General features: G+C 63.2%; 51 protein-coding genes, 1 tRNA gene and 1 pseudogene. 31 read left to right on the forward strand and 22 right to left on the reverse strand.

Annotated features, from left to right (window positions below; translation table 11 throughout):
- Positions 1-103: 103 nt before the first annotated feature.
- Both JQ600_RS28775 and JQ600_RS28780 read left to right on the forward strand, forming a co-directional pair.
- Positions 104-715 carry an NYN domain-containing protein gene (locus tag JQ600_RS28775; RefSeq protein WP_212266150.1) on the forward strand — a complete coding sequence of 204 codons (612 nt, stop codon included), beginning with the start codon at positions 104-106 and terminating at the stop codon, positions 713-715.
- A gap of 124 nt (positions 716-839) precedes the next feature.
- Positions 840-1094 carry a hypothetical protein gene (locus JQ600_RS28780; RefSeq protein WP_212266340.1) on the forward strand — a complete coding sequence of 85 codons (255 nt, stop codon included), beginning with the start codon at positions 840-842 and terminating at the stop codon, positions 1092-1094.
- Here the strand turns inward: JQ600_RS28780 and JQ600_RS28785 are convergent.
- Positions 1072-1929, reverse strand: a complete 858-nt coding sequence (locus JQ600_RS28785; RefSeq protein ID WP_212388027.1) for a LysR family transcriptional regulator — start codon at positions 1927-1929, stop codon at positions 1072-1074. The two genes, JQ600_RS28780 and JQ600_RS28785, sit on opposite strands and share 23 nt — an antisense overlap.
- 93 nt (positions 1930-2022) lie before the next feature.
- Here JQ600_RS28785 and JQ600_RS28790 point away from each other — a divergent pair, with 93 nt between their 5' ends.
- Positions 2023-2400: a tautomerase family protein gene (locus JQ600_RS28790; RefSeq protein ID WP_212388029.1), complete on the forward strand. Its 378-nt coding sequence runs from the start codon at positions 2023-2025 to the stop codon at positions 2398-2400.
- A gap of 26 nt (positions 2401-2426) precedes the next feature.
- Here JQ600_RS28790 and JQ600_RS28795 read toward each other — a convergent pair whose 3' ends face one another.
- Positions 2427-4265 (reverse strand): alkaline phosphatase family protein, encoded by a 1839-nt coding sequence (locus tag JQ600_RS28795; protein WP_212388031.1) that lies wholly within the window; start codon positions 4263-4265, stop codon positions 2427-2429.
- 190 nt (positions 4266-4455) lie between these two features.
- On the opposite strand from JQ600_RS28795, the gene JQ600_RS28800 reads away from it, so the two are divergent.
- From JQ600_RS28800 to JQ600_RS28820, 5 genes and pseudogenes are all read left to right on the forward strand, one after another.
- Entirely contained in the window at positions 4456-4731 is a 276-nt protein-coding gene (locus tag JQ600_RS28800; protein WP_212388034.1) for a hypothetical protein, read from the forward strand.
- Between the two features lie 56 nt (positions 4732-4787).
- On the forward strand, positions 4788-5228 hold the full coding sequence (locus JQ600_RS28805) for a PPC domain-containing DNA-binding protein (RefSeq protein ID WP_212388037.1): 441 nt from the start codon (positions 4788-4790) through the stop codon (positions 5226-5228).
- A 198-nt stretch (positions 5229-5426) separates the two neighbouring features.
- A pseudogene (locus tag JQ600_RS28810) lies at positions 5427-5676 on the forward strand (DUF2798 domain-containing protein).
- A gap of 122 nt (positions 5677-5798) precedes the next feature.
- Entirely contained in the window at positions 5799-6452 is a 654-nt protein-coding gene (locus tag JQ600_RS28815; protein WP_212388040.1) for a hypothetical protein, read from the forward strand.
- Positions 6453-6617: 165 nt separating this feature from the next.
- Positions 6618-9260: an EAL domain-containing protein gene (locus tag JQ600_RS28820; protein ID WP_409410679.1), complete on the forward strand. Its 2643-nt coding sequence runs from the start codon at positions 6618-6620 to the stop codon at positions 9258-9260.
- Positions 9261-9269: 9 nt separating this feature from the next.
- On the opposite strand, the gene JQ600_RS28825 is transcribed toward JQ600_RS28820, so the two are convergent.
- From JQ600_RS28825 to JQ600_RS28835, 3 genes are all read right to left on the reverse strand, one after another.
- Positions 9270-11723, reverse strand: a complete 2454-nt coding sequence (locus tag JQ600_RS28825) for a PAS domain-containing sensor histidine kinase (protein WP_249136139.1) — start codon at positions 11721-11723, stop codon at positions 9270-9272.
- A gap of 67 nt (positions 11724-11790) precedes the next feature.
- Positions 11791-12555 (reverse strand): thermonuclease family protein, encoded by a 765-nt coding sequence (locus JQ600_RS28830; protein WP_212388047.1) that lies wholly within the window; start codon positions 12553-12555, stop codon positions 11791-11793.
- An 80-nt stretch (positions 12556-12635) separates the two neighbouring features.
- Complete coding sequence (locus tag JQ600_RS28835; RefSeq protein ID WP_312010954.1) at positions 12636-13271, reverse strand: phosphohydrolase; 636 nt, start codon at positions 13269-13271, stop codon at positions 12636-12638.
- Between the two features lie 78 nt (positions 13272-13349).
- On the opposite strand from JQ600_RS28835, the gene JQ600_RS28840 reads away from it, so the two are divergent.
- The 5 genes from JQ600_RS28840 to JQ600_RS28860 all read left to right on the forward strand — a co-directional run bounded on the left by JQ600_RS28840 (position 13350) and on the right by JQ600_RS28860 (position 17245).
- Positions 13350-13559 carry a hypothetical protein gene (locus JQ600_RS28840; RefSeq protein ID WP_212266161.1) on the forward strand — a complete coding sequence of 70 codons (210 nt, stop codon included), beginning with the start codon at positions 13350-13352 and terminating at the stop codon, positions 13557-13559.
- A gap of 162 nt (positions 13560-13721) precedes the next feature.
- The gene (locus JQ600_RS28845; protein WP_212388048.1) at positions 13722-15737 is read left to right on the forward strand and encodes an acetyl/propionyl/methylcrotonyl-CoA carboxylase subunit alpha; all 2016 of its coding nucleotides are present in this window, start codon (positions 13722-13724) and stop codon (positions 15735-15737) included.
- A 123-nt stretch (positions 15738-15860) separates the two neighbouring features.
- Complete coding sequence (locus tag JQ600_RS28850) at positions 15861-16739, forward strand: oxaloacetate decarboxylase (protein WP_212388049.1); 879 nt, start codon at positions 15861-15863, stop codon at positions 16737-16739.
- Positions 16740-17039 (forward strand): acylphosphatase, encoded by a 300-nt coding sequence (locus JQ600_RS28855; protein WP_212388050.1) that lies wholly within the window; start codon positions 16740-16742, stop codon positions 17037-17039.
- Positions 17040-17104: 65 nt separating this feature from the next.
- On the forward strand, positions 17105-17245 hold the full coding sequence (locus JQ600_RS28860) for a hypothetical protein (RefSeq protein WP_212388051.1): 141 nt from the start codon (positions 17105-17107) through the stop codon (positions 17243-17245).
- Positions 17246-17272: 27 nt separating this feature from the next.
- Here JQ600_RS28860 and JQ600_RS28865 read toward each other — a convergent pair whose 3' ends face one another.
- The 4 genes from JQ600_RS28865 to JQ600_RS28880 all read right to left on the reverse strand — a co-directional run bounded on the left by JQ600_RS28865 (position 17273) and on the right by JQ600_RS28880 (position 22234).
- Positions 17273-18094, reverse strand: a complete 822-nt coding sequence (locus tag JQ600_RS28865; RefSeq protein WP_212388052.1) for an RMD1 family protein — start codon at positions 18092-18094, stop codon at positions 17273-17275.
- A 76-nt stretch (positions 18095-18170) separates the two neighbouring features.
- Positions 18171-18395: a zinc-ribbon domain-containing protein gene (locus JQ600_RS28870; protein WP_212388054.1), complete on the reverse strand. Its 225-nt coding sequence runs from the start codon at positions 18393-18395 to the stop codon at positions 18171-18173.
- A gap of 190 nt (positions 18396-18585) precedes the next feature.
- Positions 18586-20538, reverse strand: coding sequence for a diguanylate cyclase domain-containing protein (locus JQ600_RS28875; RefSeq protein WP_212388068.1), 1953 nt, complete (start codon positions 20536-20538; stop codon positions 18586-18588).
- Between the two features lie 172 nt (positions 20539-20710).
- Positions 20711-22234, reverse strand: a complete 1524-nt coding sequence (locus tag JQ600_RS28880) for a PAS domain-containing sensor histidine kinase (RefSeq protein ID WP_212388071.1) — start codon at positions 22232-22234, stop codon at positions 20711-20713.
- Between the two features lie 160 nt (positions 22235-22394).
- Between JQ600_RS28880 and JQ600_RS28885 the strand changes: the two genes are divergently transcribed.
- From JQ600_RS28885 to JQ600_RS28895, 3 genes are read left to right on the forward strand one after another with little or no spacing between them, the layout of a single operon-like run.
- On the forward strand, positions 22395-22952 hold the full coding sequence (locus tag JQ600_RS28885; RefSeq protein WP_212388073.1) for a GbsR/MarR family transcriptional regulator: 558 nt from the start codon (positions 22395-22397) through the stop codon (positions 22950-22952).
- Positions 22953-22986: 34 nt separating this feature from the next.
- On the forward strand, positions 22987-23667 hold the full coding sequence (locus JQ600_RS28890; protein ID WP_212388076.1) for a DUF4166 domain-containing protein: 681 nt from the start codon (positions 22987-22989) through the stop codon (positions 23665-23667).
- Positions 23664-25097, forward strand: a complete 1434-nt coding sequence (locus JQ600_RS28895) for a TIGR01777 family oxidoreductase (RefSeq protein WP_212388079.1) — start codon at positions 23664-23666, stop codon at positions 25095-25097. Before JQ600_RS28890 ends, JQ600_RS28895 begins: the two co-directional genes overlap by 4 nt.
- Positions 25098-25109: 12 nt before the next feature.
- Here the strand turns inward: JQ600_RS28895 and JQ600_RS28900 are convergent, their stop codons facing one another.
- Positions 25110-25976, reverse strand: a complete 867-nt coding sequence (locus tag JQ600_RS28900; protein WP_212388082.1) for a LysR family transcriptional regulator — start codon at positions 25974-25976, stop codon at positions 25110-25112.
- Positions 25977-26082: 106 nt separating this feature from the next.
- Between JQ600_RS28900 and JQ600_RS28905 the strand changes: the two genes are divergently transcribed.
- Positions 26083-26511, forward strand: a complete 429-nt coding sequence (locus tag JQ600_RS28905; RefSeq protein ID WP_212266172.1) for a 4-oxalocrotonate tautomerase family protein — start codon at positions 26083-26085, stop codon at positions 26509-26511.
- Between the two features lie 108 nt (positions 26512-26619).
- On the opposite strand, the gene lipB is transcribed toward JQ600_RS28905, so the two are convergent.
- Positions 26620-27348, reverse strand: coding sequence for a lipoyl(octanoyl) transferase LipB (gene lipB / locus JQ600_RS28910; protein WP_212266173.1), 729 nt, complete (start codon positions 27346-27348; stop codon positions 26620-26622).
- A gap of 74 nt (positions 27349-27422) precedes the next feature.
- On the opposite strand from lipB, the gene JQ600_RS28915 reads away from it, so the two are divergent.
- Together JQ600_RS28915 and JQ600_RS28920 are read left to right on the forward strand one after the other, a co-directional pair.
- Positions 27423-27665 (forward strand): FliM/FliN family flagellar motor switch protein, encoded by a 243-nt coding sequence (locus JQ600_RS28915; RefSeq protein ID WP_074276133.1) that lies wholly within the window; start codon positions 27423-27425, stop codon positions 27663-27665.
- Positions 27666-27763: 98 nt separating this feature from the next.
- Positions 27764-27848, forward strand: a tRNA-Leu gene (locus tag JQ600_RS28920).
- Positions 27849-28048: 200 nt separating this feature from the next.
- Here the strand turns inward: JQ600_RS28920 and JQ600_RS28925 are convergent.
- The 4 genes from JQ600_RS28925 to JQ600_RS28940 form a co-directional block, all read right to left on the reverse strand.
- Positions 28049-30175 carry a DNA/RNA non-specific endonuclease gene (locus JQ600_RS28925; RefSeq protein ID WP_212388085.1) on the reverse strand — a complete coding sequence of 709 codons (2127 nt, stop codon included), beginning with the start codon at positions 30173-30175 and terminating at the stop codon, positions 28049-28051.
- 417 nt (positions 30176-30592) lie between these two features.
- Positions 30593-32416, reverse strand: a complete 1824-nt coding sequence (locus JQ600_RS28930) for a reverse transcriptase family protein (RefSeq protein ID WP_212388088.1) — start codon at positions 32414-32416, stop codon at positions 30593-30595.
- A gap of 349 nt (positions 32417-32765) precedes the next feature.
- Positions 32766-34433, reverse strand: a complete 1668-nt coding sequence (locus tag JQ600_RS28935; protein WP_212490192.1) for an SWIM zinc finger family protein — start codon at positions 34431-34433, stop codon at positions 32766-32768.
- Entirely contained in the window at positions 34430-37372 is a 2943-nt protein-coding gene (locus JQ600_RS28940; RefSeq protein ID WP_312010956.1) for a hypothetical protein, read from the reverse strand. Before JQ600_RS28940 ends, JQ600_RS28935 begins: the two co-directional genes overlap by 4 nt.
- Positions 37373-38223: 851 nt before the next feature.
- Here JQ600_RS28940 and JQ600_RS28945 point away from each other — a divergent pair.
- The 3 genes from JQ600_RS28945 to JQ600_RS28955 all read left to right on the forward strand — a co-directional run bounded on the left by JQ600_RS28945 (position 38224) and on the right by JQ600_RS28955 (position 41151).
- Entirely contained in the window at positions 38224-38610 is a 387-nt protein-coding gene (locus tag JQ600_RS28945; RefSeq protein ID WP_212266175.1) for a hypothetical protein, read from the forward strand.
- Between the two features lie 167 nt (positions 38611-38777).
- Positions 38778-39812, forward strand: coding sequence for a histone deacetylase family protein (locus JQ600_RS28950; RefSeq protein ID WP_212388097.1), 1035 nt, complete (start codon positions 38778-38780; stop codon positions 39810-39812).
- Positions 39813-39966: 154 nt separating this feature from the next.
- Positions 39967-41151, forward strand: coding sequence for a hypothetical protein (locus JQ600_RS28955; RefSeq protein ID WP_212386374.1), 1185 nt, complete (start codon positions 39967-39969; stop codon positions 41149-41151).
- 152 nt (positions 41152-41303) lie between these two features.
- Here JQ600_RS28955 and JQ600_RS28960 read toward each other — a convergent pair whose 3' ends face one another.
- Complete coding sequence (locus tag JQ600_RS28960; RefSeq protein WP_212490193.1) at positions 41304-41609, reverse strand: hypothetical protein; 306 nt, start codon at positions 41607-41609, stop codon at positions 41304-41306.
- A gap of 201 nt (positions 41610-41810) precedes the next feature.
- On the opposite strand from JQ600_RS28960, the gene JQ600_RS28965 reads away from it, so the two are divergent.
- A complete protein-coding gene (locus tag JQ600_RS28965; RefSeq protein WP_212265207.1) occupies positions 41811-42290 on the forward strand; it encodes a hypothetical protein in 480 nt (159 codons plus the stop codon).
- 93 nt (positions 42291-42383) lie between these two features.
- A complete protein-coding gene (locus tag JQ600_RS28970) occupies positions 42384-42974 on the forward strand; it encodes a GNAT family N-acetyltransferase (RefSeq protein WP_212490194.1) in 591 nt (196 codons plus the stop codon).
- A 44-nt stretch (positions 42975-43018) separates the two neighbouring features.
- On the opposite strand, the gene JQ600_RS28975 is transcribed toward JQ600_RS28970, so the two are convergent.
- From JQ600_RS28975 to JQ600_RS28990, 4 genes are all read right to left on the reverse strand, one after another.
- Entirely contained in the window at positions 43019-44236 is a 1218-nt protein-coding gene (locus JQ600_RS28975) for an EAL domain-containing protein (RefSeq protein ID WP_212386376.1), read from the reverse strand.
- 358 nt (positions 44237-44594) lie between these two features.
- On the reverse strand, positions 44595-45602 hold the full coding sequence (locus JQ600_RS28980) for a tripartite tricarboxylate transporter substrate binding protein (RefSeq protein ID WP_212490195.1): 1008 nt from the start codon (positions 45600-45602) through the stop codon (positions 44595-44597).
- Positions 45603-45815: 213 nt separating this feature from the next.
- The gene (locus JQ600_RS28985; RefSeq protein WP_212265203.1) at positions 45816-46790 is read right to left on the reverse strand and encodes a TAXI family TRAP transporter solute-binding subunit; all 975 of its coding nucleotides are present in this window, start codon (positions 46788-46790) and stop codon (positions 45816-45818) included.
- A 31-nt stretch (positions 46791-46821) separates the two neighbouring features.
- Positions 46822-48861, reverse strand: coding sequence for a TRAP transporter fused permease subunit (locus tag JQ600_RS28990; RefSeq protein WP_212386377.1), 2040 nt, complete (start codon positions 48859-48861; stop codon positions 46822-46824).
- Between the two features lie 220 nt (positions 48862-49081).
- Between JQ600_RS28990 and JQ600_RS28995 the strand changes: the two genes are divergently transcribed.
- On the forward strand, positions 49082-49885 hold the full coding sequence (locus JQ600_RS28995) for an SDR family NAD(P)-dependent oxidoreductase (RefSeq protein WP_212265201.1): 804 nt from the start codon (positions 49082-49084) through the stop codon (positions 49883-49885).
- A gap of 24 nt (positions 49886-49909) precedes the next feature.
- Here JQ600_RS28995 and JQ600_RS29000 read toward each other — a convergent pair whose 3' ends face one another.
- Entirely contained in the window at positions 49910-50680 is a 771-nt protein-coding gene (locus JQ600_RS29000) for a hypothetical protein (RefSeq protein ID WP_212386378.1), read from the reverse strand.
- Between the two features lie 192 nt (positions 50681-50872).
- Between JQ600_RS29000 and JQ600_RS29005 the strand changes: the two genes are divergently transcribed.
- From JQ600_RS29005 to JQ600_RS29030, 6 genes are all read left to right on the forward strand, one after another.
- Positions 50873-51640 carry a hypothetical protein gene (locus JQ600_RS29005; RefSeq protein ID WP_212386379.1) on the forward strand — a complete coding sequence of 256 codons (768 nt, stop codon included), beginning with the start codon at positions 50873-50875 and terminating at the stop codon, positions 51638-51640.
- A 212-nt stretch (positions 51641-51852) separates the two neighbouring features.
- A complete protein-coding gene (locus JQ600_RS29010; RefSeq protein ID WP_212386380.1) occupies positions 51853-53763 on the forward strand; it encodes a propionyl-CoA synthetase in 1911 nt (636 codons plus the stop codon).
- Between the two features lie 199 nt (positions 53764-53962).
- Positions 53963-54232 (forward strand): hypothetical protein, encoded by a 270-nt coding sequence (locus JQ600_RS29015; protein ID WP_212265197.1) that lies wholly within the window; start codon positions 53963-53965, stop codon positions 54230-54232.
- A 13-nt stretch (positions 54233-54245) separates the two neighbouring features.
- Complete coding sequence (locus JQ600_RS29020; RefSeq protein ID WP_212265196.1) at positions 54246-54452, forward strand: DUF6494 family protein; 207 nt, start codon at positions 54246-54248, stop codon at positions 54450-54452.
- 185 nt (positions 54453-54637) lie between these two features.
- The gene (locus JQ600_RS29025; RefSeq protein WP_212386381.1) at positions 54638-54856 is read left to right on the forward strand and encodes an alkylphosphonate utilization protein; all 219 of its coding nucleotides are present in this window, start codon (positions 54638-54640) and stop codon (positions 54854-54856) included.
- 70 nt (positions 54857-54926) lie between these two features.
- On the forward strand, positions 54927-55187 hold the full coding sequence (locus tag JQ600_RS29030) for a SemiSWEET transporter (RefSeq protein ID WP_211994205.1): 261 nt from the start codon (positions 54927-54929) through the stop codon (positions 55185-55187).
- A gap of 94 nt (positions 55188-55281) precedes the next feature.
- Here JQ600_RS29030 and JQ600_RS29035 read toward each other — a convergent pair whose 3' ends face one another.
- On the reverse strand, positions 55282-55980 hold the full coding sequence (locus JQ600_RS29035; protein WP_212265193.1) for a DUF1013 domain-containing protein: 699 nt from the start codon (positions 55978-55980) through the stop codon (positions 55282-55284).
- Positions 55981-56141 lie beyond the last annotated feature (161 nt).

Consider the following 56141-nt stretch of genomic DNA (forward strand, 5'->3'; position numbering starts at 1 on the left):
CGCCACCCGCGTCGGCCAGCGACGGTGTCTTTCAACTTGTCCGCAGAGCCGAAGCTGGTCACTCTGCTGAGCTGCGCATCTCAAATTGGGGGGCTGGTGCCTGATGTTATCGTCCGACAGGATCGCGCTGTTTATCGATGGCGCCAATCTCTACTCGACCTGCAGAGCGCTTGGTTTCGACGTCGATTACAAGCGTCTGCTCAAGGAATTCCAGAGCCGCGGTACGCTGCTGCGGGCGTTCTATTTCACGACCATTATCGAGGATCAGGAATACACATCGGTCCGCCCCCTGATCGATTGGCTCGACTATAACGGCTACACCGTCGTCACCAAGCTCACCAAGGAGTTCATCGACCCCAGCGGCCGCCGCAAGGTGAAGGGCAGCATGAATATCGAGCTCGCCGTCCATGCGATGGAGCTTGCCGATCATGTCGACCGGATGTTTCTGTTCTCGGGAGACGGCGACTTCCGCTCGCTGCTGGAAGCGGTGCAGCGCCGCGGTGTCCACGTGACCGTCATCTCTACCATTGTCAGCCAGCCGCCGATGGTGGCGGACGACCTGCGGCGTCAGGCGGACGCCTTCATCGATCTTGCCGAATTGAAGCCAGTGCTCGGGCGTGATCCGTCGGAGCGGCCGGTGGCACGTGAGATACGCCAGCAATCGTCGCAATTCCCGTCGCACGCGACGATCAATGGAAATGACCTCAGGTCATGACGCCTTCGGGATGTCGTCCCGCTCATCCGTGCTGTGTTTGTTCCAACGACGAATCCCCGCGCGCAAAAGGGATTCGCGTACCGTCAAGAATTGACGCGATCGCGTCCCGATGCATCATTGTGCGATGTTCGGTTTCTTCAAAGGTTGCCGCCTGGCCCGCATGAGCAGCGGGCGCTTTTGCCTGGTACGGGATCTCGGCCTGGTCAAGGGCGGCAAGGGCATGCGGCACCATGAGGTGGTGATCGCCTTCAGCGCCCGCGAGCTGCTGAAGTGGCTGCGCCAGCCGTCGGCGAAGCGGCTTGAGCCGGACGCGAGTTCGCGAGCCAGCGTCTTGCCCCATGAACCAGAGGCGTTGGCTAACCTCGGACCACGCTCCTGAAGGCAGCCGAAAGCGCGGCAAGCGCATCGCGCGGCCGGCCGTCCTTGACCCTGGAATGCAGCAAGACCGGCAAGCGCGGCAGATCGGGAAGCCCGAGCCTGGGCCCGACCTCAACGGCGCCGAATGGCAGCATTCGCGGCGCCAATGCAGCAACGCCGAGCCCGGCCATGACGGCGGCTGCGACCGCCGCAACGCCGCCGCCGACGAAGATTTCCGTCCAGGGCACGTTCGCCGCATCGAGCAGCCGCCCGGCCATCGCACGCACGCCGCAGGGCTCGGCCATCGTGGCAAGCGGCAAGGGCTCGCCCGCGCGGTACTGCCAGCCAGGTGCTGCGAACCAGCCGAATTTCTCTTCGGTTATCACTTCCCCGTCGTCCCGCCCGGCCTCGAGGCGGACGATCACCGTGTCGAGTTCGCGCCGGTCGAAGCTTTGCAGCAGGTCGCCCGACGACCCGATCCGGATTTCGATCAACAGCTGCGGGTCTTGCGCGTTCATGCGTGCGATCAGCGCCGGGAGCTCCGGCCCCGCAACATGGTCGCTGATGCCGATGGTGAGGCGCTGCCGGGCACCGGCAAATACGGCGAGCGCGCGATCGTGCACCGCCAGCAGTTCGCGGGCGTGTTCGAGAAAGGCTGCGCCCTGCGCCGAAAGCTGCACGTAGCGGGGCGTCCGCTCGATGAGCCGGCAGCCGAACCTCTCTTCGAGCCGCTTCAGCTTCAGGCTGACCGCGGCCTGCGTCGTCCGCATGGCCTCAGCCGCGCGCGTGAAGCTGCCAAGTTCGGCGATGCGGACGAAAGCCTGGACGGCATCCAGGTCGAGGGGGCGTTCGGTCATTTCCAACGATTATAGCTGATATCAGTATCCATAGCATATCAAAATAGTCGGATGGCGTTTAGCTAGGTCAGGACAAAATGGAAAGGATCAGCTGTGCCGCTGCTTCACATCTCACTGCGCGCCGGAAAGCCGGCAGCCTACCGCCAGGCGATTCTCGACAGCCTTTATCGCGCGATGCGCGAAGCATTGAACGTGCCCGAAGACGACCAGTTCATGACCATCACGGAGCATGACGCAGCGAACTTCCGCTACGGCACCGCCTTTGGCATCGTCCGGAGTGACGATCTCGTGTTTATCCAGATCACCGTGTTCGACACCCGCACCGCGGAACAGAAGAAGGCGCTGTTCCGGCGGATCGCGGATTTGCTTGGCGAGCGCCCCGGCATACGGCCGGAGGACGTGTTCGTGAACGTGCTCGACGCCGCGAGGGAGAATTGGTCCGTCGGCCACGGGCTCGCGCAATTCGCGTGAGGCGCTGCGCGGCTTGGGAGGGCGGACTATCTCGCCGCCGTCTTCTGTTTGCCGCCGTCCACTTCCAGTCCCAGTGTGCGGCCGGGGAAGCCTGCGGCGTCAAAATAGCGCTGGGTGCCGACGCGCTGGAAGTTCAGCACGGTGCGCAAGCCATTCGCTGACGGCCTCGACGTCACGGTGCCGGTATAGGCCTGCGGCGTCGCGCCGTTGGGCATCGCTTCGGTCATGACGCGGCCGATCAGAGTGCCCTTGGGCTTTTGCGTTAGCCCCATGATCTTCGCCGCCGTGGCACCGACATCGGCGTTGCTGACGGGCAGGGCGTCGACATAGCCCGACTTGAAGTCCGGCCCGATCGCCGCTGTGAAGTTCAGGGTATCGCCGCGGGAAAAGCTGCCATGCATGCCCTGGCCCTGGCGCAGGATCGTGTCGGCAATCTGGACCGAGCAACTGGTCGGCTCGTCGCAGCCCGACGACCAGGAGCGGAAATTGACCACGATTTGGGGATGCGGCGTGACGGCCTTGCCCTTAAGGCCGAGCTGCGACATCGGCAACGTGCCCGGGAAGTTCCCGAGTTCGTCATCGACGAAGAGGCCGCTGACATAGTCTTGCTCCAGCAGCGCCTTGATTGTGCGGTCGGCGAGCTTGCGTTCCTTGCTGGGAATATAGATCAGGTCCGATCCACCGTTGGTGGCGATCACCAGATCGGGCTTGGTGGGGTCCTTGCCGAGCACGCCGTTGCCGGCCCTGGGGTGGGCGTTACCGGCCACCGGTGCATTCTTGTCGTTGGGGTCGAACAGCGGCAGGCTCAGCGCTTTCGCAAGGTCGATCGCAAGGAAGCCCATGGGGAGGAAGTCCTTGGGCGTGTCGTCATAGGAGATCTTCGCCGACGGGCTGGTCTTGCTCTCCTTGGAGATCGTCGAGAAACCGTGGTCGGAGGAGACGATGATGTTGGTCGAGGCGGTGAGGCCGAGTTCATCCAGCGCCTTGCGCAACTGCGCCAGATTGTTGTCGGCGTTCCTGATGCCGGCCATCGAGGTCGGGCCGTTGATCCCGGGCGTGATGGTGTTGAGGCTGTCGCCGGTATTGTGCTGGCTGCCATCGGGGTCGCGCGACCAGAACACCAGCACGAACGGTTTGTTGCGCGCCTTGAACATCGGCAGCACGACCTTGGCGGCGACGTCGGCCATGTAGGCCTGCTGCGCGACGTTGGCTGATGTGGTGCCCGGCGTCCTGGCGTCGCCGGCCTTGCTGTTGTCGCCGCGCGGCGTTGTCACCAGCGGAAGGTTGGCCTTGGTCAAGGCTTCCTTCATCTCGTCGGACAAGGGAACGCCGTTCTTGCCGCCGGTGGAATCGTCGATCACGATCGTGTTCTTGCCGCGGTCGGTGTGGTCGAACAGCAAGGTCGGGCCGAGCTTGCCGATCGCGGCGGTCGAGAAACCTTTCGCGCGCGCCAGCTTCAGGATGGTTTCCTCGTTGAGGTAGTCGCCGTGGAAATGATCGTCGATGTCGGCGAGCACGGCGTCGTTTTCGATGAAGGGGACGACGGTGTCGCCGGCCGGCACCGAGGAATAGCCGGTATAGATCGTGTTGCTGAAGGTGCCGGTGTCGCCGAGATAATGGCCGCTCGCCATGGCGGAGCTGTTCGCCATCGTGAAGGTCGGAAACAGCGAGTGTGAATTCCTGAAATTGACGCCCTTGTCGCGGATTTCGGCCATCGCGGGCGCGGTCTGCGGCGTCACGATGCGCCCGCGCAGGCCGTCCGGCACGAACAGGATCAAATTGCGCGGCGTGGCGTTTTGCGCCGACGCGGCACTTGCGGTCAGCGTGATCAGACTTGCGGACAGCAATACGAATGTACGGCGCATCAGTCTCTCCCCATCAGAAGCATTCCGGCGATAGCGGTCGCCTCCGTTTAGTTTTGGTCTGCGACAGCATTGTTACACCGGGGCGGAACCGACTCAGGTGGCGATGGAACCCGATTCAGAATGCCGATCTTTGATTGGCTCGGCCGGAAACATTACTGCTTTCAGCCGTTCTCCATGGAAGGAGATTGCCATGAGCACCTTCAAAGAGAAAGCAGAGGCGCAAACCGAGCAGGTGATTGGACAGATGCTCGGCGATGAGTTGCTGGTGAGAGAAGGCCAGTCGCGGTTGCGGGAAGCGGAGAGTGAGGCTGAACCCTCCGAGGATCGGGCCAAAGATCGAGACGAGGGTACGGATCAGGGCATCGTCCGTGACGAGCGCGGACAGGAGCAGCCAAAGGACAAGGCGCGTGCCCAGCAGGTGAGCCGCGTGGATAACGGCGGCGATCCGCCTGGCAAGAAGGCCTAGGCGCTCGCTCGCCGATGAGGGGCCATGCACCGCGCCCCGAAACGCAGGATATCGATATGAAAAACCAGCTTGTTTCCGACAATCCCGGTGGGCGGATCCACGTCGTCATTCTGGATTCCGGCGAAGAAGCGTTTGCGGCGCTGACGCGGTTTGCGAACCAAGCAAAGATGACGGCGGCGTCCGTCACGGCGATCGGCGCCTTCGAAAAGGCCGTCGTCGGCTGGTTCGATTTTGCAACGAAGACCTACAAGAAGATCGAGGTCAATGAACAATGCGAAGTCCTGAGCGCGCTCGGCGACGTCGCCGTCGGCGATGACGGCAAAGCCAGCCTTCACGTCCACATCGTGCTCGGACTGTCCGACGGATCGACGCGGGGCGGCCATTTGCTTGCCGGCACGGTGCGGCCGACACTCGAGGTGGTTCTGACCGAAGTCCCCGCCAGGTTGCGGCGGAAGAAGAGGGCGGATCTGGGGATCGCGCTGATCGATGCCGGCTGACGTTGCCTTTTGGAATAATTGTAAGCTCTAGTTCCCCGATTCTTCTTGTCGTGATGGCGCGGCTGAACTACCTGTCCAGCGCCGCTATCAAGCGCCGTAAGCGTCGCACGTGAGGCAACGCATCACCCGCCATTCGGGATAGATGCGCAGTGCCCTTTATCTCGTGATCGACTGACCAGATTTTCCAAAGAGAAGAGCATGTTTGCCATTCGAAAGTTGCCGGCGCGCTTTGCGCCGGTCGTGATGCCCTTGGTGTTGTCCGTCCTGATGACGTTTGTCGTGTCGATGATTTCGACATTGAGGAGCCTGGGTCCGACACCGGCCTTCCTCGCGACCTGGCCGGGTGCGTGGGCGATCCTGGCTGGTCGCGTTTCCGACCCTGCTAGCGGTATTGCCGCTGGTGCGGCGGATCGTGGCGCTGGTGGTTGTTGTGTCCCCACGCAGGTGATCTGAAGGATAGATGCGACGACAGCCGGACACGGCTGTCGTCGTTCCGGCCTTTCTCATTTCCGGCGTGGGCCGTCGGCTAGCTTGACGCGCGGAACACGTCGGCAGGGCGCTGCGGGTAGGGTGCATTCTCAGGTAGCAGAAATGCGAATCGTCACAAATATTTGCCGCCGGACCCAGGCCGTAAGCAAACGTTTAGCCGAGGCCTATAAAATACCGGTGATCACGTCCTATGTTAACCACCGGTTAATCATGCGCCTCCAGCCGATGAGCTCCGACAAGTCTTGGCGTTCGATCAAGGCGCAATGGAAGAAGGACGCTGAAAGCGTCGGCGAAGACTTTTCCACGTTTTCGAACGGAAGCTACGCGGCGTTCGACGCCCTGACCAAGGACGGCGACAACCCGACGCTGTATTGCCTTTCGGACGGGGAGAAGATTCACGCGGCCTGTCAGGTCAGCCGCCTGATGATGAGCAAATTCCCGACCCCGATCCTGCGCGCCCGCTTTGTCGTGGTCTCGCCGCTCTACGAACTCGGGGTCGCTACATCGGGCCAATACGCGCAGACCATGGTCGCCCTGTTCTCAGGGATCGTTTGGTTGTCGCGCGACACGCTGTCGGCGGGTCATGTCCGGTTCTTCCTCAAGAGCCCCGGCGATGCGCAGTTCTTCGCGGCGCTGCAGGTCGTGACAGAGCTTTCGCCATTCTCGGCATTCGCGATCGACGGGGCCTTGATCGAGTGCAGTTTGAAAGAGTTGGAAGTTCCGGAAATGGCCTGATCCGGGCGCACGCTTTAACCCCGCAATAACTGATTTTGCTAACGCCCTCTTGGGTTGTCTTCCCGTACAAAAGCGACCGTGGGGGCAGGCAAAATGCCGGGTAGTGCATCGGATAGCGTCATCGCGGGGAGCCTGCGGCGGTCGATCGCCGGCGTGCTGTGCCGGATGCGCCTGGGCGTGGTGCAGTGGCTCATTCTGTGCGCCGCGGCGATGGTGATCGCGATCATGCTCGGCACCGGATATTTCGCGCTGCAATTCCGCGAGCGGGCGCTGGAAGTTGCGGAGCGCGAACTCAACAACACCGCGCTGCTGCTGTCGCGTCATTTCGACCAGCAGCTCAGCGATCTCCAGCATGTGCACGACGACGTCCTCAACTATATCCGGGCAGATGGGGTCAACACACCAGACGAATTCGAAAGGAAAATGTCGACCTTGAGCGCGCATGAGATGGTGCGCGCAAGGCTTGCGGCGTTACCGCATGTCGGCGCCCTGAACCTGTTCAACGCCAAGGGCTGGCTGATCAACACTTCCCATATGTGGCCGGTGGGGGACGTGAACATTTCCGACCGGCGCTATTTCCAGGAATTCACGTCGGGAAAGCCGACGCTCGACGTGATCGTCGAACCGGTCGTCAGCAAGGTCACCAAAGTCTGGACCACGGTGTTCGCGCGCAAGATCGTCGGCCGCGATGGCGAGATCATCGGCTTTGCCAGCCGCGGCGTCGAGCCGTCGCATTTCGAGGATTTTGTCGCGTCGCTGGCGCTGGACAGCGATACCGCGATTTCGATGATTCACCGTGACGGCACCATCATCGCCCGCTATCCGAAAGACCCAAAGGTGCTCGGCGCGAACGTCGCCAAGTCGCCGTCGTTTCAGCGGGCGCTCGCGCTGAACGGCAACATCTCGGGACGCTTCACCAGCTCGTCGCAGAATGAGGACAAGGTCGGTGCGGTCCGCTCGCTGATGCATTTTCCGATCCTGATCGTTGCGACCACCAAGACCGAGACCGCGCTGGCCGACTGGCGGGCGCAGACCAAGCTGCAGCTGTGCGCGGCGGCGCTCGCGATCATCGTCGTTGTCGTCATGATCTTCCTGATCGTGCGCCAGTTGCGCAGCCAGCATGCGGCAGCCCAGTACAAGCTGTCGGAAAAGACCCAGCATCTGGACACCGCCATCAACAACATGACCCAGGGTCTGCTGTTGTTCGACGCTTCGGCCCGCCTCGTCGTCTGCAACCAGCAGTATATCGACATGTTCGGCATGTCGCCGGATGTCGCCAGGCCCGGTTGCCATCTTCGCGATCTGGTGCTGCATCGCCAGGAGCAGGGAAGCTTTGTCGGCGACGTCGATGCCTATTGCGCAAGATTTCTCAACCCCACGGACGACGGCGCTCGGATCACCGAGACGACGACGCCTGACGGACGCACGATCCAGCTGATCTACCAGCGCTCGCCCGATGGCGGCTGGGCGACCACGCTGGAAGACGTGACGGAGAGGCGGCGCGTCCAGGCGAAGATCCAGCATCTCGCCCATTACGACGCGCTGACCAATCTGCCGAACCGAACGCTGTTCCAGCGCCATGCCGAGGCGCTGCTCGGAGGATCCGAAGCCGCGCAATTCGCAATCCTCTACATCGATATCGACGAGTTCAAGCGCATCAACGATTCGCTCGGGCATCTGATCGGCGACGAATTCCTCAAGGGCGTCGCGGATCGCCTGCGCCAGTCGGTCGGGCCCGAAGACTTCATCGCCCGTCTCGGCGGCGATGAGTTCGCCGTCGTTCAGCGTAACGTCACGTGTGATAATGACGTCAGCATTCTGGTCGCGCGGATTTACGATCGGCTGCGCACGCCGTTCGATTGCAACGGCCATCGCCTCTCCAGCGACGCCAGCATCGGCGTCGCAGTCGCGCCGCGTCACGGCTCCGATCTGTTTGCGCTGCTGAAGAGCGCTGATCTGGCGATGTATGCGGCGAAGGCGGCGGGCCGCCGGACCTATCGCTTCTTCGAACCGACCATGGAAAAGCAGGCCAACCATCGCCGCGAGCTCGAGAGCGATATGCGCGCGGCGCTGGTCGATGGCGGATTCGAACTGCACTACCAGCCGCTGGTCGATTTGCGCAACGACGAGGTCAGGGGGTGCGAAGCGCTGCTGCGCTGGCGGCATCCGCTGCGCGGCATGGTTTCGCCCGCCGATTTCATTCCCGTGGCCGAGGAGACCGGCCTGATCGAGGAGATCGGACAGTGGGTGCTGCGGACCGCCTGCGCCGAAGCGACCACCTGGCCCGCGCATGTGCGCGTCGCCGTCAACGTCTCGCCGGTCCAGTTCCGCTCGCAGTCGCTGTCACTGAAGGTCGCCGCCGTACTCGCCGACACCGGGCTCGATCCGCGCCGGCTGGAGCTTGAGATCACCGAGGCGGTCTTGATCGCGGACGATGACGCCGCGCTTGTGGCGCTAAATCAATTGCGCGCGCTCGGGGTTCACATCGCGCTCGACGATTTCGGAACCGGCTATTCCTCGCTGCAATATCTGCAGCGCTTCCCGTTCGACAAGATCAAGATCGACCGCAGCTTCGTCAAGGAAGTCACCTGCAATTCGAGTTCGGCCTCCATCATCAAGGCGGTGGTGAGCATCGCGGCCGACCGCAACATGATCACGACGGCCGAAGGCGTCGAGACCTTGCAGCAGCGCGAAACCGTGCAGAATCTGGGCTGCACCCAGATGCAGGGATACCTGTTCAGCGCGGCGCGCCCGGCGCAGGAAATCCGCGCGCTGCTGGCCGCGTGCCCGGCCGCGGATGCGGCGTAACGACTGCCGCTACAGCCGCGCGTCTGAAATCGCCTTCCGCAGGATGCGCGACAGCGACTCGACCGAATAGGGTTTCTGGATCAGCTCGAAACCGCGATGGGCGTTTTCCGCCAGTACGTTGCTGTAACCGCTGGTCAGCACCACGGGCAGGCCCGGATAACGTTCGCGAATGACGCCGGCGAGCTCGACCCCGTTCATGCCGGGCATGATGACGTCGGAGAATACCAGATCGGCGGCAAACTCGTCCTCCGCCAGGATCGCCAGCGCGGTGTCGGCATTGTCGGCGCGGCGCACCATGTAGCCGAGGTCCTCCAACAGCTCGGTGGAAAACTGTCCGACATCGTCATTGTCCTCGACCACGAGAACGCGGTAGCCGCGTCCGCGCGGGCCGGGCTCCTGGCCTGCGGCCGCGGCTTCCGCCGCCTGCGTCGGCATCGCGGCCTGCGGCAGGTAGATGGTGAAGGTCGCGCCCTGTCCGGGCTCGCTGATAACAGCGATGTCGCCGCCGGATTGTTTGGCAAAGCCGAAGGCCTGGCTGAGGCCGAGCCCGGTTCCCTTGCCGACTTCCTTGGTGGTGAAGAACGGTTCGAAGATCGCCTCGATGTGCTCGGGGGTGATACCGAGGCCGGTGTCGGTCATGGCGATGGCGACGAAGTCGCCGCTGCGCGCGCTCTGGGCACGCAGGGCAGGGATGGAATGGGCCTTCCTGACGCTGATCGCGAGCCGGCCTTCGCCCTCCATGGCGTCGCGCGCGTTGACCGCAAGATTGATCAGCGCGGTCTCGAACTGCGCGATATCGGCAATCGCGAAGCAGTCGGGCGCGGAAATATCGACCTCGATCCTGATCCTTGGGCCGACTAGCGGACGAACCAGCTGGGCGACGGCTTCGACCTGGGCGCCGACATCGAACACCTGGGGCTTGAGCGGCTGCCGGCGGGCGAACGCCAGCAATTGCGCGGTCAGTTTCGAGGCGCGTTCCACGGTATCGGAAATCGCATCGATGTAACGCCGGCGCCGCTCATCCGGCAGGTCGCGGCGGCGCAGGAAATCGGTGGCCGAGCGGATGATGGTCAGGAGATTGTTGAAATCGTGCGCGACGCCGCCGGTCAATTGGCCGACCGCTTCCATTTTCTGCGACTGCCGCAGCGCTTCCTCGCCCTTGCGGCGCTCGGTGATATCGATGGCTTCGGGAACCGCACCGATGACCGCGCCGTGCTGGTCGCGCAAGGGACGCATCGCGAAGTCGAAATAGCGCTCGCCGACCGGCAGATGCAGCCGCATCTCGGTCTTCACCTCGTCGCCCCTCATGACCGCGACGAAGGCATTGCGGACGGCGTCGGGCATGCCCTCGGTGGCGCCAAACCACGGCGTTTCCCAGAACGGCTTGCCGATGACGTCGGCGGCGTCGGCGCGAATGCCGTCCAGCGCCGTCTTGTTGGCGTAGAGCACATCGCCATGTGGATTGAGCAGCGCCTGGTACTGATGGCTGGTCTCGAAAATCGCGCGCATCTGGGCTTCGTTGGATTCCAGTTGCGCCGTCCGCTCGGTAATCCGCAGTTCCAGGGTTTCGTTCAGCCTCCGCAGATCGCTTTCGGCCTGCTTGGCGGCGGTGATGTCGTGGGCGACGCCGATGAAGCCGATGTGGGTTCCGGTCGGGTCCCAGCGCGGCTGGGATTCCGACCTCAGCCAGCGCCATTCGCCGTCGGCGCGCTTGTAGCGGGCCTCCAGCACGAACGGCTTCAGTGAGGCCTCACCGGCGACCGATTCCTGCAGGATGCGCGGCAGATCGTCCGGATGCAGCACCTTGCGCCAGTCGAACCCGATCGCCTGTTCGAACGGCAACCCGAGGAAATCGACATAGGCCTGGTTGGCGAAAGAGCGCGTGCGGTCGAGCTTGGTGACCCAGATCGGGACGGGGGCGCTGTCGGCGATCAGGCGGAAGCGCTCCTCGCTTTCGCGCAGCGTTTCCTGGGCCAGCATTTGACCTGACACGTCGAGATCGGCGCCGACCAGGCGCAGCGCGCGACCGTCGCGGCCGCGCTCGATCTTGGCAACGACACGGATCCATCTGATGTCGCCGTCATTCGGCCGGATGATGCGGTATTCGGCCGAATAGTCCTGGCTCTCGCTCCGCAGCACGCCGAACAGATGTTTGATCGTCCGCTCGCGATCTTCGGGGTGGATGCGGCTGACCCAGTCCCCATAGGTCTCGTTGGCCGCCTCAGGCGGCAGCCCGTGAACGAGGAGGTATTCCGGAGAGCGGTGGTTCTTGACGCCGTCGCGAAAATCGATTTCGAGGCCGCCGACACCGGCTATTCGCTGGATCCGCGCCAGCTCCGCCTCGCGTTCCTGCAGCGCGCGATGAGCCCGGTCGCGCTCGCGCGCGATTTCTTCGAGATGTTGACGCAGCCTTTCCGCAGCGGCTGCTTCAGGAAGTGGGTTGGAATGATCAGGAGGAGTCATACGCGCCCGCAAACCTCTTGCGGCACTCTCACACAAGAGGCGCAAGGTTTGCCAGCACCATTTGCTTTCATTTGCTCTTGGCGGGGGGCCGGCAATTATAGGCTCTGCGGAACCCGCCGGCCTGGGCGTCCTCTTCGGAGCAAAACCAACGGTCCGGATTGGTCAGTCCCGGATAGCTGCGGCAGGCCTGCAGATGATAGATGCCGAGATTGCCGGTGACGCGGGCCCGGACCGCGAACTTGCCTTTGATGCTGCAGCCGGACGGCATCACGAAATCCTCGGGGAATAGGGCCTCGCGAATCTGGCGGTCGCGGTCGGCGCGGCATGCGGCGCCCAGCAGCGTGCCGTCCTTCTGGCCGCGGCGGAAATCTTGCGGCGCTGCGAAACAGCCTTTCCAAAGTCCCTGACGATCGTCCCTGGCGCGGGCCTCGTCGGTCTTGAAACGCCCGGTTGCGGAGGTGTCGATATTCAGGGCGAAGCCCTGGCGGACCAGCAACTGGCTGAGGCTGGTGGGGTCGCCCTCGATCTTGCACACGCCGAGGCGCCGCTTCTTGAAAGTGGGATCGACGCCGAGATCGTCGCAGCGGACCTGGCGGCCGCCGATCAGCTTGACCAGTTGATCGCGCGCCTCGATGCCGCAGGTCCAGCTGTCGGCGTGTTCGTCGATGCAGAGCTGATCGAACGCCGGGGCGTCGATCCCGTCGAGCCGGTAGGTAACGTTTCCCAGTTGAAGCGTGCCGCCATCCCTGACGGTCGCGGTGGCGGCCCAAGTTCGGGACGAAGAAAGTGAGACCAATAACAGCGCAACAATCAGTACAACCCGTGACCGCATGTGTCTCACTTCAATTCTCTTTCGTATCCGCGCGAACCTTCTAGCACATGCCGGCATCCCGGAACCAAGGGCTGTCAGCGTTACGAGGTGTCACCATCCTTCAACGAAGCGATTTCTCTCGCCATATTTGCGCGGGCGCGCTGGTCGTATCGCGTTGCAAAATCGGGGTAGGGGAAGATGACGGGCCTTGCCATGAAGCGCCGGAGGACGTCGGACCGCCCGGACCGGTAGGCGGCATCCGGGACATGGGCAAATTCCTTGCGGATCGACGAGGCATAGGCGTCGTACCGGTCTGGTTCAGCCCCCAATATGCTGAGGTCAATCGAAATCAGAATAGCGCCGAGGCGGTCGCCGGGCGTGACGTGGTGGGATTTTGTGAGGCGGATCAGCCGGCCGACTTGTTCTCGGATATCCGATGAGACGGCTTGCTCGGCAAGCAGGGCGCTCTGTTCTTCATTGTCCGATTTTGTGGGGTCGTAAACCGCGTCGTGCCACCAGATGGTCTGAACGAGCAGATCACGCTCGGCCGCGGAAAGATTATCGACGGACGACAATAGGTCGAGGCAATCCTCGATATGCGCCAGATTGTGATAGTGGCGGCCCGGAGCCGAATAGGCGGCGATCAATGCGTCGTTGGACATCCACAAGATGTAATGCAATGCGGATGCGGCGGAAATGGCCGAGGCCGTGCGGCTCCATCCACAGGCGAGGGGCATCGCGTTATTCGCCACGCATGTTCATTGACTTCACGAGAACAAAATAGGAACATAACGCTCCGCCGTGAGATCAGCTCCATGCCTTCTTCCTCCCAGCCAGCCACCGAACCGAATGACGAACTGGAAACGGCGGTGGATCAGGCCATTTCGGCCTGCGGCGGCGATATGCGCGCGACCATCCGTGCGCTGATCGTGGCCAACGAATATCTGGAGACCGAGGTCGGCGAACTGATGAAAGCGGTGTCGCACGCCTATACGCGCGGCCGGTTTCACAGCTATTCGGGCTGACTGGCTCCAGTGGACCGCGGCCTCAAGAAGCCGGCTTGAAACTGGACCGTTGCCTCGGTCGATTTTTGCTGTACGACGGGTTTGTTAGCCGCGTCCCCGCATGTCACATTGCGGGTGAGGATCCTGCCCCCAGCCTTAAAATAAAGCTCAAGCAAGAAGCACATGTTCAAACGAATTCTGATCGCAAATCGCGGCGAGATCGCCTGCCGGGTCATCAAGACTGCGCGGCGCATGGGGATCGAAACGGTAGCCGTGTATTCCGAGGCCGACCGTGATGCGGTCCATGTCGAAATGGCCGATGACGCGGTGCTGATCGGCCCGCCGGCCGCGTCCGAGAGTTACCTTGTGATCGAGAAGATCGTCGAGGCCTGCCGCAAGACCGGGGCGCAGGCCGTGCATCCCGGCTACGGCTTCCTGTCCGAGCGCGAATCCTTTCCGCGCGCGCTGGCCGAGGCGGGCGTCGTCTTCATCGGTCCGAACCCCGGCGCCATCGCCGCGATGGGCGACAAGATCGAATCCAAGAAGGCCGCCGCCAAGGCCAAGGTCTCGACGGTGCCGGGACATCTCGGCGTCATCGAGGACGAAAAGCATGCGGTGAAGATCGCCGACGAGATCGGCTATCCCGTGATGATCAAGGCGTCCGCCGGCGGTGGCGGCAAGGGCATGCGCATCGCGCATTCGAAATCCGAAGTCGCCGAAGGTTTCAATCTGGCCAAGGCCGAGGCCAAATCCTCGTTCGGCGATGACCGCGTCTTTATCGAGAAGTTCATCGTCGATCCCCGCCACATCGAAATCCAGGTGCTCGGCGACAAGCATGGCAACGTGATCTATCTCGGCGAGCGCGAATGTTCGATCCAGCGCCGCAACCAGAAGGTCATCGAGGAGGCGCCGTCGCCGCTGCTCGACGAGACCACCCGCCGCAAGATGGGCGAGCAGGCGGTCTCATTGGCCAAGGCCGTGAATTATGATTCCGCCGGCACGGTGGAGTTCGTCGCCGGCCAGGACAAGAGCTTCTACTTCCTGGAAATGAATACCCGCCTGCAGGTCGAGCACCCCGTCACCGAACTGATCACCGGCATCGATCTGGTCGAGCAGATGATCCGCTCCGCCGCCGGCGAAAAGCTTTCGATCGCGCAGAAAGATGTCACGCTGACCGGCTGGGCGGTGGAATCGCGCGTCTATGCCGAAGACCCGTTCCGCAATTTCCTGCCCTCGATCGGCCGGCTGGTGAAATACCGCCCGCCCGCGGAAGCGAGCCATGACGGGATCACGGTCCGCAACGACACCGGCGTGCAGGAGGGCGGCGAGATCTCGATCCATTACGATCCGATGATCGCCAAGCTGGTGACGCATGCGCCGTCGCGGGCGGCCGCGATCGAGGCGCAGTCGGCGGCGCTGGATTCGTTCTATATCGACGGCATCCGACACAACATTCCGTTCCTCTCCGCGCTGATGAGCCATCCGCGCTGGCGCGAGGGTAATTTGTCCACCGGCTTTATTGCCGAGGAGTTCCCGAAGGGTTTTGCGGCGCGGCCGCCCGAAGGCGAGATCGCGCGCCGGCTGGCGGCGGTCGGGGCTGCGATCGATCACGTGCTCGGCGAACGCAAGCGGCAGATCTCCGGCCAGTTGAACGGCCGGCTGGTGCAGCGCGAGCGCCGCCGCGCGGTGTGGCTCGATCGCGCGGAAATCGCGCTCGACGTTGCGCGCGAGGCCGACGGCATCGCGGTGCGCTTCATCGGCGCCGACGATCTGCCGGGCAATCCGCATCAACTGGTCTCGAACTGGGCGCCGGGCGTGCCGGTCTGGCAGGGCACCATCGACGGCCATTATGTGGCGATGCAGGTGCGCGCGATCCCGAACGGCATCCGCCTGGCGCATCAGGGCTTTGAAGTCCCGGTCAACGTCTTCACCGAGAGCGAAGCGGCGGCCGCCCGGCTGATGCCGGTGACGTCGGCGGCCGATACCGGCAAGAAGCTGCTGTGCCCGATGCCCGGTCTCGTGGTGTCGATCGCGGTTGCCGAAGGGCAGGAGGTCAAGGCCGGCGAAACGCTGGCCGTGGTCGAGGCGATGAAGATGCAGAACGTGCTGCGCGCCGAACGCGACGGCACCGTGAAGAAGATTCACGCCGCCGCCGGCGCCACGCTCGCGGTGGACGCGCTGATTTTGGAGTTTGCTTGAGCCGTCATTCCGGGATGGTCCGAAGGACCAGACCCGGAATCTCGAGATTCTCAGATGTGCAATTGCACATCCTAGTTCGATGCTGCGCATCGTCCCGGAATGACGGAAAGTAAGGAGCAGTCGATGGCTTTCCAACAACGCCGCGCCGCATTGCGCGCCATCCTCAACGGATCGACCTGCATCCGCCCGGGTTCGGTTTACGATCCGGTTTCCGTCCGCATCGCCGAAGACCTGGGCTTTGAACTTGGCATGTTCGGCGGCTCGGTGGCCTCGCTGGCGGTGCTCGGCGATCCCGACATCACGCTGATCACGCTCACCGAGCTCGCCGAGCAGATGCGCCGGATGTCGCGCGCCGCTGCGTTGCCGGTGCTGGTCGACGCCGACCATGGTTACGGCAACGCGCTCAATGTCCGGCGGACCGTGCAGGAACTGGAGACCGCGGGTGCTGCGGGCCTCACCATCGAGGACACGCTGCTGCCGCAGGCCTTCGGCGTCTCGGAGCCGCAACTGATCCCGCTCGAGGAGGGCGTCGGCAAGATGAAGGCGGCGCTGGACGGGCGCAGCGATCCCGCGCTGGTCATCATGGGCCGCACCGGAACGCGCGGCGGCGGCCCGTCTGCGGCGAGCTTCGAGGAATGCCTGGTCCGCGCCAAGGCCTACAACGCCACCGGCGTCGATGCGCTGTTCTTCACCGGGCTGACGACGCGCCGGGAAGTCGAGGCGATTGCAGCGGTGACGACGCTACCGATCGTGCTCGGCAACACCCAGGGCGAACTCGATGATCCGGCCTTTCTCAGTAGTCAGCGGGTGAAGATTGCGCTGCAGGGACACACGCCTTTCGCCGCCGCCACGCAGGCCGTCTACGAAACGCTGAAAGCACTGCGCGAGGGCACCTCGCCGAAGAACCTCAAAGGCCTCGCATCAACTGAGTTGACCGGCCGGGCCATGCGCGAAGCCGATGTGAAGGCGCGCAGCGCCGAATTTCTCGGGCTGAAGAAATAGATGAGCGGCGCGATCCGCCACGTCACCGTTCGGGGCCGGGTACAAGGCGTCGGCTACCGTGCCTGGGTCGCGGACGAGGCGATGACACGTGATGTCGAGGGCTGGGTACGCAATCGCAGGGACGGCAGCGTCGAGGCGCTGTTCGCAGGGCCTGCGGACGTCGTCGCCGACATGATCGCAGCGTGCCGGCGCGGGCCGTCGATGGCGCGGGTCGACGCGGTAAGGGAAGAGGACGCTCATCCCGACGCGCTGAAGCTGCTGCGGCCGGGGGAGCGGTTTTCGGTGTTGCCGACGATCTGACATTGGCGCGGATCAAGTTCGTTGCCATAGTCGCCACTGGCCGAAACCCGCCAACGAGGTGATCCATGAAGCCGCCAACAACTGAACGCGATTGCAGGCGTATCCATCATTCGCCGATGTTCTGGGTCGGCCTCGTGTTGTGCCTCGCCGCGATCGCGATCTATCTGTGGTCGGATGATCTGTCGTGGCGGCCGGGCCCGCGATAGCGAGGGGGAGTCCGGCCAAGCCCGGCTTCAGTGACCCTTGCCGGTGTAAAGTTGATACAGCGTGATGATGACTTCGAACGCAATCAGCCCGACGATGATGAGTTCGAGGCGCAGGGTTCGGCGCGTGTCGATGATATCGGCAAGGGTGTTGGCCGTCTCCGCGACCACAGCAAGCTTCCGGTTGAGGGCATCGAGGCGCTCCTTGAGCTCGTATTCGTCTTCAAGCCGGGCGTAAAGCCGCTCGAGGTCGGGACGATCCCACAGCGCATCCGGCTTTTCTGCGATCGCAACGCGGCCGGATACCCTGTGCTGGACCAGAAGGGCGCTTCCGATCAGCTGCATGACCCCTTTTCGATCACGGCGGGTTCGTCCGTGATCTGCCAGCTCCTTGGCAAACGGTTCGATGATCTCGAAGACCTTCGCCACTTCGCGTTCGTCGTGCGCCAGCACGACGCTCTTGGCCAGCACGTCGGCCACGACAAGAAGCCTTGCCGGCGACATGTCGCGCAACTGTATAGGGCCGCCGGACAGGACCTGATCCTCGGTCTCACCCTCACCGGCGAAGGCGAGAATGGCGGCTTCCTCTTCACGGCGCGCCAGTTTGCCGTCGATTCGGGGTTTCAGTGTTTCCAGGAAGCGGCTTTGTTCTTCCGACGCAAGGCCGATCAGCACCGCCACACCGTAGCGGAACAGAACCGCGACGCCGCTCGTGTCAACCCTGATCGCAAGCGGGATCGCCGAGAGCGCTTCCGTTTCGAAGCCGATCGTATTGATGCGGTCGCCAACATGCAGCGCGTGCGCCGTGACCCGCGTCCCGATTTCAGCGGAAATGAATTCGGGTTTGGTCATCTCGCCGTCTCCTCATGGCCGATGCTGGCCGGCGGAGATTACGCGCGTTCGATGACAGGCGCGATGCGATATCAGTCTATGCGGTCGCGCGAATCTGAGAGGGCGGCGCATCGATGTGCCGGTACTTGTGTTCCGACGACATCACCAGCCGATAGGCTCTCAGCTTGGGATCCTGCCACATATCGAGAAGCTGGCCGCAGGTCGCGCATTCAACCCGACCCGGCCGTCCAATCGGTAAACTTGATTCAGCGACCTCGTAAGCCGATGTGCAGGATGGGCAGGTGAAATCTGATATTTTCATTGGCGGAACCTATGGTGTTTCAGCAGAACGATTGTTCTGGATCAATGTGGCACCAGAAGGGTCCAGGCTGACGCGCGCCGCATATAATTTGTGCGCACGCGCTAAATCCGGTCGCTATGGCAGCGGGGCTGATATGCAGAACTAATATGTGGACGGTCTCGTCGAAGACCTTGATCCGCAATCACGCGCGTTAATGCGCCAGCTTCCGTTCGACGGGCGCCAGTTCCGGATCGTGCTGGATCGACCCGGCCTCGACATAGCGCAGGACCGGCGATGAATAGACGAAGCTGCGATTGCGGCCGAGCCGCTTGGCTTCATAAAGCGCGGCGTCGGCTTCTCCGACCAACGCTGCTTCACCAGGCGTCGCGCGTGTCCTGGTGGCAATGCCGGCGCTGATGGTGACGAAGCCACGGTTGGCGGCGGTGTTGGGAAGGCCGAGGGCGCGCACGGTCAGCCGGATCGATTCGGCGACCTTCAATGCATCGTCTTCGGAAATGTTCGGCAGCACGACGGCGAATTCCTCGCCGCCATAGCGCGCGGAGAGGCCCGATGTATTCGAGGTCGCATCGCCGATGGCCCGGGCGACGGCCTGCAGGCAGCGATCGCCGGCCTGGTGTCCGTAGGTGTCGTTGTAACCCTTGAAGTTGTCGATATCGAACAGCAGCACCGAGATCTCTTCGCAGGCTTCGTACTGACGCGCCAGAAAACCATCGAAGGTGCGGCGGTTGGTCAATCCGGTCAGACCGTCGGTGGCCGCGAGCTGGGTCAGGCGGCGGTTGAGCAGGTTCAGCTCATCCTCCATCCGCTTGCGTTCCGTGATATCGCGCAGCACGCCGACAAACTCGGCCTCGGCGGGATTGTCGCGTTCCGATGCCTGCTTGAAGTTGCTTTCGACCCACACGATCGATCCGTCGGCACGGTAGGTCCGGAACTCGGCTGTGCTGATGGCGCCCGACCCGTTCAGCCGCGCGCTCGCGGCCATCAGGCCTTGCTTATCCTCGGGGTGAACCATGTCGAAGCAGGATTTGCCGACGAGGTCCTGCGGGCGAACGCCCAGCATCTGTTCGACAGAGTGGGACACATAACGAAGCGTGCCGCGGCCATTGAGCAGGATAACGACGTCGGCGATATTGTCCGCGAGCAGGCGATAATGCGACTCGCTCTGCCGCAGCGCGCGTTCGGTTTTGATCCGAAAATTGAACTGCGCCGAAAGCAATGCCGCGAGCAGGACGATCATGCAGAGGAGGACCGTTGCCACCAGCGCGTCGGTGCGCAATGCCGTCGACCAGGCTGAGAGCAGCCAGTCCTCGGACATCGCCACCGTGATGATCAGCGGATATTGCGGCGTTCCCTCGTATCCGAAATATTTGACGACGCCATCGAACGGCGAGGTGATCTTGTAATACCCGACCGAGCTCAACTTGAGGTGTTTCGTAAACAAGTCCGTTTTGGAAAGGTCGGCACTCCTGTTCGAAAGCGGCCAGCGGGACAGGACGGCGCCGTCATTGCGCAGCAGGCTGATTCCGCCGTCGGGGCCGAGCTGGAATGCGCTGTAGAAGCCGCTGAAGTAATCGCTATCGATCGCGGCTGTCAGCACGCCGCCAAAGCTGCCGTCCTGCTTGGTGACACGCTTTGAGAGCAGGATGGTCGGTCGCCCGGTAAGGCGGGATTGAAACATTTCGCTGATACGAAGCGCCTTGCCGGCGGTGTCGCGATGGTAGGCGAAGTACGGCCGGTCGCCATTGTTGTAGCGCGGAGTCTCTGGCAGGGATGAGTAGCGCCAATTGCCGTTGGTATCGAGGACGCCGATTTCGCGTATTTGCGGCAGCGCGGCCACGGTGTCGGCCATGTATTTGTTGAACCGCTCCGGCAGGGGGCTTTGATACATGAGCAGGTCGACCATGCCACCCATCGCGATGTCGGCCGCCTGAATAGTGTGTGCGGCGTGTTCGGCGAGGGAATGGGCGAGGTTCTTGATGTCGGTGGAGCCGCGCGACAGCGCGGCCGACTTGGCCTCGAGCGCCTTCCAGACCACGACGCCCAGAATGCAGGCCGTCATGACCAGCGCAAAGAAGACCACGACCATCCCCGGGGTGATCCGCCGCAGGAGGCCGCTTTGGTTTGCGAGGTGTCGATCGGGCATCTTCCGCCTTGATGGGGGAGCGCCAAATCATTCTGATCGGCAAGCTGAATGCGTGGCCGGAATCTATCGGCCAATAGGTGGCGATGCGGTTAATGAATAGGTCAGGAGAACAACGGAGAAGCCGGCATTTCGGCCGGGATCCCGGTGGAACCCGGACGGCGCGTCCCGCCAGTCACCGCGGCAATTTTGCGATTGCCTGGCTCAACTGATGGATTTCGTAGGGCTTGCGGAGAATGGGAAAATCGCCGCGCACGTTCAAGGCGGCATCGCTATAGCCGGTCGCGAGCAGAATGGGCAGCTGGGGCCGCATCGCCTTGAGGCGGCGCGCCAGGCCGAGGCCGTCCATTTTGCCCGGCATCACGATGTCGGTGAATACGAGGTCGATCCCGTCGCGCTCGATCTCGCGCAGGGCGGCCTCGGCATTCTCTACCCTGCGGACGGTGTAGCCGAGTTGTTCGAGCAGGCTGGTGCTGACAGCGGCGACTTCCGGATTGTCGTCGACCAGCAGCACGGTGCCGCTTCCACTGGATTCGGCAACGCTGACATCGTCAACCGCCAGGCCGCCATGCTGTCGCGGCAGCAGGATCGTGATCTTGGTACCCTTGCCGAGTTCGCTGGCAACCCTGACCGTTCCGCCGGCCTGATGGACGAAACCGTGCACCTGCGAGAGACCCAATCCGGTGCCCTTGCCGATCGGTTTGGTCGTAAAAAAGGGATCGAATATCTTGCTCAGCACGTCAGGCGCGATGCCGGTGCCGGTATCCGTCACGGAGATGGCGACATAGTCGCCGCTATGGGCTTCCTCGCTCAGCCTGGTGTTATCGGCAGCAACCTTGATGATGCCTCCGTCGGACATGGCGTCGCGCGCGTTGATCACAAGATTGACCAGCGCGGTCTCGAGTTCGGCGATATCGACCATGACCGGCCAGACGCTGCGGTCGAGGTCGAATTGCAGTGTCACCGTGCCGCCGACGCCGGTGTGGAGAACATCGCGCACCGCCTTGATTCTTTCGGTGACATCGACCGTTTGCGGATTGACGCTTTGTCGCCTGGCGAATGTCAGCAGCTGGCTCGTCAGTGCGGCGCCGCGCTTTGTCGCCCCGTCGATAGCGGCTAGCGCGCGCTGCATCTTGGGATCGTCGGAGACTCCCTTCCGGAGCGTATGCAGGCTGCCGCTGACGATCATCAGGAGATTGTTGAAATCGTGCGCCACGCCGCCGGTCAGTTGGCCGAGCGCGTCCAGCTTCTGGGATTCCGCCAACTGCGCTTGCATCTGATCGAGCTTGAGCTGGGCCTCGCGGCGTTCGGAGATGTCGCGGGTAATCTTGGCAAAGCCGACCAGCCTGCCGTCCTCGTAGATCGGGTCGATGACAACGCTGGCCCAAAAGAAGGTGCCGTCCTTGCGGACGCGCCAGCCGTCCTCCTCATAGCGGCCGGTTTCGCGCGCGATGCGCAACGCGCGCGTCGGCTTGCCATTGGCGCGATCGGCATCGGTGTAAAAAGCGGAGAAGTGCCGGCCCAGGATTTCCTCGGGTGCATAACCCTTGATGCGTTGAGCGCCGATGTTCCAGCTGGTGACGATGCCGGTAGGGTCGAGCATGTACAGCGCGTAGTCGGCGACCCCCTCGACCAGAAGCCGGAAACTGCGTTCGCTTTCGAACAGATCCCGCTGCTGTCGTTGGTCTTTTTCAGGCATTTGAATCCCTAACCTAGTGGGCCGAAACGCGCGGGATGCCGGATGGTTCCGGCAATGGACAAGTTTTAGGCACATTTTAGCCGGGGCGCGATCGGGCAGGGCGCGGCTCGCTTTGGCGAAGGGGCTTGACGTCGATCCAGAAATGTCCGATGTTTCTGTAATGACAGAAATAACCGAAAAGAAGAAACTCCCGGCCGCCGTCGAGCGGTTCATCCTGCACTGGGGTGACATGGGGGACGAGTGGGGCGTCAACCGCTCGGTCAGCCAGATCCACGGCCTGCTGTACCTCGCCGAGGCGCCGATGACGGCCGAGGATATCGCCGAGACGCTCGGCATGGCCAGGTCCAACGTCTCCAACTCCATCAAGGAGCTGCTGTCCTGGAACCTGATCCGCCGGGTGCCGATCATGGGCGACCGCCGCGATCATTACGAGGCGGAGACCGATATCTGGGAAGTGGCGGCGCGGATCGCGTCCCGCCGCAAGGAGCGCGAGATCGACCCTGCGGTCGATGCGCTGCGCGCCTGCGTTTCCGATGCCGCCGATGATCCGACCATCAGCGCGGTCGCGAGCAAGCGGCTGAGGGAGATGCTGGAATTCACCGAGCTGGTCGACCGCTGGTACATGCAGATGCTGAAAGTGCCGCGGCCGAGATTGGTCGCCCTGATCAAGCTTGGCGAGAAGATCGTCAGCTTCCTGCCGATGGGAAAAACCAAATAGGCAGCGAGTGGCGGGAGAGTAGCAGGAGCGTTCGATGGCGTCAGCAATCAGGATCTCAAGACTTCCAGCGTCCCATCCGCATCACAAGCCTTCCAGCGACATTCTGCTCGACGATAACAGGTTCCATTCGCTGCTGTCCGATGCCGATTGGGGGCGATTGCCGCTGGCGATCTGGCGGCGCTTCTCCAAGCGCCACGTTGATGGTGCAACCGTCGTCTATGTCGGCGAGGTCGAGGAGGCCTATTTCAACAGGATTGGCTGGTGGCTCGCGCAGTTGGCGCGGCTGGTCGGCGGGCCGCTGCCGACCGGGGCCGAGACCGGCGTCCCGATGGTGGTGACGGTGACGGAGGACGCAGCGAGCGGCGGCCAGATCTGGACCCGCATCTGCGCCCGCTCACACGGATTTCCGCAAGTCATTCACTCCTCCAAACGCTTCGCCGGGCCGACCGGGCTCGAGGAATATGTCGGCCACGGCATCAGCATGGCGCTGCGGATCTTCGTCGAGCACGAAGCGCTGGTGTTTCGCAGTGTCGGTTACTCGTTCCATGTCGGGCCGCTGCGGCTGGCGTTGCCGGATTGGCTGACGCCGGGCGATCTCACCGTAACCCATTCCGATCTCGGCGGCGGCACGTTCCGCTTCACGCTCGATATCGTTCATCCGCGCTTTGGCAGGCTCATTCGTCAGTCCGCCGTGTTCCGGGAGGCCGCGTCATGACATCGTTGCTATGGACCCTGATCGCCATTCAGATCGTGATGGGCGTGTTCGACACGTTCTATCACCATGAGCTGACCGAGCGGCTGGCCTGGCGCCCGTCGCAGCGCTACGAGCTGCAGCTCCACGGCGTGCGCAACATGATGTACGCGTTCCTGTTCCTGGTGCTCGGCTGGCTGGAAGTGTACGGCATTTTCGCGATGGCCATCATCGCGGTGCTGGTTGCGGAAGTCGTCATCACGCTGCTGGATTTCGTCGAGGAGGACATGAGCCGGAAACTGCCGGCGAGCGAGCGCATCAACCACACGCTGCTGGCGATCAATTACGGCGCCATCCTGGTGTTGCTGCTGCCGGTCCTGATCGACTGGGCAATGCAGCCGACCGGGGTCAAATCGGCCTACACGGGATGGCTCAGCATGACAGCGGCGGCGGCTGCCGTCGGCGCGGCGTTGTGCGGATTGCGGGATTTTACCGCGGCCCGGCGTCTCGGGCGGATGACCAGCGCGCCTGCGGCTGGCCTCGTCGAGAAATTGCCTGATAGCCAGACCGTGCTCGTCACCGGCGCCACCGGCTTCATCGGCAGCCGCCTGGTTGCGAGCCTGACTGCGTCGGGCCATCAGGTGATTGCGCTGGTCCGTAACCCGGCGAAAGCGGAACTGCCGCCGCCGATCACCCTGATCACCAGCCTCGACCAGATTCCAGCGGATGCCAGAATCGACACCATCGTGAATCTCGCCGGAGAGCCGATCGGCAACGGGCTGTGGACGGAGACAAAGCGCCGCAAGATCCTCGAATCCCGGATTCAGATGACCGGCGATGTCGTTGATTTGATTGGCCGTCTCGAGCGCAAGCCAACGGTGCTGGTGTCCGGCTCCGCGATCGGCTGGTACGGGCTGTGGCAGGATCAGGTGCTGACCGAGTCCGCCAAATCCCACGCCTGCTTCAGCCACGAATTGTGCGACGCTTGGGAAAACGCGGCGCGCCCGGCGGCTGACTATGGTGTGCGGGTCGTCCACTTACGGATCGGCCTCGTGATCGGCACCGACGGCGGGTTCATCACGCGGATGCTGACGCCGTTCGAGTTCGGCCTCGGCGGGCCGCTCGGGTCAGGCAAGCAATGGATGTCCTGGATCGAGCGCGACGATCTCGTGCGCCTGATCGCCCATGTGATCGCCAGCCCCGGCATCTCAGGGCCGATCAACGCGACAGCGCCGATCCCGGTCACCAATCTGAAGTTCACCGAAGAACTCAGCCGGCGGCTGCATCGTCCGGCCGTGTTCCGGGTTCCGGATGCATTGCTGCGCCGGGTCGGCGGCGATTTTGCCAATGAGCTTCTGCTCGGAGGGCAGCGGGTGTTGCCCAACAAGGCGCTCAGCAACGGATTCAAGTTCCGCCACGAAACGCTGCGCAGCGCGTTCGAGGCGATCTTGTAAATGCGGGGATACTCAGGTGCTTGCGCGGGAAACCGTAACCACACTGCGAAACGTCGCCGCCAGCGTCCGCAGCGCGGTGAGTTTGACGGGATCACTGACCTTCGAGTGTAACATTACCTTTGACGTTCCAAGCCTTGGCAGCTTCTGCACCAAACCGATATCGACCAGCCCCGCCGGCGCGATTCTCCGGGCCAGCGGCGCGACCGCAAGCCCAGCCTGGGCCGCTGCGACCACCGCCGTGACGCCGCCTCCGACAAACGCCTCGATCCAGGGGATGCCGGCCTTGTCGAGCGCGCGGACGGCGATCGCGCGGACGCCGCAGGGTGGTGCCAGCGTCGCCAGCTGCAGGGCATCACCGCGCGGCCAGACGAAGCGGGGCGCCGCGAACCAGCCGAACTCGTCTTCGGTCAGTTGCTCACCGCCGCGGCGGCTGCCTTCCTGCCGCACCACCACGGCGTCGAGTTCGCCGGCATCGTAAGCATCGAGCATCGCCCGCGAAAAACCGATCGTCACCGCGAGCGACATCTGCGAGGACATCGCATGCAGCCGCTCCAGCAGCGGCACCAGTTCCGCACCGGCGGCGTGATCGCTGATGCCGAGCGACAATTGCTGCCGCGCCGGCTTTTCGCCCGACAGCGCGCGGTCATGCGCCTCCATCAGGACGCGGGCATGGTGCAGGAACGCCGTGCCATCGGCGGTGAGCGTCACCGCGCGCGGCGAGCGCTCGACCAGCCGCTTGCCGAGCACGCTTTCCAGCCGCTGCAGCTTCAGGCTGACCGCGGCCTGCGTGGTGCCGAGCGCCTCGGCGGCGCGGGTAAAACTCTGCAGCTCGGCGACCAGCAGGAAGGCCTGAACGGTGTCGATATCCAGCGTGCCCATGGCATCATCACTAATGGTTATCATTGTTATGAATAGAGATAAGATACCAAAATGATGCTGATAAGTCTAGGTATGGGGACGCAAACGCACACCAGGGAGAACCATCATGCCGCTCATCACCGTCACCTATTCGAGCTTCCGCAAGGCGCCTTCATTGAAGGCCGAAATCGCCACCGCCGTCAGTGATCTCACTGCGCGAATCCTGCGCAAGGATCCCAGGGTCACAGCGGTGATCGTCCGCGCGGTCGACGCCGCGGACTGGTTCGCCGGCGGAAAGTCGCTGGCCGAACAGAGCCTCGCCAGCTTCTGGCTCGACGTCCATGTCAGCGAGGGCACCAACACCAAGGACGAGAAGGCCGCCTATCTCGCCGCGGTGTTCCAGCGCATGGGCGAACTGCTCGGGCCGCTGCACCACGAGAGCTACGCGCATGTCGACGAGGTCAAGGGCGATGCTTACGGCTTTGGCGGGTTGACGCAGGAGCGGCGCTACATCGCCGGCAAGCTCGAGGTGCCGCCACAGCAGGAGGCGGCGTGAACCCATAGCGTTTTCGAGCGAAGTGGGTACCGGTTCGCATAGCAATCAAGTTTACGCAGATTGCGTAGACTTATCTGCGGTAGAAAACGCGTCAAAAATAAAACCGTCTTAGACAGTCGTTTCCGGCAGGCGGGCCTTGGTCGCGCCGAACACGTCCTCAAAGGCCTGCCGGAGCGCGACATCGACGTCTTCCATGGTCACGGGCAGTCCGAGATCGACCAGCGAGGTGACGCCGTATCTGGCATCGGCGACGCCGCAGGGGATGATCGCGGAAAAATGCGACAGCTCCGGCTCGACATTGATGGCGATGCCATGGAACGAGACCCAGCGCCGCAGCCGCACGCCGATCGCCGCGATCTTGTCCTCATGGCCGGGTCCCTTGTCCGGCCTGTTGACCCAGACCCCGACGCGGTCCTCTCGGCGTTCGCCGCGCACGTTGAAGGCGGCCAGCGTGCGGATGATCCATTCCTCCAGGCCGGCGACATAGGCCCGCACGTCCGGCCGCCGCCGCTTCAAATCGAGCATCACATAGGCCACCCGCTGGCCGGGGCCGTGATAGGTGAGCTGGCCGCCGCGCCCGGTCTCATACATTGGAAAGCGCGGGTCCAGGAGATCGCCGGCCTTGCCGCTGGTTCCGGACGTGTAGAGCGGCGGATGTTCCAACAGCCACACCAGCTCGGGCGCTTGCCCGGCCGCGATCGCGGCCGCCCGGGCTTCCATCTCGGCCACGGCGTCGGGGTAGGGCACCGCTTTGGCCGCAATCCGCCATTCGACATCGCTGCCATCAGGGGCTTGCGCGAAGGTCGTCAAATCAAGGCTTTGGCGGTCATTAACCATTGGCTAACCATAACGTGGTCAGGTGAAACCACCCAATTTAGTCCAAGATCTAGTCCAAGTTTGGCGGTTTCGTAGTGGCCACCCTCGATAAAGTCAGCGTCGATCTCATGGTGGTGCTCGGCACCACCACGATGCCCATCCACCAGGTGATGCGGCTTTCCCGCGGCGCCATCATCGAACTGGACGCCACCGAGGCGGACGAGGTCAAGATCCTCGCCAACAACCTTCCGGTGGCTTCCGGCGTGGTCCTGGTCGATCGCAACCGGATCGCGGTCGAAGTCAAGCAAATGCTGCCGAAATTACCGGGTGTTAGGTAGTTAATCGGTCGCAAAACCGCCTTGTCCCTCCATCTCTGATTTGTTACATCGGCGCCGTTGATCCGGCAGGCCTTAAATCCTTCCAGCCGGTATCCCAAGCGCTCGTGGCGGAATTGGTAGACGCGCTGCCTTGAGGTGGCAGTGAGTAAAATCGTGGGGGTTCGAGTCCCTCCGAGCGCACCACGCCCATGCCTAACTGATTAAAGTCAGGGCTTTTTTTCAAGATCCGAGTTCCCACCCGATACCTGACTCCTACATGCTCGCGGTAGTAAAGCGCCAACGTGGAATGGTGGTCCCGGCAGGAGAGGAGTGATTCGACCCAGTTCCTTGGTGCGCACCGGCGCCGCGCCGCATGGCGAAACGATTGGCGACAGCGCCCCCTGCTAGGGAAGGACGATCTGGTCGAAGTTTTCGATCGCGCCGCCGCCAGCGGATTCGAAGGCTTCATCGGTGCGCGTGGGCCGCCGTCTTGGCCTTCGCCCGGCGGGGCCAGCCAGCGGATCCGCGTTCGAAAGCGGACGTTCTTTGGCGCCGTTCGCGTCGGCAAAGAAGAACCGAAGGCCGGTCGCATCCTCGATTTCTGTAACGCGGCGCTGATAGGTCATGTAGGCGCCGAGCGGCAATTCCCGCACCGCCTCATCGAGGTCGGTGACGTCGATCAGATTTTCCTGCGACAGCAGATAAGCGGTGGCGAAAAGCTGGCCATCGGGAGCGATGCCTGCGGCAATTTTCCAGAATTCGAGCGGGATTCTGTGGCCGCGATATTTCGGATCGGAGTCCGAAAAGATCGGGCCGGTGAATACCTTAAGCGACAGATCATCGTCCGGATTCACATGTTCCAGAATGTAGTCTTCGAGGCCTGCCCACAGCCTTGAATCTTCTCCGATGTTCGTTGCCTTACCTTGGTTGAAGATGTCGCGCTGCGGCACGCAATTGGTGAACACGCAGGTGCCGTTGGCGGAGCGTACCGCTTCTTTCACCTTGTCGCCGTATTCCAAATCCTCGCGGCGGGTGAGGTGACCGCGATCCAGCTTGTTGCGGCGATAGTAGGTGTTGTCGATCTGGTGCTCGCGGTCGATCCTTGGATCGACCAGCCAATCGTCGGTACGTCCCGTGAGTTTGAAGCGGCCGGCTGCGGACAAGGTGGCCGCGGAGAAAAACGCAAGCCGGCGCTTCATGTTCATGACAACGCTAAAGTGCTCGTATTTGAGTTCGATCTGGGACTTGTTCTCCAGGAGCGGGGCGGCATTTCCAGCAATAGAACCGTCGAGCCTTGGCAGGAAAACCTTGAAGTTGCCCAGCTTGGGGTCGTAGCCCTTGAGGTGCTTTCCCGTGAATGTCCGGTCAGCCGGCGCGTCGATCACGTTGCCACGCTCGTCGCGCGTACCCTTTGGCTTGCTTGCTTCCGCGCCGAACGCTTCCACGCCGCTGCCGCCAAGCCGTACCTCGCCTGCATCGTTGATCTCAAGATGCACCGTAACGCTACGGCTCATGGCCGCCTCCTGTGGCTTGAGGTTGACGCCGCCGGCTGAGGGGGCTGGCCGAGGCGCGATGATGGGCTTGATGAGTTCGTGATGGGGCAGCGCATCGCGCAGGGTCTGCACAATACGGGAGACGCGGACACCTTCATTGGCGACCCATTTGATGTCATCTTCCTTGTCGGTATTTGGGTTGAAATCGCGACCGAGCACGGTCTGGATCTCGCCGTTTCGGCGCACGGGTACTCCGCTGTGGTGCAGGGCGACAACAAGCCAGTCATTGCTGAATACCGGAGAACCCGAAGAGCCCGACAAAGTGTCTGTGGAATACCAGATGAAGTCGTCGGTACGGCGCAGCAGCTGGTTTTCGCGCACGCAGACCTGCTTCAGCTGGCCTGCGGGGTGTTGCACGATGGTAAGCCATTCCCCTTCTGCGACTTTGCCTGTCACATCGATCAGCGCCAGGCTGCCGAATGTGTCGAGCGCCGTTGCGTGCGTAACATCGCGCGCCTCCACTGCCACGACGCTGAAGTCTAGCTTCTTGGATGTGAAGAACAGGTCATCCGGCTTGAGCCTGAATCGAACAGGCGTCAATTCACGTCCGTCGAGGCCGCGCTCATAGCGAAACTGTGCTTCAGCGGTACGCGCGGTCTGCGCATCTGGAAAGACGTGATTGTTGGTGATGAGTACGCGCGGGGCAATCAGGAAGCCGGTCGCGTAGCCTCCGCCCAAGGTTTCGAGACGAATGCGGCAGACCGAGCGGGCCGCGCTCACGCCCTTTTCGAGGTAGTTGATGTCCTGCAGCTCGTTGCCATTGATGATGCGCTCAAACGTTTCTTCGAGTTCGCGGTCGCTCAACTCGCCGGCCTGCTGGGTGTCCAGGAAATTGCGGCGCTCACGCAGCACATTGTCAGGAGCGACATCCCGCGGCTTGGCGTCGCGGGACGCCACTATGGCGCCCATGTCGAGTCCTTGCGCACGAGCGCGAGTGGATTCGATTACCTGCAGCAATAGCGGAGGGATCGATCCCATGGCCCGCATGTCCCCTTACGCAGCAGCCCGCGCTCTGGGCGGGCCTTCCAATTCTGCGTAACCTGACCCAATATAGCAATCTTAGATCGAATTCTCCAGAAGATTCTCTCATGGAGCGAGGGACAGGATGCCGCGGTGCTTCCGCTGAAATGGATTGATTCTATCGTGTCTCCTGGCGCGAAGAGGAAATGCACTCCGCGTTGCCAGTCTATGCAGTTGTAGCGATGCCGAAGCCGATGCTGCTGAACGATAGCTGAAGTAGCCGCGGATCGAAAACGAACGGTTCGACCGCAGCCTAGGCTCCTGCATTTTTGACGGTCGGTCCGAAGGTGTCCCTAATGTGAAGAGCAGCCCTTTTGAGCGTTCCGGGTTCGTTGATCTTTCTCTAATTGGGATCGGCCCGGACCGGGCGGTGGTTCAACGCTTCCACCATCGCCAGAAGTAGAGAAACAGCATCGCGCCGGCGACCACGGCGCCGCCAGGCCTGATTGCGAGCGCGACGATCACTGCCAGCAGGATCACCAGCGCCGTGACGTACCACGGCTGTCTCTTTTTGGGCGTCGCCGGCCCCGCCGTGGGAGCCGCTGGCGGGCCGGCCGCGCGCGGCGCGCCCCACGGCGATGGGGTGACGTTGGGCGGGCGTGACAGGCCGGGCGTTGCGGTGCGCGCTTGTGCGGCCCGCTTCTTTTCTTCCTGTCGCGCCAGCGCAACCAACACCGGGTCCGGCGCTGGCGGCAGCTGCTCTGCGGGATTCCATTGCCGGCCGGGCGGTGTCTGGCCGGCGCTCGCGGCCTTGCGGAATGCGGCGCGGGTCGGGCGCCGTTCGGAGCGGGTGGGCGCGTACTGCGCGGCGAGGCGCTGCGCTCGCTGCAGCAAGGGCGTGCCACTCCCTGGATCGACCATCATGGCGAAATGGCCGAAGCCGAGCAGCGACCGGATCACGTCCTTGCCGGGGCCGAAGTGCTTGCCCGCGGGCCCGTGGCACTCGACCTGCTGCAGCACGGCGCGGTAACGGCGCAGCAGGTCGCGCGGCACGGTCACGGCCTCATTGACGGTGAGGCCGGTGACCTCCTGGCGCGTCGAGCGCCGCATCACGCGCGTCTTGTCCGGATGGACCTTGAACCCTTCGGTCTCGACAATGCCGTGCACCGCCTTGAGCAAGGTCCCGATCTTCTTCACCGCTTCGCCCGAGCCGGAGAAGGTCAGATCGTCGGCGTAGCGGCTGTAGACAAAATTGAGTGTGCGCGCGAGCCCCATGAGGCGCCGGTCGAGCTTGCGGCAGATCAGGTTGGTGATCGCCGGGCTCGTCGGCGCGCCCTGCGGCAGCAGCCGCGGGCCGTCGGCGATGAAGTGGCGCTCGCCGTCGAGCGTCACTTCATCGACAACAGGCTCGGTGCACAACAGCGCGAGCGGGATCGCGACCGCTTCAGCATAGCCCAGCGCCTCGAACAGACCCTTGACGCGGGGGTAGGTCAGGGTCGGGAAGAAATCCTTGAGGTCGAGATTGATCACCACGTCGCGGCCGACATGGTTGCGCGCATTGGTCAGGATCGAGCGCTGTGGCGCAAAGCCGTGCGCGGCATCATGTAATGGCACTCGCGCGAGGATGTTGTCGAGCACCCAATACTGCGCGCGCTTGAGGCGCGGCATCGGCGCCGAGATCAACCGCTCGCCACCGCTCTTCTTGGGGATCGTGAAGCGCTGATAGTGATTGACCGACGCCACCTTTCTGTTGAATGCGAGGAAGCGCAGCTCGCCCAGCGGTACGCCCATCGCGTCAGCCAGCGCCTTGGCATCGGCGAGCAGCGGCAAGCCGTCGTGCAACGGCATGGTGGTCGTGCGGCTGTGAAGGCCGCGCGAGACGTCCTCGCCGAGGTAGAGCACATCGCGCTTGCGGCGTTCGTACCAGGCAAACGCCCGCGCTTGTCGCGCCTCGGCGTTGCAACGCTTCGTCTCCTGACGCCGCGCCATCGCCTCGGCCTTGCGGCGCTTATGCATTTCCTTCAGCGCCCGCTCGGGATCGCCGAGCGTGGCGTTCTGGCGCTGCAGTTCGGTGAGTTCGCGCATCGCTTCTGCACGGGCGCGGATCACGTCCGCGGCCGGCGCAGGCGCGTCTTCGCCGTCGGGCCAGAAACCGAGGCGGATCATCTCCTCGAGGATGACCTCGTCCTTTGATGACTGGCGGATGCGGTCGTAGAGTTCCTGGCGCGTCAGCGTGCCGGGAGCAACGGTCTCGTTCACGCGGCCGGCCCTCCGGTCAGGAGGACGGCGGCAGCCTTGCTGAGGGAGATCGGAAAGGGCGCAGGCCGGGTTGCCTTCGTCTCATCTAAGAACTGGATCGATCCACTCGACGCCGGGGCGTCCACCCATACGCAATTGGGTTCAAAGAACCCAATCTGCGATTGCGTATGGGTGGACTGCCCCGGCCCAGTGAAGATCGGGCCAGTGACGCGTGCATAGTCATGGTGCAAGGACGGCGATACGCCGCCCGGGTTGCAAGGTCCTGACCAGCCTGCGCCCTTCCGATTACAGTGATACGCGCATTGCCGTCTCCGGTTCAAGCCGGGTCTGATGGCAGCCTTCATGTCACTCATGTGGCGTGTCCATCCTGGGCAACGCCCTCGACTTGCGCATGGAAGATCCGGCGCAACGCCAGCATGTGCTCGCAGGGGCCGCGCGCCATCTTGTTGTGGCCGTAGAAATGACAGCTGCATCGCGCCTCAACGAGACGGTCGTCGTCGTCGATGACGAGGCTCACCTGATCGGTACGGGCATTGTCGAGCACCGTGCCGTCGATGGCGCGAACGCCCTGGTTGCGATCAATGCTGCCGATCGTCACGAGGTTGGCGTTGATCAGGCGGTCGGCCTTCTCCTCCTGCGGGCTCGCGAAGCGCAACTGGGCTGATGACAACGGCTCGCGCGTCAGTTCGCGCAGTCGGTAGAGCGACTTGTCGAGGTCGAACATGACGCGTCCGGCCTGGGTGTAGGCCGTCAGCGCGGCATGCACGAGCGTCTGGTCGACGCCGGTCTGCTGCGCCAGTTGAGCGGCGGTCGCCGCATGGGATTTGCCGAGCGCCGCGAAAATGCGTTGGGCGGTGTCGTTGTCGACCCTGTGGCGCGGCGCGAGCAGATCGAATTGCCCGGCGGACGACCAGTCGTTCGCTGTCCAGCCGGACAAGCCGAGCGTGAAGCGCAGACCGCCGAAATCGACCACGAAGAACGATGGCAGGCCGCTCTGAGTCAGATGGACCCGCACCGACCGCGCCAGCGGCAGCGCCCGCCCGAGGATAGCAAGCCGCCGCCGGCCCCAGATGCGGATCTCGGCGGGGGACTTGCCGCGATAGATCGAGCGGCGGAAGGTGAGCCTGTCGTTCCACGGCTCGATGACCACCTCCACGGGCGCGTCCGGCCTCAGCACAAAGCGCAGCGAGCGCGGACCGGCCTTTTCCTTTTTCTGCGCGAGGCGGGTGAGAATATTGGCCATGTCTACCGGATGCAGGTCGAACACATGCGCCGGCAGGGTCATGGCGCTCGACACCTGCAGGAAGCCGCGCAGCCAACTGTCCGGCAGGTCGATCTTCTCCTCGCGGAAGTCGAGGTCGTCGCCGGTCTGCACCTCGAACCCGGAGGGATCGATGGTGAGCGTGGTGTCGCGATAGGAACGGATCTTCTGGAATTCGTCGTAGAGAGCGTGGCTGTAGTCGATGTTGGTGGTGCCGAACGCCATCTCGCCGAGGCTCTCGAACACGTCGTGGTCGCACGACAGCCGCCCGTAGCTCGATTCGTCGAGGCTGAAGCACTCGAAGAAGATCTCGTCCGGATGCACGGTGATAACCGGATCGAGCACGATCCAGGCGTCGCGGTTCTGCTTGTAGAGGTAGTTGAAATAGGCCTGCCGCGCCGCCCAGAACGGCTTCATGAGCCGATCGCGCTCGCGGTCGAGGCCACGGATGCGGTCCTGCAATTCCGCGATGCGCGGCTTGAGCGCGGCAGACTGCGCCGTAGCCTCGGCGAGGAAGTTGGCCTCGTTCTGCTTCAGCCACTCGAAGTAGGCGGTACGGTCGCGCGGCTTGAAGCGCAGGTCCGACACGACGACATGATGCAGTGCCGAGATCGCCTCGCGGAACGCGAGATGGCGCGCGACCTTGCCGGTGAAGAAGGTCGGCTGGCGCAGCGTATCGGGCGCGAAGGCGAACGACGACGAGGCGGCGTCGGACGAGGCACTGGTGCTGCCGAGAAATCGATATGCGAAATTCATGCGGCGCTTCCGTTGCTTTGCGAGCCTCCGCCCGACGGCGTGCGGCCGGCGCGGGCCACGGTGACAGGCAGAGTGATATCCGGCCAGGCATGGGCTATGTCGCGCAGGATCATCAGCGCCGGCGCCTTGTCGCGAAGGGTCACGCTAAGCGTGAAGTCGTGCAGCAACTGCGCGATATCAGCAGCGCGGTCCCTGTGCGCCAGCGCCTCGTTACGCAGTGCCGTGAAAATCCGGTCCTTGGCGATGCGCCCGCGGTTGATCTGCATCAGGATGATGCGGGCCTGGGTGAGGAACTTAGCGAAGATCGCCGCATCCGCCAGCGAATCGCCGGTTATCAGCTCGGTGACGAAGAGATGAAAGCTGCCGGAAGGGTGCTCCAGCACGCGCCCCAGCACCTCGGCGACATCGCCGTCGGCGAGGCTGCGCCGAAGCAGCAAGCGGGCGCCGTCCTGCACCGCCGGCACGGTCGAGTCCGCCATGACAGCCAGCGCCGCCGCCGGCAGCGCGTCGCTGGGCCATGCGGTGAGGCGGTTCACCGCGATCGCTCGTACATCGTCCCACTCGCTCTCGACGAGCAGCACGGCATTCTGCGGGTCGGCACGGAAGCGGGCCTCGTCGGCTGCAAACGCATGAAGCGTGAAGCGGCGCACGGCAGCCAACGAATGGTTGCCGAGGCGGGCAAGCTGGCGGACCGAGAAGCGCTGTGGGTCGCGGCTCTCCAGCAGCTTTGCGCCCATCATGCGCGCGCCGGCCGCGCGTGCCTGCAGCAGTCGCCAAAGCGTGCCGTCGTCAATGGCGGCCGCTGCCCCCGGCAGGGCATCTGCGAACAGTGTGACCATGTCGGCGGCACGGCCTTCGATCGGCTCGGCGCGGAAGAAGCCGGCCATCAGCATGTCGCGCAACCGGATGGCAAAATCGTCGTCGGTCGCCGCGAGGCGCGAGACCAGCGGCCGCGCAGCTGCTCGCAGCCCGGCATGGGCGCCCGTGGCCGCCAGCGTGATGCCGTCGCGATGATGTGCGAGGGCGGCGTCGTCGAGCCGTGCCAGCAGGATCATCGAGGCAATGCGGATTTCCGGTGCATCAGCCTGCAGGATTGCCTGCCAAAACGCTACCGGCAGGTCGCCAGGCCGCGTTGGAGTCACGGCGATGAGCTGGATGCTGGCCGCCTGCACGTCGGGACTGGCATGGCCGGTCAGGCTTTCGATCACCTCCGGTTGCAGCGGGCAGTCGCGATCGGGCCATAGCTGTGGCAGCAGCGCGAGGGCGGCAGTGAGGCCGGCGCGCAGCCCGTCGTCAAGTTCAGGCGGCAGCAGCGCGAGCCAGGCCGCGAACGCTTCCGTGGCGCGGGCGCGTTGGTCCCGCGAGGGCGCGCGGTCGCGCAACCAGCCGCGCGTCCGGCCTTGCACATGGTCGTGCGGGCTCGTCAGCGCGGTGCGTGCAAGGGCAGGGTCGGCCCACGGCCAGTCGGCGCGGTCGTCGATGGCGCGGATCGCCAGGTCGCGGAGTTCCTGCGCGGTCGCCTCGAGCAGCGCGGCGATCAACGCCGCCTCGGCCTTGCCGGCATCGATCAGCCGCCGCGCGATCGCGGCTGCGAGCGCATTGACCTCCGGATACGGCGAGGCCAGCAGGCCGCCGATCGCGGCCACGTCCATCGTATCAGGCCGTGGCGGGCCCTGCCGCAGCGCCTCGGCCGCGAAGCGCGCCGCTGCGTGATTGCGCGCCAATGTTGCGATGCGCAGCAGCCGCTGCGGCTGGGCATCCCATAGTGCGGGGAACGCTTCCTCGCGCTGTCCCGGCGCACGCACGCCGACGTGGCGATGCGTGAGCCCGTTGGGATTGAAGCGGCTGGTCTCGGCCGCTTCATGCAGCAGGTGGCTGACGCTCCAGACCCGGCTTAGTGCCTCGCTGGCAAGGGGGGTAAGTTGCCAGCGGCCGTCGATGAGGACGTGCGTGCTCCATGTTGCCGGCTTGATGCCGTCGGCGTCGGTGAAGGCAAGGAGGAGTTCGCTTGCCATCGCCGTGAAGGCGTCCTGTCCGAGCTCGGCGCGCTTGCGCAGCATGCGCCAGGCGCGCCGCTTGAAGTAGAGCAGGGTCTGGTCAGACAGCGCGATGCGCGGAGTTTCGCTCCGCAATTCCTCGCTGAGCTTCAGCGCCTGGCGCGAACCGGGCACCCAGACGCGGTCGTTATAGACGCGGTTGCGGCGGTACATCGGTGTCGCCAGCTCGAACTGCCGCGCCGTTGCGGCGAACAGCGGACCGTCGTCGGTGAGATCGGCATATTTGAACAGGCGCCGCAGCACCTGAACGTAGGGCGGGCGTGGACTCATCGCGCGCACCGCCGCGAGCAGCGCCTTGCGCGCCGCGCCGTCGGCGAGCGCGTGGTGGGCAAGAGCGATGAGGAACTGATTGCCGAAGCCCGGATGTGCCGAGTTCGCCGCCAGCAGGGCCTGCAGCAGCCCCGCGCCGTCGCCGTTCGTCAGCGCCATCTCGATATCGCGTGTCGCCGCAGTGTCCGCGGTTCGCGGTAACGACAGGCGCGGCGGCGGTCGCCGCGCGCCCATCAGTTCGCTGGCGAGGGCATAGGCCGCGTAGTCGCGTGTCACCAAACTGACATTGACGTCGGCGCAGCTGCGTAGCAGATCGACGGCGTTCGCACCGCCACAGCGCGCCAGCGCATACACGAGGCTGTAACTTGCATTCGCCGCGCCGATCTTCTCTGCGATGGCGGCGAGTTGAGGATAGGCGGGGGCCAGCCGGATCACGCCGAGGCGCCAGAACAGGCGGTCGCGTTCCTTGTCGGGCCACGCACTACGCGCACAGATCGCGAGCTTTTTGAGTAGCTCCGTGTCGCGTCCGTCGGCAGCGGCGCCTGTGTCGAGAACCGTCAGCGGTGGTGCGTCACCGTCGACGCGGCGATAACCGTCGTTGATCTTGGACACCACGACGCTGTCAAACAGCTTTTCGGCGTTCGAGCGGGTAACCGGAGACGAAGTCTTCGTTCCATCCCTTAGCGACGTGCCGCGACGGCCATATCTGAAATTGACGAGATAGCGTGCGTCGACGTCGCGTTCGAGATCGACCAGATCGACTTCATAGAGTTTGTCTGAACGGCCCTCCTTCATCCAGAGGCGAACGGAACGGACGACTTGCATGGACGACTCTGGAATGGCGGGCGGCCAACATGGCAAGCCGGGCGTGCCGCGTCAATGGCGGTTGGTGCAACGGAATATAGCGAAGCTGCAGGTTGCAAGCTGTGGAATGGCGACGTCGGTGGCCCATCGGCGATTTGCCGGGGCCGATCGACGGCATCGGTTTCCAGTCGGAAGGATTTTCGCCGATCTGAACCTGAGACAATTCATATCCAGCTTCACGTCGCGCGTCGATTGCAGAGGCGAAGGCCACGATGGCGGAGCGACCAGAAAGGGGAGCTTATCCTTATTGTTTGCTAAAGTACGGAGAAGCTGAGCCAGATGATATTAAGTGTGGAAATAGACGCTTTGATTTGATAGCTACGCTGGAGCTTGGGGAGTTCGCATAAGCGATTGAAATCGCAGTGAATGCGCCCGCCCTCCGAGCGCACTACAAAATCATGCAGTTTGGGCCCAACCCAATCGATTCGGTGGAAACACGTGATTCTTCTCAGTGCCACAGTGGCGAAACCGTTGGGAATCGCCGGGGCAGGCGGAAGTAGCCTTGCTGTTACACCGTTCGCGTAAAACAACAGGGCATCGCCGGCTACCCGGTCCGATGACCGTAATTCGGCACTTCCAAATCTATCCGGGGCACGTGAATGATTTTCCTGGGCTACGCCTATCGATTCGTCTCCAACTTCGTGTTCCTGGCGCTGGTCTATTTCGCCCTTAACTTCCTGGACAAATATCCGCAGCGCGCGGTGGTGGCGATCCTCGTGCTGGTTTATGCCGCCATGCATGCCGCCTCGGCGTTGCGTTCGTTTTATTTCTTTCAGCGCATCGAGCGGCTGGAGATCGAGGCGCGGCGTCTGGCCAAGGTCGCCGCCGAGGGGCCGAGCTCGGCCGCTGCCGCCGCGGCCTCGCGCAAGCAGATCGTCACCGAGGTCAGCGGGCTTCGCCACGCCGGCGAGATCAAGGCCTATATCGACCTGCTGTTCCTTGCCCTCGTCATCCTGCTCTGCATCGCCAAGATCGTGACGAACTGAACGAAAATTCGGCGCATTTTTTTTTGACTTTCTCGATCTGCGTCGCATGGTTGGCGGCAGCTTTGCCGCTATGCCATGCATGCGGGAAGCGCTGCGCGGCATAGAACTTGCTCCGCGCGAAGCGCGAGTCTGCGCGGAGCGCGACAATGCGAGGAGTTACCTGTCCGATGCTGGCTGTCTATTCGGATGACAACGCGCTGCACGATCCCGATCATTTCATCTCGCGCGGCGTGAAAATCGCGGTGCGGGAATCGCCCGAGCGGGCCAACCAATTGCTGGCCGCGTTGCGCGATGGCGCGCACGAGATCCGCACGCCGCGCGACTTTGGCCGCGACGCGCTGCTCAGCGTGCACGACCCGCGCTATATCCATTTCCTCGCCAATGCCTACGACAATTGGCAGACTTTGCCGCAGCCGCGCGGCCCGTTCGTGCTGGCCAACAGCTATGCCATGCGGCAGATGAAGACGCTGCCGACAAGTTTCGAAGGCCAGCTCGGCTTCTTCCTCTCGGGCAATTCGGTGCCGATCGGCCCGCAGAGCTGGCGCGCGATCGCCTCTTCGGCGAATTGCGCGCTGGAAGCGGCTGACGCCGTGCGCAGCGGCGCGTCCGAAAGCTACGCGCTGTGCCGACCGCCCGGCCACCACGCCTATGCCGATCTGGCCGGCGGCTATTGCTACCTGAACAACTCGGCGCTCGCGGCCCAGCATCTGCGCGGCCGGTTCGCCCGCGTCGCGGTGCTCGACGTCGACGTGCACCATGGCAACGGCACGCAGGGCATCTTCTGGGAACGCGGCGACGTCCTGACCGTCTCGATCCATGGCGATCCCAATACCGGCTATCCCTGGCAGGTCGGCTATGCCGGCGAGCGCGGCGAGGGTGAGGGGTTCGGCAAGAATCTCAATCTGCCGCTGCCGCTCGGCACCACTGACGAGCCCTATCTGGCAGCCCTGGACCACGCGCTCGCAGCTATCAGGGCGTTTCAGCCGGAAGCTTGCGTCGTGGCGCTCGGCCTCGATGCATTCGAGGAAGATTCGTCGGAAATGATGCGGGTCACCACCGCGGGCTTCGGCGCCATAGGGGCGCGGATCGGGGCGCAAAAGCTGCCCAGCGTCATTATCCAGGAAGGCGGCTATGCCGTCGACGCCCTGCGCCGCAATCTCGGCAGTTTCCTCAACGGATTCCTGTCGGCCCGCGGCGGCTGAGGGCAGAGCGTTTTCCAGCGAAGTGGATACCGGTTCGCGTCAAGAAAACGCGTCAAATCAAGAATCTAGAGCCCCGTTCCGATTCAATCGGAACGGAAAAGGCTCTAGGCACTTTGTTAACTGACTTGAGCCCGGCAATTGATACAACGGGGCCATGCGCCTGCAATTGATTCGCCTTTATTTCTGCCTTGTCGTGCTCGCGCTTCCCGCGGGCGGGCCGCCGGCTTTGGCCATGGACGCGCTGCCGGCCTCAACGGCGGATGCGATGGCGCAGGCGGCCTCGCCGCAGGCGATCGCGGAATATCGCCGCAAGTTGAAAGAGTATCAGGCCGCGCGCGCGGCATTCGAGCAGGAAGCCGAACCCTACTGGACTGCGATTGCCGAAAAACGGCGCGGCCGCAACGCCAAGCGGCGCGAGCGCCAGGCCATCACGCTCGATGATTATGTGCTGACGCAGCCGCCGCTTTACGACGGGCCGAAGCGGCCGGTGGATCCGGAACCGCAAGACAGGCCCGAGCGCAAGCCGCTTCCGGTGGTCGCCGATTTCCTGCAAGCCGCCGCGGCGCACTTCCAGTTTACGCCGCAGCGGCCGGCCAGCGAGGTCGAGTTCAAGCGCGCCTATGGCCGCGTCGCATTGGCTTCCGGGCTGACCCGCGAGCAGATCGTGCGGGTCTATTCGTTCGAGACCGGCGGCAACGGCAATCACGACATGCAATCCGGATTGAGTTCCTCGCGCCCGGGCTCGCGCGCGATCTCGACGGCGGTTGGCTACAACCAGTTGCTCACCACCAACACCGTCTCGCTGCTCGCCGAACAGGGACATGACATCGTCAAGGCGTTGACGGAAAAGGCCTCCGGCTTGTCAGGACCGGCGCGCAAGGCGATGGATCACAAACTGGCGGTGTTGAAGCGGATGGTGGCGTTCGCGCGCTCGGTGCCGGTGCAATGGTCGGAGCACGAAAAGCTCGCCAACACGCCGCAGGGCTGGGGGGTCCACGCCATGGTGCTGGACATCGACGTCGGCCCGCTGCTGCAGACCCACAAGCTGCTGACCTCGGTGCTGTTCGCGCGCGCCAAGGGCTATACCAGACCGCTCAGCGCCGCCGAACTCGAGATGATGAACCTGACCGGCGACAGCACCGGTCTCGACATGGTGACGATGCCGCAGGCGATGCGCGAGCAGGTGCCGACCTCGAATTTCTTCCAGCGCGGTGGTTACGAGCGCAACCCGGTCGCGATCCGCCACAACACGGTGGCAAAACTGCTTGCGATCACCGACGAGCGGATGGACGTCAACAGCAGCAAGCCAGGTGCGAAGGAACTGGCGGCGGCGTTTTAGTAAAGCTTGCGATGTCGTCGTCCCGGCGAACGCCGGGACCCATACGCCGAGTCCCATCGTTCGGGCAGGGCGTTAGATACCTTCCTTGAATTACTGGCGCCGCGGAGTATGGGTCCCGGCGTTCGCCGGGACGACATAGGTGGGCTGAGCCCTCAATTCGCGCCGAACTTGAACTTGCCGTCGTCTTCGAGGTAGGGGCCGGTCCGCATGTAAAGCTGGCCGTTCTCGCCGACGAAGAACAGCGTGCCCTTCGGCACTTTCTTGGCGCCCTTCAGCAGCGTGCCGGCATTGCTGGTGCCCAACTTGTACGCAAGCGTCTTGCCGTCCTTGCCGTAGGCATAGCCCATGTCGGACTTCAGCTCCCAAGGCGTCGGTGCGGCGGCCTGTGCGAATGCTGACGACGTCAGCACGCCGAGCGCGGCCGCGATCAAAAAGGTTTTGGTTGAAATTCTCGTCATCGTCATCCCTCCCAGCGGCCAAATTGGCTTCCGTCCCATCTCATTGAACAAATCACGAACGTCATTATTCCGTCAATGGTACCTTTGCCGCATCACGCCTTCTCTGCGACTTTGTGATTTCCCGCCTTCGACTTCGCGACTATGTTCCGGTTTCCGGTTACACACGCGCTATTGCCAGAAACGTTTATAGGGATGATTCGGATGAACCTCGTCGTGAAGATCGGTTTTGGTGTTGCGCTGTCGTTCATGACGCTGGCCTCCGCGGTCCAGGCCGACGAATTCAAGCTCAGCAACAACCAGCGGATTGCCTGCAGCCGCGGCCTGAGCCCCGGCAAGCTCAACACCGCGACCTGCAGATCGTACGCGTATGTCTTCAACATCAAGACCTCGGAATATTTCCGCTGCCAGGTCACGCTGGCGCTGACGCGCGACAACAAGGAAGTCATCAACGTGCAGGCCGATGGCAACTGCGCCAAGAAGCCCCGCATCTTCGAGACCGATTCGAACTATTCGTTCGACGCCACCGAAACCGAACCGCCGAACACCAACTCGTTCTTCGGACCCGGCGGCTATGCGGTGTGGGCCAGCGACAACAATGCGCGCAAGGTGCGCGGCTGCATCATCATCTCGTCCGGCCTCGGCTCCGACATCTCGAAATGTCTCGACATGAAGTTCGATTGATGGGCGGCGGGCGTGACAGCCGCCCCCTCCGCGCCGGGCTCGCCACCACCGCCCTGGCCGTTTCCTGAACGGCTTCCGTTTGAGGGGCGCGCGGTGTCCCTCGAACCGCTTCGCGTCGGACACGCGGACGAACTCTGGCACGCCGCGCAGGGCGCCGACGCGTCCTTTGCCTATTTGCGTTACGGGCCGTTCGCGCAGCAGTGCGACTTGCTGGCGCTGGTCACCGAATTGGCCGGGCGGGCGGATCAGCCGTTCTGGGTGGTGCGGCCCAACAGCAGCGGCGTGGCTCAAGGCTGGCTATCGCTGTGCGATATCTACCCGGCCGAGGGGGCGATCGAAATCGGGGCGATCTGGTTTTCGCCGCGGCTGCAGCGAACCCGGGCCGCGACCGAAGCGATCTTTCTCCTGATGCAATATGCGATGGAGGAATTGCAGTACCAGCGGCTGGTCTGGCGCTGCAACGCGGCAAACCAGGCGTCGCTGAACGCGGCGGCGCGCTACGGTTTTACGCCGGAGGGGACATGGCGTGGCTCGGCCCTCAGCAAGGGGCGTCGCTGCGACGTGGCGTGGCACTCGATCATCGCCGCCGAATGGCCGTCGCGCCGCGCCGCCATCGCCGCGTGGCTCGCGGACGGGAATTTCGATGAACATGGCCGCGCGCGCATGCGGCTGGTTCATCCGTGAGCCAGTTCTTGATGAAGTTCGGCTGAGTCGGGCCGAACGATCCCTCACGGCTTTTGCCCGGAGGGGGATGGCAGCACGGGGGGCGAGCGGGCAAATTTCTTGACCCCGAGCGGCTTGCTGAACAGATAGCCCTGGACCAGATCGAAGCCCATGTCATGCGCGGCGAGAAAATCGGTGCGGGTTTCGACCCCCTGGGCGATGGCGCGCGCACCATGGTCCTGCGCCAGCTCGACGATGTGGCGGCATACCGTCTGCTTCAAGCGGTCATCCGCGCAGCCGGTGACAAACTGATGATCGACTTTCAGCTCGACGAATGGAAAGTTCCGGAGCCCCAAGAGCGCCGGCCATTCCGGGCCGACATTGTCGACGGCAATCGCGATATTATGCAGGCGCACCTGTCTGGCGACGTCGATCACGAGATCCAGATTGTCCATCACCTCGGCGCTGTCGATCTCGATGATCAAACCGCCGAATGCGGGATGGTCGGGCATTCCGAGACACAGGTCGCGCACCGTCTCGCGGCCCCTTAAAAACGAAACCGGCAGGTTGATCGAGAGATCAACCGGACCTTGCTGCTCCAGAAGGTAATGCCAATCCTCGATCGCGCGGCCGATCACGAACTCGGACAGCGCGCGATAATGCGGATCCTTGTCGTCCGGAATGAAATACGCCGGTGGAACGACCCCCCAGGCGGGATGTCGCATCCGCACCAGCGCCTCCGCGCCGCTCGGAACCAGGGTGCGCGCATTGATCTTTTGCTGATACCACAATTCGAGCCACCCGGCCTTCAGCGCCTCGGCCACGTCCACCGCCGGGCTCGGCGCCGGTTCGGTGGGCAGCAGTGAAGCGACGCTGGCCCGCAACGTTCCGGCGCTGAAGGGCGTCGGCAGCGAGGGCAGCATCGCGATATCGTATTCCTCGGCAATTTGCCGAACCGCCTTTACCATAATCGAGTCCGGTGGACCGATGATGAGCACCTTGCCGCCGAAATTCTTCCGGACGAGAACTTCGAGAATTTCGCCGACCTCGGTCCCGTTGACGGACACGCCGAGCACGACGAGGTCAGGCTGTTGTGCGTCAAGCACTCCCGACAATTCGCTTGCACAAGCGCATGCGCTGGTGATGAAGCCGAGCTCCTCGAGCGCGTCAGAGAGGAACAGCCGCAGGTGTTTCTTGGCGTCGGCCACGCAGGCGCGGGGCATCACCCTTCGCAGTCCGAAGCCACCGGTGCGCGCATGCGCGTTAGCATTGATCAGATTCATTCCGTCCCCCTGCACAGATATCGACGCTAGTCGTACATCCGCGCAGCGGCGCTAATCATGGAGTTTTAGGGACGCGGTGATGAATGCGCGGGTAAGGTTAAAGCCGCCAATGAAATTAGAATTGTAACGAAAGCGGCAAGTCATCTGGCTGTAACATGGCAACTCGGAAGCCCGATGGAGACCCATCCGTTTGTCGTTGCCGTCGTGGCGTGCGCTATGAACGGATGCGTGCATTTGTGCGCTGTTTCATTGCTGGACGCGCGTTAACGCCTGTGGTCGCTTGTCGGCGCGACCACAGTTTATGTTCGCGCCGAACACAAGAATCGCTTCGACGTGCGGCGTCAGATGAACGCGATAGTCACTCCGGCTTGATGCCGGCGAACTTGGCCACCTTGCCCCACTTCTCGGTTTCCGCCAGCACGTAAGCTTGCATGTCCGCGGGCGACCCGCCGGCCGGCTCGGCGCCGAGCTTGCGCAGCCGCGCGATGCCGTCGTCGGTCTTGAGAAACTTGTCGACGCTGGCGTTGAGCCTGTCGATGATCTCCTTCGACGTCTTGGCCGGCGCACCGATGGTGAACCAGGATGCCGCCTCGTAACCGGGTACGCCGGCTTCCGCGATCGTCGGCAGATCCGGCAGGCCCGGCCAGCGCCTGGCAGAGGAGACCGCCAGTGGGCGGATCGAGTTGGATTCGGCGAACGGCTGCGAGGCCGGCAAATTGTCGATCGTCAGTTGCACGCGGCCGGCGATCAGGTCGGTCAGCGCCGGTGCGCTGCCCTTGTACGGCACATGGGTCATCTCGACGCCGGTCATCGACTTGAACAATTCGGTCGAGACATGCGCGGTGCTGCCGAGCCCCGGCGTGCCGTAGAACAACTCGCCCGGCTTCGATTTGGCATAGGCGATCAGCTCCGCGACCGATTTCACCGGCAGCGAATTGGTGACCGAACAAAGATTGGGTACCCGCGCGATGATGATGACCGGAGCGATATCCCTGGCCTGGTCGTAGTTCATGTTCTTGAACACGAACTGGTTGATGGCGTGTGTGCCTGGCGTTCCCACCACGAAGGTGTAACCGTCGGGCTCGGCCTTCGCGACGAATTCAGCCGCGATGTTGCCGCCGGCGCCGGTCTTGTTTTCGACGATGAATTGCTGGCCGAATTCCTCCGAGACTTTTGCCGCGACCACGCGCGCCAGGATGTCGGTGGTGCCGCCGGCCGCGAACGGCACGACCAGTTTGACCGGCCGTGTCGGCCATTGATCGGCGCCCGCCCGGCGCGGCAACAGCGATATAGCGCCAAAGGCAGCCGCGCCGGTCAGCACAGCGCGGCGGTTGAGGCGGTGCGGATGAATGATCTTCGAAGTCATGTCGGTCCCTCCAAAATTTCGGCGGACCGTATTTGTTAATCGGCGCGACCACCACCCCCGTCGGCGTCATGCCTCGGGGTCTCCGGCATCATGGCGCAAAACCCGATCAGGGCGACGTCAGCGACCGCAGCGAGAAGCAGCAAGCTCAAAGAAATGACCGCGGCCCTTGGCAGGCCGCGGTCAAATGCAATCAAGCAATTGCAGGCTGCCGGCTTAGCCGCCGATGCCTTTTTCCTTGAAATACTTCAGCGCACCGGGATGGAACGGGATCGGCGAGCGGTCCTGCACCTGGTTGTCGAGCGAGAAGCTCTCGGCTTCCTTGTGCACGGCAACGATGTCGGCCTTCTTCTCCACCAGCGTCTTGACGATCGTGTAGGCATCGTCGTTGCTCATCTTGTCGCCGGTCACGATCAGGTTCCAGACCTCGGTAATGGAATTGTCCTTGTCGTAGCCGGGATAGGAGCCCGCCTTGATCTTGCTCGACGTGTAGAGCTTGCCGTATTTGGCGTTCATCTTCTCGGCGAGATCGCCGTGGTCGACCAGCTTCATCTTCAAGCCTGGCGTTGCCGCGAGATCGGTCACCGCCGCGGTCGGGATGCCGCCGACCCAGAAGAACGCGTCGATCTTGCGGTCCTTGATGGCGTTGACGGATTCGGCAACGCCGAGCCGCTCGCGCTTCATGTCCTTGTCCTTGTCGAGACCGGCGGCTTCGATGACGCGGAACGCCATCACTTCGGTCGCGCCGCCCGGAGAACCCGTCGAGACGCGCTTGCCCTTGAGATCGGCCATGGTCGTGATGCCGGTACCTTCGACGGTCACCACATGCATGCGGTTCGGATAGACCACGAGCAGCGCCTGCAGCGGCAGCTTGCCGCTCTTGAACTTGTCCTGGCCCTGCAGCGCGTCGAGCGCGGCATCGGCCATGGTGAAGCCCATCTCGCTCTGCCCGGTGCCGATCAGCTTGAGATTGTCGATCGAGCCGCCGGTGACTTCGGCCGTGGCCTGCACGTTGGGAAGGGTCTTTGACAGCACGTTGGCGACGGCGCCGCCAAGCGGATAGTAGACGCCGCCGGTTCCGCCGGTGCCGATCGACATCGTTTTCTGCTGGGCGTGGACGATGCCGGCGAAGGCGAGTCCGGCCGCAACAGTCACAGCCAGGACGGCCACGGTCTTTTTCATTATTTTCATCTCAATTACTCCCTTGACCTTATTCTTGGACTTAAGTTGTAAGCGCCGGTCGTTTCGGCGCCCGCGTTCTCGACTGCCACAGCAACACGCCGAAGCCGATGATCAGCCCGGGCACGTAAGTGTAGCTGATATCGCGGCCGATCATCCATTCGACGATCGCCTCGATCAAACTCGGAAATACCAGCAGCAATCCGGATAGCAGAAGCAGGCCTCCCTCGACCCGCGTATTTTGTCGCAGCGCCCAGTTCTGGGCAACTGAGGCCAGCGCCAGCAGTCCCAGAGTGGTCTTGATCGTGATTTCGAGGATGTCGAGCCATGATCCGCCCTTGGGGATCGAGAGCAGCAATCCGACGCCCTGCGGATCGAGCACGAACACGAACGGCACCAGGAACGCAGGCAAGGTGTATTTCCAGGACTGCAGCGTGGTCTTGTAGGGATCGCCGCCGGTGATGGCGGCGGCCGCAAACGGCGACAGAGCGGTCGGCGGCGACACCTCCGACAGCACGGCGTAATAGAAGATGAACATGTGCGCGGCGTAATCGGGCACGCCGAGTTTGATCAGTGCCGGTGCGGCGATCACGGCGCAGATGATGTAGGAGGCGGTCACCGGCACCGCGAGCCCGATGATCCACACGATCAGCGAAGTGTAGATCGCCGTCAGCAGCAGGCTGCCGCCGGCATAGCTGATCACGATCGCCGAGAATTTGAGACCGAGACCGGTCAGCGTGACGATGCCGACCACGATGCCGGCGCAGGCGCAGGTGGTCGCTGCGTTCAGCGCGCCGGTAGAGCCTTCCGCCAGCGCCTTGACCAGTTTGCTCGGCACCAGCGCGGTTTCCTTGCGCAGGAAGCTCAGCGCGAAGGTCACGACGATGGCGTAGAACACCGACAGCGACGGCGAATAGCCGATCACCATGAATACGACCACGGCGAGCAGCGAGATGAAATGAAAGCCGTAACGCCGGGTCATCTGCCCGAGCGACATCTCCGGCGTGAAGTTGACGTCCTTGGCGCCGAACTTCTTCGCGTCCAGTTCGACCATGAACAGCAGCGACATGTAATAGAGACAGGTCGGAATCGTCGCCATCCAGATCACGTCGAGATAGCTGATCTTGAGAAACTCGGCGATCAGGAACGCCGCGGCGCCGAGCACCGGCGGCGACAGGATGGCGCCGAGGCCGCCGGCCGCCAGCAAACCGCCGGCGGCGTTTTTCTCAAAGCCGGCCTTGGCCAGCATCGGGGAGGCCACGGTGCCGATCATCACGGTGGTGGCGACGCCCGATCCGGAGGGGCCGCCGAGCAGGAACGAGGACAGCACGACGGTTCTGCCGGCGCTGTTCGCCTTGCCGCCCATCAGCGCCAGCGAGAAATCGATGAAGAACTTGCCGGCACCGGATTGCGCCAGGAACGCGCCATAGATCGTGAACAGGATGATCAGGGTCGCCGACACGTCGACCGCGACACCGAAAATACCTTCCAGGGTGATGAAGAGATGACCGACCAGCCGGGGCAGATCGTAGCCGCGATGGGTCCATGGCGCCGGCAGATGCGGTCCAAGCATCGCATAGGCGATAAACAATACGGCCACGACGGGCATGATCAGCCCGGTGGTGCGCCGCGTCGCCTCCAGCACGAGCACGATGAAGACGACGCCGACGATGACGTCCCAGCGGTCGGGCGAGGTGGCGCGGTCGGTAAAGTCCTCGCCGCCCCAGAGCGCATAGACGATGGTCGCGACCGCAAAGATGCCCGGCACCACGTCCCACCAGCGCACCCGGTTGCGAAACCGCGTCGCCAGCGGAAACAGCAGGAAGCTCAGCACCAGCGTGAAGGCGACGTGGGTGTAGCGGAGCTCCTGGGTCGGAACGATCGCGTAGGCCGCATAGAGGTGGAACAGACTCATCACCACCGCAATGGTGGTCGAGATCCGCCCCGCCCATCCCATCAGGCGGTTGGCCGCGCCTTCCTCGGCCTCGATGAACAATTCAGCCTTATGCAACGCTTCGTCGGACACGGCGATGACGTCGTCATTGGGCAAAGAATTGCCTGGTGGTTGACCCTGTGCGGCCATGCTTCCCCCGGAGCGCATTGATATCTCCCGGCTGGATCGCCGGGGCCTTTAACGGCGGCGCATTCATGCCGGTTTGGGGAGGCGTTGCAAGGGCATAAATCGAGAGATTTTGGGATGGTTACATCCATGCGAGGGTTGCATCGGCCGCCACGCGCTGGATGGGTTGACCGCGGGCACATGCCCGTTCAACTTCCCGTCCAAATCAAGGGGAGAGAAGTCGATGGAACGGCTCAAGGGCAAGACGGCGATGGTGGTCGGCGCGGGTTCGATCGGGCCCGGCTGGGGCAACGGCAAGGCGACCGCGGTGACTTTTGCTCGCGAGGGTGCGCAGGTGTTCTGCGTCGATCGCAACGCGGCGGCGGCCGAAGAGACCGTGAAGATCATCACGGGCGAGGGCGGCAAGGCGGCGGCCTTCACCGCCGACGTCTCGCGCGCCGCCGAAGTCGAGGCGATGGTGGCGGCGTGCCTGAAGACCTATGGCCGTATCGATGTGCTCGACAACAATGTCGGCATTGCCGAGATGGGCAGCGTGGTCGAGACGACGGAGTCCGAATGGGACCGCGTGTTCGCGGTCAATCTCAAGAGCGCCTTCCTCGCCATGAAGCACGTTATTCCGGTGATGCAGAAGCAGGGCGGCGGCTCGATCATCAATATTTCGTCGATCGCCTCGATCCGTCACGTCGGCATTTCCTACGTCTCCTATGGGGCGTCGAAGGCGGCGATGAACCAGATGACGCGCACCACGGCGGTGCAGTTCGCAGCCGATCATGTCCGGGTGAACTGCATTCTGCCGGGCTTGATGAAAACGCCGATGGTCGAGCACTCCGCAGGGCTTGCGGCGAGTTATGCCAAGGGCGATGTCGAGGCGATGTGGCGGGCTAGGGATTCGCAAGTGCCGATGGGGCACATGGGCGACGCCTGGGATGTCGCCAATGCGGCGCTGTTTTTGGCTTCCGACGAATCCCGCTACGTCACCGGGCTCGAACTCGTGGTCGATGGCGGGATGACGGCGAGGTCGGCATAAGCCAAGCGCGGGTTCGGGCTCCCGCTACTGCGCCATCGCCAATATGCCGCCGGCAAAGGAGTGCCACATCGGCGTCATGCTGATCGGCCAGTTCAGCAGCTTCACGGCGATCAGCGCGGCGCCGCCATAGATATAGACCGGATGCGGGCGGCCGCGCGTGCGCCAGTCGTGCACGACGGCAACAACGAGCAGCAGATAGGCGACGAAGGCCGGCGGGATGGTGACCGGCACCGGCGGCGGGCCGAGCGGCCCGGGAGGCGCCAGGAAGGTGAGAAACCAGCGCGCCACGGCTGCATCCAGCAGCGAAATGCCGGCCAGCAGCATCAGCCGCTTGTGGGTTTCGCCCCGGCGGATGTTCGCAATGGCCAGCGCGAACACCACCGCAAAGAAAACAATGCCGCTGAGCGGGACGATCGCAAACGCGATGCCTTCACTGGTCAGCCCCGCCGCCGCCGATCGCTTCATCGCGTTGACCGCAACCAGGAAGCCGAAAATCGTCATCGCGGTCGCCAGCGACACGCCGATCATTCCGATTGCGCGGTGCCGGGTGACATTTCCCGATGCGGCGAGCCAGGTCTGGAACGCAAAGTAGAGCGACCAGGCAAAAAACAGCAGGCCGTGAAAATGGACGACGGGCGAGGCTGACAGCGATCGCGACATCATCGGGAGCCAATAGGTCGGGGCAAAGCCGAGAAACGCGACGGCCGTGCAGGCCAGCGCCATGTAGAAGTAAAAATAGCCGGTTTGGGAATACGCGATCGCGCGCGGCGGAGTCGTGTCGGTCAGGATGGTCATGGATTTGAGTCGACCGGAAAGGGGAAAGGTTCAACGAAAATTCTTCAATGGATAGACACACTTGCACGCGAAAAGCGCGGCTTCCCGGACGTCATGCTTCAGCCAAAATCGAAATTCGCGTTGGCCGCTGTCGGAAGCGCACCTCGCTTGCTAGGATTGTCCGTCGTCGAGAGCGTTTTTCCGGGTCTGTTGATGCGAGGTTGTCCTATCATCCGCAATATTGTCGTCGCTTCCCTGCTGTGGACGGCGTTCGTGCAAGCCGCCTTTGCAACCGGCGCCGAGCCAGCCAGGGATCCGCAAGTCGATCCCGCGCCTTGCATTGCGGCGGCGGCGGCCAATGACGACGACAAGACCATCAGCATTTGCGGCGCGTTGATCGGCAACGAAAAGACCGCGAGGTCCGACCGCATCAAGGCATTGATCGCGCGTGGCGGCGCCAACGATCGCAAGGATCTGATCGACCGCGCCATTGCCGATTATGACGGCGTGCTGCGGCTCGATCCGGCGCTGGCCGATATCTTCAACGCGCGCGGCGAACTCTGGCGCAAGAAGGGTGACCGGCCGAGGGCATTGCAGGACTTCGGCGTGGCGATCAAGCTCAACCCGGAGCATCCCACCGCGCGCGGCAATTACAAATCGCTGGCGCAGGAACTCGAGCGTCTCGGCGCGCTGATGGCGGTCTACAACAGGCCGAGCTTCAACTGCGCCACCACGAAGCAGCCGGTGGAAAAGGCGATCTGCGCCAGTCCGGACCTTGCCAAGTTTGACCGCGAGATCAGTGCCGTGAATACCAAGGTGGTCCGCGATGCGAGTGCCGACAGCCCGCGCGCCCGTGCCCTGCAGCGTGAGCAGGATGATTTCGTCGCCCGCCGCAGCGCCGCCTTCGGCCAGCCGGGTTACGATTTGCGGAGGGCCATGAAGGAACGGCTCGACCAATTGCTGGCGATCGAGTCGCGCTGAATGGTGGTCGGGCTTTAGCCGATCGCCAAGTTGTTCCGGCTTGATCTCGCGCCGCTTCCCGTGACAATGCGTGGCAAATATGATTGCCGCCCCGTCGTCATGGCCGGGCTTGTCCCGGCCATCCACGTCTTGCTTATCCAACTGGCAGCAAAGACGTGGATGCCCGGGACAAGCCCGGGCATGACGAGTGGGTGGGCCACGGGAGAAACGCCATGAACATCCACGGAAAGAGCCGGTACCACGAAATCCACGCCCGCTCGCTGAGGGATCCCGAAGGCTTTTGGGCCGAGGCTGCGCGCGAGATCGACTGGATCGAGGCCCCAAAGAAAATCTTCGATCCCACGATGGGACCCTACGGCCGCTGGTTCACGGATGGTGTCGTCAACACCTGCTACAACGCGCTCGACCGCCATGTCGCAGGCGGACGCGCCGATCAGGTGGCGCTGATCCACGACTCGCCGCTGACCAATACCGTTTCCAGATTCACCTATGCGCAGATGCTGAAAGAGGTGCAGACGCTCGCGGCCGTCATGCAGGATTTCGGCGTCGCCAAGGGCGATCGCGTCATTCTCTATATGCCGATGGTGGCGGAGGCGGTGTTCGCGATGCTGGCCTGCGCGCGGATCGGCGCTGTTCATTCGGTGGTGTTCGGCGGTTTTGCGGCGAAAGAGCTCGCGAGCCGGATCGAGGACGCGAAGCCAAAACTGATCTTCTCGGCGAGCTGCGGTATCGAGCCCGGCCGCATCGTGCAATACAAGCCGCTGCTCGACGAGGCGATCCGGCTGTCGAGCGTCAAGCCGGAAACCTGCGTGATCCTGCAGCGGCCGCAACAGGCCTGCGAACTTAACGAGGGCCGCGACCACGACTGGGCGCAATTACGCAGCGCCGCGCTCGATGCCGGCAAGGCCGCGCCATGCGTGCCGGTCAAGGCGATCGATCCGCTGTACATCCTCTACACTTCAGGCACCACGGGGATTCCAAAGGGCGTCGTGCGCGACAATGGCGGGCATCTGGTCGCGCTGAAATGGTCGATGTTCAACCTCTACGGCGTCAAGCCCGGCGAGGTCTGGTGGTGCGGCTCCGACATCGGCTGGGTGGTCGGCCACAGCTACATCATCTACGGGCCGCTGATCCATGGCGCGACCTCGATTATGTACGAGGGCAAGCCGGTCGGCACGCCGGACGCCGGCGCGTTCTGGCGCGTGATCTCCGAGCACCAGGCGGTTGCTTTCTTCACCGCGCCGACCGCGTTCCGCGCCATCAAGAAGGAAGACCCTGATGGCACCTTCATCCGGAAATACGACCTGTCGAAATTTCGCACGCTGTTTCTCGCCGGCGAACGCGCCGATCCGCCGACGGTGGAATGGGCGGAGCAGCAGCTGAAGGTGCCTGTCATCGATCACTGGTGGCAGACCGAGACCGGCTGGTGCATCGCCGGCAATCCGGTGGGGCTCGGCATGCTTCCTGTGAAGCATGGTTCGCCGACGGTACCGATGCCGGGCTATCAGGTCGATGTGGTCGACGAGGCGGCAAGACCGGTGCCCGCGGGCACCATGGGCTCGATCGTCATCAAACTGCCGATGCCGCCGGCCTGCCTGCCGACGCTGTGGGAGCAGGAGGCGCGTTTCAAGGAAGCCTATCTCACCGAATTCCCCGGCTATTACAAAACCTCCGACGCCGGCTACAAGGATGAAGACGGCTATGTGTTCGTGATGGGCCGCACCGACGACATCATCAACGTCGCCGGCCACCGGCTTTCCACCGGCGGCATGGAGGAAATCCTGGCCTCGCATCCCGACGTCGCCGAGTGTGCGGTGCTCGGCATCAAGGATGCGATCAAGGGCGAGGTGCCCTGCGGTTTCCTGGTGCTGAAGGCCGGCGTTTCGAAGGGCCCGGCGGAGGTCGAGAAAGAAGTCGTGGCGCTGGTGCGCGACAAGCTCGGCCCGGTCGCCGCCTTCAAGCTCGCGATCACGGTCGGCCGCCTGCCCAAAACCCGCTCCGGAAAGATTCTGCGCGGCACCATCAAGAAAATCGCCGACGGCGATGCCTGGACCATGCCGGCGACCATCGAGGATCCCAAGGTGCTCGACGAAATCGGCGACGCGCTGAAGGGCAGGGTGTAGCTGCTAGCACCGTCATTCCGGGATGGTGCGTTAGCACCAGACCTCAGGTGCGCAATTGCGCACCGGGGAATCTCGAGATTCCGGGTTCGATGCTGCGCATCGCCCCGGAATGACGGGTTTCATTCCAGCAAAATGCCTTGATTTCGATGGATTGCCGGGTCAAGCCCGGCAATGACGAAACCGGACCCATGGATCAGTCATGCGACATAACCCCGCTCGACTTCTCATCGCCCTGCTACTCACCGCCCCGCTGCTCGCCGGCTGCCTGGAGAAGGGCCAGCCGACCATGGCCGATACCAGCGCCGACGACGATGCGTTCTGCCGCGCCAACAATGTTGCGCCGGGGTCGAACGACTACGTCATCTGCCGCAAGAACCGCGACGTGCAACGCGGCAATGCCAACGCCCGCACCGACCGTGCCCAGCGAAACCTCGCCGAGCAAATGCTGAACAATCCGACCAGGCCGTGATCAGGAGGTCATCATGAACGAAGACGTTTTCAACACCAGCCTGCGCGGCTTTCTCAAGAAGGTCGGCATCACCTCGCAGCGCGAAATCGAAAAAGCGGTCCGCGACGCCGTCGCCAGCGGCCGCCTCAAGGGCAACGAAAAACTGCCGGCCAAAATGGTTCTGACCATTGGCGGCATCAGCCTCACGCACGAGATTAACGACGAGATCGAATTGGGCTGAGCGAACGCCTTCCTTCCCCTCTCCCCTTGTGGGAGAGGGTGGCTGCGATGCGGAGCATCGCAGACGGGTGAGGAGTTGTCTCCGCGGATAGAAACCCCTCATCCGGCGCGCTTCGCGCGCCACCTTCTCCCACAAGGGGAGAAGGAAGAAAGAAGCACTTCAGCCTTTTTGGAAAGACGTAATTCATGGACATCAAGGTCAGGGATTCCAACGGCGCGCTGCTCGCCGAGGGCGACACCGTCACGCTGATCAAGGACCTGAAGCTGAAGGGCTCGTCCACCGTGCTGAAGCGCGGCACCGTGATCAAGAACATCCGCCTCACCGACAACGAAGACGAGATCGAAGGCCGCACCGACAAGGTCAAGGGGCTGGTGCTGCGCACGGAGTTCTTGAAGAAGGCGTGAGGGGAGTTTGCCGCAGCGAGGCACGCAGCCAACTACCGCTCATTCTTCGAATCGATGTTATAAGAAACCCATGGAACCGATTGCCATCAAACTGCTGGGCTTTGCCGCCGCAACGTGCACGACGCTCGCTTATGTCCCGCAATTCGTAAAAGTCTGGCGAACCCGCTCGACGGAGGACATTTCGCTCGGAATGTTTCTCGTCATGGTGGTCGGCATCCTGCTGTGGCTGGTGTACGGCCTGCTTTCCGGAGATGGGCCGTTGATCGTCGCCAATGCCATCACGATCGTGCTGGCCGGCGGAGTTTTGTTCATGAAACTGAAATACGGTTGAGCACCTAGGCATTGAAATACAAAAGCCTGCCAATACAAAAACGCGGCAGGTTGCCCCGCCGCGTTTGAAATCCCGTAACCGGAATACGGGAAACCTATTCCTCTTCGTCGTCCTGCTTCTTGCCGCCGATCCCCTTCAACTTCGCAAACACCGCATCCACGTTGAGGTCGTCGCGCTGCTTTTCGGTCGGCTCGAATTCCGGCTCCTTCTTGGTGGTCTCGGAGGCCGGCAGCAGGGTGGCGCCGCCGTAGGCCGCGGGGACCGGCTTTTCCTTGGCGGCGCGCTGCACCTCGAAATCGAGCTCGATCTGCGAGCACAGGCCCAATGTCACCGGGTCCATCGGGGTCAGGGTCGAGGCGTTCCAATGGGTGCGGTCGCGGACTGAGGCAATGGTGGTCTTGGTGGTGCCGACCAGGCGCATGATCTGGGCGTCCTTCAGCTCGGGATGGTTGCGCACCAGCCAAAGGATCGCGCTCGGCCGCTCATGGCGGCGCGACACCGGGGTGTAGCGCGGGCCCTTTTTCTTGGCCGCCGGGGGCAGGGTAACCTTGCTCTCGCCGAGCTTGAGGCGGTAATTCGGGTCCTTTTCGCCCCTTTCGATCTCGTCGCGGCTCAATTGGCCGGTCGAAATCGGGTCCATGCCCTTGATGCCCTGCGCCGCGTCGCCGTCGGCGATGGCGCGGACCTCCAGGGGGTGCATTTTGGTGAAATCGGCCACCTGGTCGAAGGTCAGCGCGGTATTATCAACCAGCCACACGGCAGTCGCCTTTGGCATCAGCGGTGCATTGCTCATGGCAAATCTCCTTTGTGCCTCGCCCACCTCTTTTGGAGGCGAAGTCTGCGGTCATCGGGGATGACGGGAATTCCGGGCCTATATACCCCTTGAGGGCCTATTGGCGCAATGGCCTGCTAAAGTGCCTTGACAGCGCCCAAAAGCAGCCCCAAGTCCTTATA

Source organism: Bradyrhizobium sp. AUGA SZCCT0176 (assembly GCF_018130145.1).
Lineage (GTDB): Bacteria > Pseudomonadota > Alphaproteobacteria > Rhizobiales > Xanthobacteraceae > Bradyrhizobium.

Excerpts from the sequence above, each read along its gene's own strand:
- JQ600_RS28935 (WP_212490192.1), bottom strand. The coding sequence starts at position 34,433 with ATGAATTTCGCATATCGATTTCTCGGCAGCACCAGTGCCTCGTCCGAC.
- JQ600_RS29005 (WP_212386379.1), top strand. The coding sequence starts at position 50,873 with ATGCGAGGTTGTCCTATCATCCGCAATATTGTCGTCGCTTCCCTGCTG.
- JQ600_RS28975 (WP_212386376.1), bottom strand. The coding sequence starts at position 44,236 with ATGAATCTGATCAATGCTAACGCGCATGCGCGCACCGGTGGCTTCGGA.
- JQ600_RS28785 (WP_212388027.1), bottom strand. The coding sequence starts at position 1,929 with ATGACCGAACGCCCCCTCGACCTGGATGCCGTCCAGGCTTTCGTCCGC.
- JQ600_RS29010 (WP_212386380.1), top strand. The coding sequence starts at position 51,853 with ATGAACATCCACGGAAAGAGCCGGTACCACGAAATCCACGCCCGCTCG.
- JQ600_RS28850 (WP_212388049.1), top strand. The coding sequence starts at position 15,861 with ATGGCTTTCCAACAACGCCGCGCCGCATTGCGCGCCATCCTCAACGGA.
- JQ600_RS28890 (WP_212388076.1), top strand. The coding sequence starts at position 22,987 with ATGGCGTCAGCAATCAGGATCTCAAGACTTCCAGCGTCCCATCCGCAT.
- JQ600_RS28965 (WP_212265207.1), top strand. The coding sequence starts at position 41,811 with ATGAACCTCGTCGTGAAGATCGGTTTTGGTGTTGCGCTGTCGTTCATG.
- JQ600_RS28925 (WP_212388085.1), bottom strand. The coding sequence starts at position 30,175 with ATGGGATCGATCCCTCCGCTATTGCTGCAGGTAATCGAATCCACTCGC.
- JQ600_RS29025 (WP_212386381.1), top strand. The coding sequence starts at position 54,638 with ATGGACATCAAGGTCAGGGATTCCAACGGCGCGCTGCTCGCCGAGGGC.
- JQ600_RS28990 (WP_212386377.1), bottom strand. The coding sequence starts at position 48,861 with ATGGCCGCACAGGGTCAACCACCAGGCAATTCTTTGCCCAATGACGAC.
- JQ600_RS28980 (WP_212490195.1), bottom strand. The coding sequence starts at position 45,602 with ATGACTTCGAAGATCATTCATCCGCACCGCCTCAACCGCCGCGCTGTG.
- JQ600_RS28800 (WP_212388034.1), top strand. The coding sequence starts at position 4,456 with ATGAGCACCTTCAAAGAGAAAGCAGAGGCGCAAACCGAGCAGGTGATT.
- JQ600_RS28825 (WP_249136139.1), bottom strand. The coding sequence starts at position 11,723 with ATGACTCCTCCTGATCATTCCAACCCACTTCCTGAAGCAGCCGCTGCG.
- JQ600_RS28830 (WP_212388047.1), bottom strand. The coding sequence starts at position 12,555 with ATGCGGTCACGGGTTGTACTGATTGTTGCGCTGTTATTGGTCTCACTT.
- JQ600_RS28845 (WP_212388048.1), top strand. The coding sequence starts at position 13,722 with ATGTTCAAACGAATTCTGATCGCAAATCGCGGCGAGATCGCCTGCCGG.
- JQ600_RS28860 (WP_212388051.1), top strand. The coding sequence starts at position 17,105 with ATGAAGCCGCCAACAACTGAACGCGATTGCAGGCGTATCCATCATTCG.
- JQ600_RS28995 (WP_212265201.1), top strand. The coding sequence starts at position 49,082 with ATGGAACGGCTCAAGGGCAAGACGGCGATGGTGGTCGGCGCGGGTTCG.
- JQ600_RS29035 (WP_212265193.1), bottom strand. The coding sequence starts at position 55,980 with ATGAGCAATGCACCGCTGATGCCAAAGGCGACTGCCGTGTGGCTGGTT.
- JQ600_RS28945 (WP_212266175.1), top strand. The coding sequence starts at position 38,224 with ATGATTTTCCTGGGCTACGCCTATCGATTCGTCTCCAACTTCGTGTTC.
- JQ600_RS28775 (WP_212266150.1), top strand. The coding sequence starts at position 104 with ATGTTATCGTCCGACAGGATCGCGCTGTTTATCGATGGCGCCAATCTC.
- JQ600_RS29030 (WP_211994205.1), top strand. The coding sequence starts at position 54,927 with ATGGAACCGATTGCCATCAAACTGCTGGGCTTTGCCGCCGCAACGTGC.
- JQ600_RS29000 (WP_212386378.1), bottom strand. The coding sequence starts at position 50,680 with ATGACCATCCTGACCGACACGACTCCGCCGCGCGCGATCGCGTATTCC.
- JQ600_RS28870 (WP_212388054.1), bottom strand. The coding sequence starts at position 18,395 with ATGAAAATATCAGATTTCACCTGCCCATCCTGCACATCGGCTTACGAG.
- JQ600_RS28950 (WP_212388097.1), top strand. The coding sequence starts at position 38,778 with ATGCTGGCTGTCTATTCGGATGACAACGCGCTGCACGATCCCGATCAT.
- JQ600_RS28900 (WP_212388082.1), bottom strand. The coding sequence starts at position 25,976 with ATGGGCACGCTGGATATCGACACCGTTCAGGCCTTCCTGCTGGTCGCC.
- JQ600_RS28875 (WP_212388068.1), bottom strand. The coding sequence starts at position 20,538 with ATGCCCGATCGACACCTCGCAAACCAAAGCGGCCTCCTGCGGCGGATC.
- JQ600_RS28805 (WP_212388037.1), top strand. The coding sequence starts at position 4,788 with ATGAAAAACCAGCTTGTTTCCGACAATCCCGGTGGGCGGATCCACGTC.
- JQ600_RS28955 (WP_212386374.1), top strand. The coding sequence starts at position 39,967 with ATGCGCCTGCAATTGATTCGCCTTTATTTCTGCCTTGTCGTGCTCGCG.
- JQ600_RS29015 (WP_212265197.1), top strand. The coding sequence starts at position 53,963 with ATGCGACATAACCCCGCTCGACTTCTCATCGCCCTGCTACTCACCGCC.
- JQ600_RS28780 (WP_212266340.1), top strand. The coding sequence starts at position 840 with ATGTTCGGTTTCTTCAAAGGTTGCCGCCTGGCCCGCATGAGCAGCGGG.
- JQ600_RS28795 (WP_212388031.1), bottom strand. The coding sequence starts at position 4,265 with ATGCGCCGTACATTCGTATTGCTGTCCGCAAGTCTGATCACGCTGACC.
- JQ600_RS28840 (WP_212266161.1), top strand. The coding sequence starts at position 13,350 with ATGCCTTCTTCCTCCCAGCCAGCCACCGAACCGAATGACGAACTGGAA.
- JQ600_RS29020 (WP_212265196.1), top strand. The coding sequence starts at position 54,246 with ATGAACGAAGACGTTTTCAACACCAGCCTGCGCGGCTTTCTCAAGAAG.
- JQ600_RS28880 (WP_212388071.1), bottom strand. The coding sequence starts at position 22,234 with ATGCCTGAAAAAGACCAACGACAGCAGCGGGATCTGTTCGAAAGCGAA.
- JQ600_RS28820 (WP_409410679.1), top strand. The coding sequence starts at position 6,618 with ATGCGCCTGGGCGTGGTGCAGTGGCTCATTCTGTGCGCCGCGGCGATG.
- JQ600_RS28960 (WP_212490193.1), bottom strand. The coding sequence starts at position 41,609 with ATGACGAGAATTTCAACCAAAACCTTTTTGATCGCGGCCGCGCTCGGC.
- JQ600_RS28885 (WP_212388073.1), top strand. The coding sequence starts at position 22,395 with ATGACAGAAATAACCGAAAAGAAGAAACTCCCGGCCGCCGTCGAGCGG.
- lipB (WP_212266173.1), bottom strand. The coding sequence starts at position 27,348 with ATGGTTAATGACCGCCAAAGCCTTGATTTGACGACCTTCGCGCAAGCC.
- JQ600_RS28985 (WP_212265203.1), bottom strand. The coding sequence starts at position 46,790 with ATGAAAATAATGAAAAAGACCGTGGCCGTCCTGGCTGTGACTGTTGCG.
- JQ600_RS28865 (WP_212388052.1), bottom strand. The coding sequence starts at position 18,094 with ATGACCAAACCCGAATTCATTTCCGCTGAAATCGGGACGCGGGTCACG.
- JQ600_RS28905 (WP_212266172.1), top strand. The coding sequence starts at position 26,083 with ATGCCGCTCATCACCGTCACCTATTCGAGCTTCCGCAAGGCGCCTTCA.
- JQ600_RS28835 (WP_312010954.1), bottom strand. The coding sequence starts at position 13,271 with ATGCCCCTCGCCTGTGGATGGAGCCGCACGGCCTCGGCCATTTCCGCC.
- JQ600_RS28855 (WP_212388050.1), top strand. The coding sequence starts at position 16,740 with ATGAGCGGCGCGATCCGCCACGTCACCGTTCGGGGCCGGGTACAAGGC.
- JQ600_RS28895 (WP_212388079.1), top strand. The coding sequence starts at position 23,664 with ATGACATCGTTGCTATGGACCCTGATCGCCATTCAGATCGTGATGGGC.